This window comes from Novosphingobium aquae (genome assembly GCF_037572715.1).
Taxonomy (GTDB): Bacteria; Pseudomonadota; Alphaproteobacteria; order Sphingomonadales; family Sphingomonadaceae; genus Novosphingobium; species Novosphingobium aquae.
In genome coordinates this window covers 1-56,441 of the sequence record NZ_JBBHJY010000008.1, presented here as the reverse complement: position 1 = coordinate 56,441, position 56,441 = coordinate 1, and the positions used below count along the sequence as shown (strand labels likewise).

Annotated in this window: 54 protein-coding genes, 1 tRNA gene and 2 pseudogenes (1 of these 57 running past the window's edge); 25 read left to right on the top strand and 32 right to left on the bottom strand. The window is 64.0% G+C overall.

Going from position 1 to position 56,441, the window contains the following annotated elements; translation table 11 throughout:
* On the bottom strand, positions 1 to 28 hold the start of the coding sequence (locus tag WG900_RS15070) for a hypothetical protein (RefSeq protein WP_339968265.1). The gene continues 347 nt to the left of window position 1, outside the view; the window shows 28 of its 375 coding nt (coding positions 1–28); the start codon lies at positions 26 to 28; the stop codon falls past the left edge of the window.
* A 176-nt stretch (positions 29 to 204) separates the two neighbouring features.
* Here WG900_RS15070 and lptB point away from each other — a divergent pair, with 176 nt between their 5' ends.
* The 6 genes from lptB (at position 205) to WG900_RS15040 (ending at position 7,552) form a co-directional block, all read left to right on the top strand.
* Positions 205 to 975 (top strand): LPS export ABC transporter ATP-binding protein, encoded by a 771-nt coding sequence (lptB, locus tag WG900_RS15065; protein ID WP_339968262.1) that lies wholly within the window; start codon positions 205 to 207, stop codon positions 973 to 975.
* A 26-nt stretch (positions 976 to 1,001) separates the two neighbouring features.
* On the top strand, positions 1,002 to 2,480 hold the full coding sequence (gene rpoN / locus WG900_RS15060) for an RNA polymerase factor sigma-54 (protein WP_339968260.1): 1,479 nt from the start codon (positions 1,002 to 1,004) through the stop codon (positions 2,478 to 2,480).
* Positions 2,481 to 2,620: 140 nt separating this feature from the next.
* Complete coding sequence (locus WG900_RS15055) at positions 2,621 to 3,190, top strand: hypothetical protein (protein WP_339968258.1); 570 nt, start codon at positions 2,621 to 2,623, stop codon at positions 3,188 to 3,190.
* Positions 3,191 to 3,213: 23 nt separating this feature from the next.
* Positions 3,214 to 4,533: a L,D-transpeptidase family protein gene (locus WG900_RS15050; protein WP_339968255.1), complete on the top strand. Its 1,320-nt coding sequence runs from the start codon at positions 3,214 to 3,216 to the stop codon at positions 4,531 to 4,533.
* A gap of 177 nt (positions 4,534 to 4,710) precedes the next feature.
* Complete coding sequence (locus WG900_RS15045; protein WP_339968253.1) at positions 4,711 to 5,388, top strand: energy transducer TonB; 678 nt, start codon at positions 4,711 to 4,713, stop codon at positions 5,386 to 5,388.
* 139 nt (positions 5,389 to 5,527) lie between these two features.
* Positions 5,528 to 7,552, top strand: a complete 2,025-nt coding sequence (locus WG900_RS15040) for an amidohydrolase family protein (RefSeq protein ID WP_339968251.1) — start codon at positions 5,528 to 5,530, stop codon at positions 7,550 to 7,552.
* A 3-nt stretch (positions 7,553 to 7,555) separates the two neighbouring features.
* On the opposite strand, the gene WG900_RS15035 is transcribed toward WG900_RS15040, so the two are convergent.
* Positions 7,556 to 8,164: an HNH endonuclease gene (locus WG900_RS15035; RefSeq protein WP_339968249.1), complete on the bottom strand. Its 609-nt coding sequence runs from the start codon at positions 8,162 to 8,164 to the stop codon at positions 7,556 to 7,558.
* Positions 8,165 to 8,286: 122 nt separating this feature from the next.
* Here WG900_RS15035 and gluQRS point away from each other — a divergent pair, with 122 nt between their 5' ends.
* Genes gluQRS through WG900_RS15015 form a run of 4 tightly spaced genes read left to right on the top strand, consistent with a single transcriptional unit; the run spans position 8,287 to position 10,294 of the window.
* On the top strand, positions 8,287 to 9,132 hold the full coding sequence (gene gluQRS, locus WG900_RS15030) for a tRNA glutamyl-Q(34) synthetase GluQRS (protein ID WP_339968247.1): 846 nt from the start codon (positions 8,287 to 8,289) through the stop codon (positions 9,130 to 9,132).
* Positions 9,129 to 9,365, top strand: coding sequence for a hypothetical protein (locus WG900_RS15025; RefSeq protein ID WP_339968245.1), 237 nt, complete (start codon positions 9,129 to 9,131; stop codon positions 9,363 to 9,365). Before gluQRS ends, WG900_RS15025 begins: the two co-directional genes overlap by 4 nt.
* Before the next feature lie 18 nt (positions 9,366 to 9,383).
* Positions 9,384 to 9,953, top strand: coding sequence for a cob(I)yrinic acid a,c-diamide adenosyltransferase (locus WG900_RS15020; RefSeq protein WP_339968243.1), 570 nt, complete (start codon positions 9,384 to 9,386; stop codon positions 9,951 to 9,953).
* A gap of 47 nt (positions 9,954 to 10,000) precedes the next feature.
* Entirely contained in the window at positions 10,001 to 10,294 is a 294-nt protein-coding gene (locus WG900_RS15015; protein ID WP_339968241.1) for a hypothetical protein, read from the top strand.
* On the opposite strand, the gene mutS is transcribed toward WG900_RS15015, so the two are convergent.
* Positions 10,291 to 12,903, bottom strand: coding sequence for a DNA mismatch repair protein MutS (gene mutS, locus WG900_RS15010; RefSeq protein ID WP_465263035.1), 2,613 nt, complete (start codon positions 12,901 to 12,903; stop codon positions 10,291 to 10,293). The two genes, WG900_RS15015 and mutS, sit on opposite strands and share 4 nt — an antisense overlap.
* A 116-nt stretch (positions 12,904 to 13,019) precedes the next feature.
* On the opposite strand from mutS, the gene WG900_RS15005 reads away from it, so the two are divergent.
* A complete protein-coding gene (locus tag WG900_RS15005) occupies positions 13,020 to 15,281 on the top strand; it encodes an NADP-dependent malic enzyme (protein WP_339968239.1) in 2,262 nt (753 codons plus the stop codon).
* 87 nt (positions 15,282 to 15,368) lie between these two features.
* Here the strand turns inward: WG900_RS15005 and WG900_RS15000 are convergent, their stop codons facing one another.
* The 8 genes from WG900_RS15000 to panC all read right to left on the bottom strand — a co-directional run bounded on the left by WG900_RS15000 (position 15,369) and on the right by panC (position 22,799).
* Positions 15,369 to 16,172 carry a lipid II flippase Amj family protein gene (locus WG900_RS15000; protein WP_339968236.1) on the bottom strand — a complete coding sequence of 268 codons (804 nt, stop codon included), beginning with the start codon at positions 16,170 to 16,172 and terminating at the stop codon, positions 15,369 to 15,371.
* A 97-nt stretch (positions 16,173 to 16,269) separates the two neighbouring features.
* The gene (locus WG900_RS14995) at positions 16,270 to 17,046 is read right to left on the bottom strand and encodes a sulfite exporter TauE/SafE family protein (RefSeq protein ID WP_339968234.1); all 777 of its coding nucleotides are present in this window, start codon (positions 17,044 to 17,046) and stop codon (positions 16,270 to 16,272) included.
* A 123-nt stretch (positions 17,047 to 17,169) separates the two neighbouring features.
* Positions 17,170 to 18,480 carry a malonyl-CoA decarboxylase domain-containing protein gene (locus tag WG900_RS14990; protein ID WP_339968232.1) on the bottom strand — a complete coding sequence of 437 codons (1,311 nt, stop codon included), beginning with the start codon at positions 18,478 to 18,480 and terminating at the stop codon, positions 17,170 to 17,172.
* 160 nt (positions 18,481 to 18,640) lie between these two features.
* Entirely contained in the window at positions 18,641 to 18,964 is a 324-nt protein-coding gene (locus WG900_RS14985; RefSeq protein WP_339968230.1) for a hypothetical protein, read from the bottom strand.
* Positions 18,965 to 19,927 (bottom strand): HD-GYP domain-containing protein, encoded by a 963-nt coding sequence (locus tag WG900_RS14980; protein WP_339968228.1) that lies wholly within the window; start codon positions 19,925 to 19,927, stop codon positions 18,965 to 18,967.
* A 127-nt stretch (positions 19,928 to 20,054) separates the two neighbouring features.
* Positions 20,055 to 20,903 carry a TIGR03620 family F420-dependent LLM class oxidoreductase gene (locus WG900_RS14975; protein ID WP_339968225.1) on the bottom strand — a complete coding sequence of 283 codons (849 nt, stop codon included), beginning with the start codon at positions 20,901 to 20,903 and terminating at the stop codon, positions 20,055 to 20,057.
* Positions 20,904 to 21,043: 140 nt separating this feature from the next.
* Positions 21,044 to 21,820 (bottom strand): CsgG/HfaB family protein, encoded by a 777-nt coding sequence (locus tag WG900_RS14970; RefSeq protein WP_339968223.1) that lies wholly within the window; start codon positions 21,818 to 21,820, stop codon positions 21,044 to 21,046.
* 130 nt (positions 21,821 to 21,950) lie between these two features.
* Entirely contained in the window at positions 21,951 to 22,799 is an 849-nt protein-coding gene (gene panC / locus WG900_RS14965) for a pantoate--beta-alanine ligase (RefSeq protein ID WP_339968221.1), read from the bottom strand.
* 84 nt (positions 22,800 to 22,883) lie between these two features.
* On the opposite strand from panC, the gene WG900_RS14960 reads away from it, so the two are divergent.
* The 3 genes from WG900_RS14960 to pgmG are packed head-to-tail and all read left to right on the top strand — an operon-like array spanning position 22,884 to position 25,428.
* Positions 22,884 to 23,699, top strand: a complete 816-nt coding sequence (locus tag WG900_RS14960; RefSeq protein ID WP_339968219.1) for a division plane positioning ATPase MipZ — start codon at positions 22,884 to 22,886, stop codon at positions 23,697 to 23,699.
* Between the two features lie 19 nt (positions 23,700 to 23,718).
* Positions 23,719 to 24,003, top strand: a complete 285-nt coding sequence (locus WG900_RS14955; RefSeq protein ID WP_339968217.1) for a molecular chaperone DnaJ — start codon at positions 23,719 to 23,721, stop codon at positions 24,001 to 24,003.
* 6 nt (positions 24,004 to 24,009) lie between these two features.
* The gene (gene pgmG / locus WG900_RS14950) at positions 24,010 to 25,428 is read left to right on the top strand and encodes a phosphoglucomutase/phosphomannomutase PgmG (RefSeq protein ID WP_339968215.1); all 1,419 of its coding nucleotides are present in this window, start codon (positions 24,010 to 24,012) and stop codon (positions 25,426 to 25,428) included.
* On the opposite strand, the gene WG900_RS14945 is transcribed toward pgmG, so the two are convergent.
* Together WG900_RS14945 and WG900_RS14940 are read right to left on the bottom strand one after the other, a co-directional pair.
* A complete protein-coding gene (locus WG900_RS14945) occupies positions 25,425 to 26,699 on the bottom strand; it encodes an MgtC/SapB family protein (RefSeq protein ID WP_339968213.1) in 1,275 nt (424 codons plus the stop codon). The genes pgmG and WG900_RS14945 overlap by 4 nt on opposite strands.
* Before the next feature lie 49 nt (positions 26,700 to 26,748).
* Positions 26,749 to 27,621 carry a LysR family transcriptional regulator gene (locus tag WG900_RS14940; protein ID WP_339968211.1) on the bottom strand — a complete coding sequence of 291 codons (873 nt, stop codon included), beginning with the start codon at positions 27,619 to 27,621 and terminating at the stop codon, positions 26,749 to 26,751.
* 100 nt (positions 27,622 to 27,721) lie between these two features.
* Here WG900_RS14940 and wrbA point away from each other — a divergent pair, with 100 nt between their 5' ends.
* Together wrbA and WG900_RS14930 are read left to right on the top strand one after the other, a co-directional pair.
* Entirely contained in the window at positions 27,722 to 28,321 is a 600-nt protein-coding gene (gene wrbA / locus WG900_RS14935; RefSeq protein ID WP_339968209.1) for an NAD(P)H:quinone oxidoreductase, read from the top strand.
* An 89-nt stretch (positions 28,322 to 28,410) separates the two neighbouring features.
* A complete protein-coding gene (locus WG900_RS14930; protein WP_339968206.1) occupies positions 28,411 to 30,831 on the top strand; it encodes a ligase-associated DNA damage response DEXH box helicase in 2,421 nt (806 codons plus the stop codon).
* A gap of 45 nt (positions 30,832 to 30,876) precedes the next feature.
* Here the strand turns inward: WG900_RS14930 and WG900_RS14925 are convergent, their stop codons facing one another.
* The 5 genes from WG900_RS14925 to WG900_RS14905 all read right to left on the bottom strand — a co-directional run bounded on the left by WG900_RS14925 (position 30,877) and on the right by WG900_RS14905 (position 34,213).
* The gene (locus WG900_RS14925) at positions 30,877 to 31,314 is read right to left on the bottom strand and encodes an ExbD/TolR family protein (protein ID WP_339968204.1); all 438 of its coding nucleotides are present in this window, start codon (positions 31,312 to 31,314) and stop codon (positions 30,877 to 30,879) included.
* Between the two features lie 210 nt (positions 31,315 to 31,524).
* A complete protein-coding gene (locus WG900_RS14920; protein ID WP_339968202.1) occupies positions 31,525 to 31,980 on the bottom strand; it encodes an ExbD/TolR family protein in 456 nt (151 codons plus the stop codon).
* Positions 31,981 to 32,045: 65 nt separating this feature from the next.
* A complete protein-coding gene (locus WG900_RS14915; RefSeq protein ID WP_339968200.1) occupies positions 32,046 to 32,579 on the bottom strand; it encodes an ExbD/TolR family protein in 534 nt (177 codons plus the stop codon).
* A 115-nt stretch (positions 32,580 to 32,694) separates the two neighbouring features.
* Positions 32,695 to 33,468: a MotA/TolQ/ExbB proton channel family protein gene (locus tag WG900_RS14910; protein ID WP_339968198.1), complete on the bottom strand. Its 774-nt coding sequence runs from the start codon at positions 33,466 to 33,468 to the stop codon at positions 32,695 to 32,697.
* Between the two features lie 82 nt (positions 33,469 to 33,550).
* Entirely contained in the window at positions 33,551 to 34,213 is a 663-nt protein-coding gene (locus WG900_RS14905) for an energy transducer TonB (protein WP_339968196.1), read from the bottom strand.
* Between the two features lie 361 nt (positions 34,214 to 34,574).
* On the opposite strand from WG900_RS14905, the gene WG900_RS14900 reads away from it, so the two are divergent.
* Together WG900_RS14900 and WG900_RS14895 are read left to right on the top strand one after the other, a co-directional pair.
* Entirely contained in the window at positions 34,575 to 35,459 is an 885-nt protein-coding gene (locus WG900_RS14900) for a hypothetical protein (protein WP_339968194.1), read from the top strand.
* Between the two features lie 61 nt (positions 35,460 to 35,520).
* Positions 35,521 to 36,831, top strand: coding sequence for a homoserine dehydrogenase (locus WG900_RS14895; protein ID WP_339968192.1), 1,311 nt, complete (start codon positions 35,521 to 35,523; stop codon positions 36,829 to 36,831).
* Between the two features lie 9 nt (positions 36,832 to 36,840).
* Here the strand turns inward: WG900_RS14895 and WG900_RS14890 are convergent, their stop codons facing one another.
* Positions 36,841 to 37,257: a hypothetical protein gene (locus WG900_RS14890; RefSeq protein WP_339968190.1), complete on the bottom strand. Its 417-nt coding sequence runs from the start codon at positions 37,255 to 37,257 to the stop codon at positions 36,841 to 36,843.
* Between the two features lie 128 nt (positions 37,258 to 37,385).
* Here WG900_RS14890 and glpX point away from each other — a divergent pair, with 128 nt between their 5' ends.
* Positions 37,386 to 38,378, top strand: a complete 993-nt coding sequence (glpX, locus tag WG900_RS14885; protein ID WP_339968188.1) for a class II fructose-bisphosphatase — start codon at positions 37,386 to 37,388, stop codon at positions 38,376 to 38,378.
* Between the two features lie 25 nt (positions 38,379 to 38,403).
* Here the strand turns inward: glpX and WG900_RS14880 are convergent, their stop codons facing one another.
* Positions 38,404 to 39,045, bottom strand: coding sequence for a TetR/AcrR family transcriptional regulator (locus WG900_RS14880; protein ID WP_339968186.1), 642 nt, complete (start codon positions 39,043 to 39,045; stop codon positions 38,404 to 38,406).
* A gap of 177 nt (positions 39,046 to 39,222) precedes the next feature.
* On the opposite strand from WG900_RS14880, the gene WG900_RS14875 reads away from it, so the two are divergent.
* The gene (locus WG900_RS14875) at positions 39,223 to 41,988 is read left to right on the top strand and encodes a TonB-dependent receptor domain-containing protein (RefSeq protein WP_339968184.1); all 2,766 of its coding nucleotides are present in this window, start codon (positions 39,223 to 39,225) and stop codon (positions 41,986 to 41,988) included.
* 86 nt (positions 41,989 to 42,074) lie between these two features.
* Here the strand turns inward: WG900_RS14875 and WG900_RS14870 are convergent, their stop codons facing one another.
* The 5 genes from WG900_RS14870 to ftsE form a co-directional block, all read right to left on the bottom strand.
* Positions 42,075 to 43,334, bottom strand: a complete 1,260-nt coding sequence (locus WG900_RS14870; RefSeq protein ID WP_339968182.1) for an NRAMP family divalent metal transporter — start codon at positions 43,332 to 43,334, stop codon at positions 42,075 to 42,077.
* Positions 43,331 to 44,035 (bottom strand): lysophospholipid acyltransferase family protein, encoded by a 705-nt coding sequence (locus WG900_RS14865; RefSeq protein ID WP_339968180.1) that lies wholly within the window; start codon positions 44,033 to 44,035, stop codon positions 43,331 to 43,333. Before WG900_RS14865 ends, WG900_RS14870 begins: the two co-directional genes overlap by 4 nt.
* Positions 44,032 to 44,496, bottom strand: coding sequence for a YdcF family protein (locus WG900_RS14860; RefSeq protein ID WP_339968178.1), 465 nt, complete (start codon positions 44,494 to 44,496; stop codon positions 44,032 to 44,034). Before WG900_RS14860 ends, WG900_RS14865 begins: the two co-directional genes overlap by 4 nt.
* 84 nt (positions 44,497 to 44,580) lie before the next feature.
* Entirely contained in the window at positions 44,581 to 45,498 is a 918-nt protein-coding gene (locus tag WG900_RS14855; protein ID WP_339968176.1) for a cell division protein FtsX, read from the bottom strand.
* Positions 45,495 to 46,223: a cell division ATP-binding protein FtsE gene (gene ftsE / locus WG900_RS14850; RefSeq protein WP_339968174.1), complete on the bottom strand. Its 729-nt coding sequence runs from the start codon at positions 46,221 to 46,223 to the stop codon at positions 45,495 to 45,497. The genes WG900_RS14855 and ftsE overlap by 4 nt, the downstream gene beginning before the upstream one ends.
* A 180-nt stretch (positions 46,224 to 46,403) precedes the next feature.
* On the opposite strand from ftsE, the gene WG900_RS14845 reads away from it, so the two are divergent.
* Both WG900_RS14845 and WG900_RS14840 read left to right on the top strand, forming a co-directional pair.
* Positions 46,404 to 47,252, top strand: a complete 849-nt coding sequence (locus tag WG900_RS14845; protein WP_339968172.1) for an MJ0042-type zinc finger domain-containing protein — start codon at positions 46,404 to 46,406, stop codon at positions 47,250 to 47,252.
* 133 nt (positions 47,253 to 47,385) lie between these two features.
* Positions 47,386 to 47,472: transfer RNA gene (locus tag WG900_RS14840), tRNA-Leu, on the top strand.
* Positions 47,473 to 47,790: 318 nt separating this feature from the next.
* Here WG900_RS14840 and WG900_RS14835 read toward each other — a convergent pair.
* Both WG900_RS14835 and WG900_RS14830 read right to left on the bottom strand, forming a co-directional pair.
* On the bottom strand, positions 47,791 to 48,144 hold the full coding sequence (locus tag WG900_RS14835; RefSeq protein ID WP_339968169.1) for a response regulator: 354 nt from the start codon (positions 48,142 to 48,144) through the stop codon (positions 47,791 to 47,793).
* Positions 48,145 to 49,296, bottom strand: a complete 1,152-nt coding sequence (locus tag WG900_RS14830) for a sensor histidine kinase (protein ID WP_465263034.1) — start codon at positions 49,294 to 49,296, stop codon at positions 48,145 to 48,147.
* Between the two features lie 83 nt (positions 49,297 to 49,379).
* Here WG900_RS14830 and WG900_RS14825 point away from each other — a divergent pair.
* From WG900_RS14825 to WG900_RS14815, 3 genes and pseudogenes are all read left to right on the top strand, one after another.
* Positions 49,380 to 49,586: pseudogene (locus WG900_RS14825) on the top strand (tyrosine-type recombinase/integrase); the annotation flags it as partial.
* A 4-nt stretch (positions 49,587 to 49,590) separates the two neighbouring features.
* Positions 49,591 to 49,845, top strand: a pseudogene (locus tag WG900_RS14820) (transposase zinc-binding domain-containing protein); the annotation flags it as partial.
* Between the two features lie 111 nt (positions 49,846 to 49,956).
* A complete protein-coding gene (locus tag WG900_RS14815; protein WP_339968163.1) occupies positions 49,957 to 50,586 on the top strand; it encodes a sensor histidine kinase in 630 nt (209 codons plus the stop codon).
* A gap of 43 nt (positions 50,587 to 50,629) precedes the next feature.
* Here WG900_RS14815 and WG900_RS14810 read toward each other — a convergent pair whose 3' ends face one another.
* The 5 genes from WG900_RS14810 to ku form a co-directional block, all read right to left on the bottom strand.
* Complete coding sequence (locus tag WG900_RS14810) at positions 50,630 to 51,511, bottom strand: NAD(P)H-hydrate dehydratase (protein ID WP_339968161.1); 882 nt, start codon at positions 51,509 to 51,511, stop codon at positions 50,630 to 50,632.
* Entirely contained in the window at positions 51,504 to 52,268 is a 765-nt protein-coding gene (locus WG900_RS14805; RefSeq protein WP_339968159.1) for a histidine phosphatase family protein, read from the bottom strand. Before WG900_RS14805 ends, WG900_RS14810 begins: the two co-directional genes overlap by 8 nt.
* Positions 52,269 to 52,363: 95 nt before the next feature.
* The gene (gene ligD / locus WG900_RS14800; RefSeq protein WP_339968157.1) at positions 52,364 to 54,898 is read right to left on the bottom strand and encodes a DNA ligase D; all 2,535 of its coding nucleotides are present in this window, start codon (positions 54,896 to 54,898) and stop codon (positions 52,364 to 52,366) included.
* A gap of 1 nt (position 54,899) precedes the next feature.
* Entirely contained in the window at positions 54,900 to 55,379 is a 480-nt protein-coding gene (locus WG900_RS14795; RefSeq protein ID WP_339968154.1) for an MgtC/SapB family protein, read from the bottom strand.
* Between the two features lies 1 nt (position 55,380).
* Positions 55,381 to 56,223, bottom strand: coding sequence for a non-homologous end joining protein Ku (ku, locus tag WG900_RS14790; RefSeq protein WP_339968152.1), 843 nt, complete (start codon positions 56,221 to 56,223; stop codon positions 55,381 to 55,383).
* Between the last annotated feature and the right edge of the window lie 218 nt (positions 56,224 to 56,441).

Here is a 56,441-nt window from a genome sequence, read left to right as displayed (position 1 = left end):
TGCGTACCCGCCGGGTGACTTCGACCATTCGGCCGGTCCTTTCCTCTGCCCTTATTGGAGCCAGTAGACCAAAGTTTGAACAGATGATCAAGCGCCGTTAACCAGCATATTTTCCGTGGACCATGCAGGAATCCTGCCAGTTTGCTCCATCTTAGTCGGATCGCGGCTTGAAGTGCGCGATTACGCTGCCTAAACCGGGGAACAATGACCCAGACACAGACTACATCACCGACCACAGGCGAAACCGGCTCCGGCAACGGGCTCGAGGTGATCTCGATCGCCAAAAGCTATGACAAGCGCGCCGTCCTGTCCGACATTTCGCTGTCGGTCGCCAAGGGCGAAGTGCTCGGCCTGCTCGGCCCCAATGGCGCGGGCAAGACCACGTGCTTCTATTCGATCATGGGGCTGGTGAAGCCGGATTCGGGCCGCATCCTGATGGACGGCATCGATGTCACCACCCTGCCGATGTACCGCCGCGCGATTCTCGGCCTTGGCTACCTGCCGCAGGAAACCTCGATATTCCGCGGGCTGACGGTGGAGCAGAACATCGCCGCCGTGCTCGAACTGAGCGAGCCTGATGCTGCCACCCGGGCCGAGGAACTGGAGCGCCTACTCGACGAATTCGGCCTGGCCCGCTTGCGCTCGAGCGCGGCCATGGCGCTGTCGGGCGGCGAACGCCGCCGCTGCGAAATTGCCCGCGCGCTGGCGGCCAAGCCCTCGATCATGCTGCTCGACGAACCTTTCGCCGGCATCGATCCGCTGTCGATCAGCGACATCCGCGATCTGGTGAAGGACCTGAAAACGCGCGGCATTGGCGTGCTGATCACCGATCACAACGTCCGCGAAACGCTCGACATCGTTGACAAGACCTGCGTGATCTATGGCGGGCAGGTGCTGTTCGCTGGCACGCCCGAAGGCATGGTCAATGACGAGAACGTGAAGCTGCTTTATCTCGGCAGCGACTTCACGTTGTGACAGGCAACCGATCGGCGGATTGATCCATGGCACTGGGGCCGCGTCTCGATTTACGGCAAAGCCAGTCGCTGGTGATGACGCCGCAGTTGCAGCAGGCGATCAAGCTGCTGGCGCTGTCGAACCTTGAGGTCGAGACCTTCATCGGCGAGGCGCTTGAGGCCAATCCGCTGCTGGAAATCGGCGCCCCTGCGCCCGCCGATGCCCCTGCCGAACCGATCGATGAAGCTCGCCGCACCAGCCTCGAAAGCTCACCAGTCGACCAGCTAATCGGCGAGGCACGCGGCAGCGAGGACAAGCCGCTCGACATCGATACCGCCACGCTCGACATTGACCGCGACACCGGGGACTGGGGCGCCGCCGTCTCCAGCTATGGCGGCGAGGACCTGCCTGGCATCGATGAGCGCGGCGAAGGTGGACCAACGCTCGCCGAACACCTCGACCGGCAGATCGGCCTGTCCTGCGCCACCCCGCGCGAACGCCTGATTGCCCGCGCTCTGGTCGACCGGATCGACGATGCCGGTTACCTCTCCAGCCCCTTGCGCGAGATTGCTGACGACCTGGGTATAGCGCTGGCGGCTGCGGAATCGGCGCTGGTGCTGGTTCAGTCGCTCGATCCCACCGGTGTCGGCGCTCGCAATCTGGGCGAATGCCTCGCGCTGCAGGCCCGCGAGGTTGACCGCTACGATCCCTGCATGGCGCGGCTGCTCGACAATCTCGATCTGCTGGCGCGCGGCGAACTGGCGCGGCTGAAGCGCATGTGCGGCGTCGATGACGAGGATTTCGCCGACATGATGTCGGAACTGCGCTCCTACGACCCCAAACCCGGGCTGCGCTTTGCCTCGGGCGGGGGTGAGCCGGTGACGCCCGACGTGCTCGTCACCCCGCGCGCCGATGGCGGCTGGGACGTGGCGATCAACCAGGACACCCTGCCGCGCCTGATCGTCAACCGCAGCTACTATGTCGAAATGAAAGGGGCTTGCGACGGCAAGGATGCACGCGGCTGGCTGTCTGAAAAGCTGGCCGATGCCAACTGGCTGGTGAAGGCGCTCGACCAGCGGCAGAAGACGATCCTCAAGGTGGCGAGCGAGATCGTCAAGCAGCAGGACGGCTTCTTCAGGCAAGGTGTTTCGCAGCTCAAACCGCTGACCCTCCGCGCGATTGCCGAGACGATCGAAATGCACGAATCGACCGTAAGCCGCGTGACCTCGAACAAATACCTGATGTGCCCGCGAGGCACCTTTGAGCTGAAGTACTTCTTCACCTCGGGCGTCGGTGCGGTCGATGGCGAGGGCGGCGCTTCCGCCGAAGCGGTAAAGGCGGCGATCCGCCAGCTGATCGACGCCGAAGACCCGAAGGCGATCCTGTCCGACGACACGCTGGTCGACTTGCTCAAGGGAAAGGGCTTCGACCTCGCCCGCCGCACCGTGGCCAAGTACCGCGAGGCAATCGGGCTCGGATCATCGGTGCAGCGCCGGCGGCAGAAGACTCTCACCGCCATTCGATGAAACGCTCCACAGTTGCGACGATCGGGAAACCGGGCGGCAACCCCGCCCGCTTCGGCGCATTTCATTCCTCGCGGGACCCATGATCCCGGGTAGGGCGCCGGCTCTCTTGCGATGCGCGGCGTAATGCAAAGGAGTCGCTCATGACCAAAAAGATGCTCATTCTCCTCACCACGATGACCATGCCGCTGGCGGCGTGCAATTCGATGTCCGATGACCGTACGCTGGCGACGGTCGGCACGGGCGCTGCGATTGGCGCGGCGGCCGGAACCGGAGTTTCCGCCATTGCCGGGGGCGATCTGCTGACCGGCGCGGCAATCGGCGCGGCGGTTGGCGGCATTGCCGGTGCCGTCTGGGCCGACCGCGACGGTGATGGCCGTGCCGATGGTTACACCCGCAACGGACAATACTATTCCGGCGCGCCCTCGTCGGACATGGCCTATTCGGAACCGCGCCGCTGCCGCTCGGTGGGCGGAAGCGCAGCAACGGGCGCTGCCGTTGGCGGCGCCGCCGGCCTTGGCGTTGGCGCAGTGACCGATCTCTCGCTGCTTGAAGGTGCAGCAATCGGTGCCGTAGTTGGCGGGCTTGCTGGCGCGATCTGGGCCGATTCGAACAACGACGGCTGCGTTGACGGCTATATGCGCGACGGGCGCTATTATCCGGGTGCTCCAGCGGTTCAGCCGGGCGGTTACCGCGCGGGTGAGCGCGGCTGATCTCTACGGGACGGCGAGGCGAGATGCCGGATAAGCACAGGCAGCCTTGGCTGCTCGCATTTGGCGTGTTCCTGCTGGCGGTGCCCCTTTCGGCACCGCTACTCGCTGCTGCACCGGCCGCCGCGTGGGAAGACTCACTCGAACGTGAGATTGGCGAGCGTGTGCCAAAGGACTTGCGCGGGTTCTATGCGGCACGCGGCAACCGGGCGCTGTGGCTCGATGGACTGGGACGACCCACGCCGGCCGCTCTGCGCCTGCTCGGCGTGATGCGTGATGCGGAAGTTGACGGCGTCGATCCCCGCAAGTTCAAGCCGGACAACATTGCCAAGGCTTTTAACAAGGCAGTCGGCGGATCGGTGAATGACCGCGCCAAGGCGGAACTTGCCCTGTCGTCCGGCTTTTCGCGCTATGTCCAGGAAATCCGCGAGGCCCCGCGCAGCGACATGATATACGAGACGCAGGCGCTTGGCCCGGCGGTACCAACTGCCGCCGCTGCCCTCGGCGCGGTGGCCGGAGCACCTTCAATCGATGCCTATGTCCGCGACATGGGCTGGATGACGCCATTCTATGCGCCGCTTCGGGCCGCCGTGGTCTCGGGCAGGCTGGTGGGAACGCGGGCCGAGAGTGCAGAGATCAACCTGGCCCGGCTACGCGCCCTGCCGCCGATTCCCAGCGGAAAATGGGTACTGGTCGACGCAGCCAGCGCCCGGCTGTGGATGTTCGAGGGTCATACGATTGCCGGCTCGATGAAGGTCGTGGTCGGCACGCAAAAGACACAGACGCCCGAGATGGCGGGCTTCCTTCGGTATGCCATCGTCAATCCGTATTGGAACCTGCCGGACAACCTGATGCCCAGCCGGATCACCGACAAGGTTCTTGCTAAGGGCCCCGGCTATCTCGCGGCGGCGCGATATGAGGTCCTTTCTGGCTGGGACGACGACGCCGAAGTAATCGATCCGACCGAGGTCGACTGGGAGGCCGTGGCCTCGGGAGAGACTACCTTGCGCGCCCGTCAGTTGCCCGGCGCGGGCAATTTCATGGGCTCGGTCAAGTTCATGTTCCCGAACGCCCAGGGCATCTACCTCCATGACACGCCGGAGCGCGCTTTGCTCGCCAAGCCGGCGCGCCAGTTCAGCAACGGTTGCGTGCGGCTGGAAGATGCACAGGCGTTCGGCAAGTGGCTGATCGGCAAGCCGCTACCCCGCTCGCGCAAACCGGAAACGCGGGTCGAACTGCCAGTAATGGTGCCGATCTACATCACTTATCTGACGGCGCGGCCCGAGAAAGGACGGGTTGCTTTCCAGCCCGACGTCTATGGCCGAGATGTCGAAAAAGGTGGCTGATGCAGCGCCAGGCTTGAATGATCCCCCTGATTTAATAACGAAATATGCTGACCGAGGTTAGCTATGTGATAAAATATCATTGCGTGTGATGTAATACTATGACATGAATTGATCGTCCGGACACGACTCAACACAGCCGCCGCAACAAAGCCGGCGGGGAAGAGGAAGAGGTGTGTCATGGCCTATGTTTCCAGCCAGTCATCCGCCAGCCGGGCCAGAACCGGAATTGCCGTCGCCGTGGTCCAGGCTGCGGGCATCTATGCGATCATCGCCAGTCTGAGCTACGTCGTCGGTCCGCGTCCAGAAGAAGAGCGCACCGATACCTACTTCATTCCGAAGGCCACTGAAAAGCCGGCCGACAAGCCGAAGACCGAAGACCGGACGATCTACGATCCGATCCCGCAGCCTAGTCCGCTCCCCACGCCGCAAGTGACACCATCGGCCGAGCCGACGGGAATGATCGGTCCATTCGAGAAAACCGAAACTGGCACGGGTACCGGCCCCGGCACGGGCACTGCATCCCCCAGCCCGACCAGCGAACCCACCCGCGCCGCCTTCACGCCCACCCCCCCGAAACCCAAGGGCCGCCCCGGCGAATGGGTCAGCCGCAATGACTACCCGGCGCAAGACCTGCGCGAAGGCAATGAAGGCACCGTGCGCTTCCGGCTGGGCGTTAGCGCCGATGGCAAAGTGACCAGTTGCACGGTCACCGGATCAAGCGGGTTCCCCCGGCTCGACGCGGCGGCCTGCGCCAAGCTTTCCCAGCGCGGCCGCTTCGATCCCGGCACCGACGAGAACGGCGCGAAGACCGCCGGCACCTGGTACTCTTCGGTGCGCTGGTCGATCGAGAAATAGGCCGACCTGCGCCCCCGCGGACATCAAAAAGCTCCACCCTGCCTCGCCCCGCATCCTGTCCGGACGCGGGGCGCTTTTTTTCGCTTTGCCTGACCAAAGTTCCCGCTAGTGTCGCGAACTCGTTTCCGGAGAAACCGCCTTGAAAACCCGCTTCCTGCTCGCCGCTGCCCTTTCCGCGCTGGCCACCCCCGCGATTGCTGACACGGCCGAATACCGCGTGCTGATGCAGGGCCGCGACATCGGCCACTTCAAGGTCGACCAACAGGGCGAAGCGGTGACCGTCGATTACGACTTCAAGCAGAACGGACGCGGGCCAACGATCAAGGAAGTGCTCAAACTGGGCGAGGACGGCGCTCCGGTCTCTTATCAGGGCACGGGCCGCACCACCTTCGGCAATGCCGTGAACGAGAGCTTCCGCCGCACTTCGGGCGGGGTGACATGGCGCGACGCTGCGGGCGGCGGCACGATCAAGGGCAAGGACGCGCCGCGCTATTACGTGACGCAAAGCGGCTCCCCGCTCGATTCAGCACTACTGGCAAAGGCGCTGCTTGCCGCGCCGGGCCGCACACTGAAGGTCGCGCCCGGTGGTTCGGCCACGCTCACCGAAAAGGACCGCCGCACGCTTGATGGCACCGGCGGGCCTCTGGAAGTGGTGACTTACGAGCTTTCAGGTCTGTCAATTTCGCCGGGCTACATCACGCTCGACAGCAAGGGCGAGCTCTTCGCCATGCCGAGTTCGAACTTCATCATCGCCCGCGCCGGCTATGAAAAGGGCGCGGACGCGACCCTGCGCGGAGTAGCCGAAAAGCTCGCCTCCGAACGCCTGCGCGACATCCAGAAGGACGGCGCGCGCAACTGGACGGGTCCGGTGCGGCTGCGCAACGTCAAGCTGTTCGATCCAGTCGCCAAGAAGCTGACCAGCCCCAGCGACGTTGTCTGGTTCGAAGGCAAAATCAGCGAAGTCGTCCCCGCCGGGTCACTGGCGACGCCGGGCGAGACAGTGATCGAGGGCAATCTCGGCACGCTGATCCCCGGCCTCACCGATATGCACGGGCATCTGGGGCAGGAGGACGGCCTGCTCAACGTGCTCGCCGGGGTCACTTCGGTCCGCGATCTGGGCAACAACAATGCCCTGCTCACCCAGCTGATCGACCGCATTGAAAAGGGCGAAATCGCCGGCCCGCGTGTGGTGCGCAGCGGCTTTGTCGAGGGCAAGAGCCCGTTCTCCTCGGCCACCGGCCTGCTCGCCTCAACCGAGACCGAGGCGCTGAACCACGTGCGCTGGTATGCCGCGCGCGGGTACAACCAGCTCAAGATCTACAATTCGATCGACCCCAAGTGGGCACCGCTGATGGCAGCCGAGGCGCACAAGCTGGGCATGCGCGTTGCCGGTCACGTGCCGGCCTTTTCCAGCGCCGATGCCATGATCGCTGCCGGCTATGACGAGATTACCCACGTCAACCAGCTGATGCTCGGCTGGGTGCTTAATCCCGGCGAGGATACGCGCACCCTGTTCCGCTTCACCGCGATGCGCCGCTTCCCGGCGATCGACGTGCAAGGCGCCAAGGTGAAGGCTACGCTCGACGCCATGGTGGCGAAAAGCGTGTCGCATGAGCCGACCATCGGCATCCACGAACTGGGCATGACCGCGATTGACGGCACGGCCAACCCCGGCGCCGTCGACTATATCGATCACATGCCGCCGGCCGAACAGCGGGCGCTGAAGCAGGCGCTGTTCGGCGCCGACACCCCGCAGCAGCGCGCCGAATATGTCGCCGCCTATGGCAAGGTGATCGAAACGCTGGCCGAAATGCACCGGCGCGGCATCTTCCTGATTCCCGGCACTGACACCGGCGGCGCCTTCACGCTCCACCGCGAGCTGGACTTGTTCGCCAAGCTGGGCATGACCCCCGCAGAAGTGCTGGCCCGCGATACCATCGAAGTCGCCCGCTACATGGGGCTGGACCAGCAGCTTGGCTCGATCGAGCGCGGCAAGTTCGCGGATTTCTTCCTGGTACCGGGCGATCCGACCAAGGACCTGAAAGCGATCAAGTCCATCGCCATGGTAGTCAAGGGCGGCACGGCCTATTTCCCGAGCGAGATCTATCCGAAGCTGGGAATCAAGCCCTTTGCCGATGCGCCGAAGGTGACGGCGGCGAAGTAGGCCTCAGGCCTCCAGCTCGACGTCCCAGTAAAGCCAGTCGCGCCACGTTTCATGCAAGTGGCCCGGCGGAAAGCTACGGCCGCGTTCCTGCAATTGCCAGCTGGTCGGCCGGATCGGTTCGACGAGTAGCGGCATGTGCGCCTGCTTCGGCGTGCGCCCGCCCTTGCGCATGTTGCAGGGCGCGCAGGCGGTGGCGACGTTTTCCCAGCTGGTCCGACCGCCCAGCCGGCGCGGGACGACATGGTCGAAGGTCAGGTTCTGCGGGCTGCCGCAGTACTGGCAGGAAAACCGGTCGCGCAGAAACAGGTTGAAGCGGGTGAAGGCGGGAAATTCGTTGGGCCGCACATATTGGCGCAGCGCGATGACCGATGGCACGGCCATGTCCCAGGTCGGCGAATGGACATGGCGGTCGTAAGTGGCGACGATGTCCACGCGTTCGAGGAAGATCGCCTTGATCGCCGTCTGCCACGGCCACAAGCTGAGCGGGTAATAGGAGAGCGGGGTATAATCCGCATTGAGCACGAGCGCGGGACAATCGGACAGATGACGGGAGGGATCCCCCTCGGCGCTGCGGAACCGGGCCGCGCGCTCTATCAGCTCCGACTTGAGCATGGCCTTTCCATGGGCATGTGATGTTGCAGCTGCATGACGGCAATGAACATTGCTGCGGCCCGCCCGTCAAGGCTTGCACCAAGGCGAAATCCACAGGACAAGCCGACCAAGAGTAACCTGACATGTTTCGCACCCGTTTCGCCCCCAGCCCGAATGGCTCACTCCACCTTGGCCACGCCTGGGCGGCAATCGTCGCGCATGACCTGGCGCGGAAACGCGGCGGGGAGTTCCTCGTGCGGGTCGAGGACATCGACGGCGCACGCAGCCGGGCGGAACTGGCAGACGAGCATCTGGCCGACCTTGATTGGTTGGGGCTTCACTGGGACGGCCCAGTGGTGCGCCAGTCGGAACGGCTGGAAAGCTACGCCGCCGCTGCAGATCGGCTGCGCCACATGGGCCTGCTCTATCCCTGCCAGTGCACCCGCGCGGATGTTCTGGCCGCTGCCCACGCCGATGGGCCTGACGGGCCGCTCTATCCCGGAACCTGTCGGGGCCGAGACATGGACTCGCACGGGGCGGCGTGGCGGCTCGACATGGCCAAGTCCGCGGCGCTGGTTGGCCCGCTTATCTGGCACGACGAAATCGCGGGTGAGCAAACAGCGCGGCCCGAACTGTTCGGCGACGTGGTTCTGGTGCGCAAGGATGCCCCGGCAAGCTACCACCTCGCCGCGACGATCGATGATGCGGCAGACAGCATCACGCTGGTAACGCGCGGCGCGGACCTGTTCGCAGCGACCCACGTTCACCGGCTGCTACAGGCCCTGCTCGGCCTGCCGGTGCCGGTATGGCATCATCATGCACTGCTGGTCGAGGCGGACGGAAAGAAGCTCGCTAAGCGGCGCGGATCGCCTTCCCTCGCCGACCGCCGCCGCGCCGGGGAGGACGGGCGAGCCCTCGCCGATGCATTGCGCGCCGGCCACTTCCCCGCTGGCATTTCACTTGGCACAGGCGTAGGAGGCGGGACATGAAATGGCTTCTCGTTCCCGTCCTGCTCGTCCTCATGGGCCTTGTTGTCTACAGTCTGGTGCGCGGCATCGGTGCCTTCCTGCACAGCACGCGCATGGATCTGGAGCATGATCCGGCCAGCGGGCCTTCGCCCTCGCAGCTCAAGCAGAACAAGATGATGTTCAACCGCATCCTGTTTCAGGGGCTGGCGGTGCTCGTCGTCGCGCTGCTGCTGGCCGCCGGCAGCAGCTCCTGACGCCAAGGCATTCGCCACTTGGTCAAGCTCAACAAGATCTACACGCGCACCGGCGATGGCGGCACTTCGGGCCTCGTCGATGGCTCGCGCCTGCCCAAGCACGACCAGCGCTTCGAGGCGATCGGCACGGTTGACGAGGCGAACAGCGCGATAGGCCTGGCGCTCGTAGTGCTCGCCGGGACCGAGCCGGGCCGCGAACTGCAGCGTGTGCAGAATGACCTGTTCGATCTCGGCGCCGACCTTGCCACTCCGGGCGAGGATTTTGCGCCGTCCGAGATGGTCCTGCGCATGGTCCCGGCGCAGAGCGAATGGCTCGAAACCGCGATCGATACGATCACTGCCTGGATCAACCCTCTGACCAGCTTCATCCTGCCCGGCGGCAGCGAAGCTTCGGCCCGCGTCCACATCGCCCGCGCTGCCGTGCGCCGTGCGGAACGGGCGATGGCGGCGCTGGCCACGGAAGTGCCAGTGAACCCGGCGGCGCTCAGCTATATCAACCGGCTGTCCGACTACCTCTTCGTCCTCGCCCGCGCAGTTAACGATGGCGGCAAGAATGACGTGCTCTGGGTGCCCGGCGGGAATCGCTGAGGGAACAGGCAGCTCTGCCCGGCGTTCTACCTTCAAGGAGAACCCCGATGAACCCGAACGACCGCGATCTCGCCCCCGAAACCCACAATTCCGAGCAGGACGACGAAGCCGCGCAGGCCCAGCAAGTCGCCGAAGAAGCGGGTAATCCCGACGATCCGAGCCCGCTCGACAGCGAGAAGGTCAGCGCGGGTGTCGAAAGTGTCGACGAGCAGGATCTTATCGACCACATGCGCGACATGGAAGCATCAGGCCGGATCGACATGGACGCCTTCGCTGGCGAACCCAACATGGATGATGAAGACGAAACTTATGGCGAGGGTCACGACCCCGACAAGGTCTAGGTCGCTGCGTCTCGTTTAAGCTCATACAACAGGTCGAGCGCCTCACGCGGGCTGAGGGAATCGATATCGAGCCCCTCGAGCTTTTCGCGCAGGCGGTCGACCTTTTCCTCTGCTGCGTCGAGCGCTGCGGCGAACAGCGGCAGATCGCCAAGCCCGGCAGCCAGCCCGCCCGTTTCCGCGCGGCCCTTTTCCAGCTTTTCGAGTACGGTCTTGGCGCGCGCTACGACTGGCGCGGGAACACCGGCCAGCTTGGCAACCGCGAGGCCATAGGAGCGATCCGCCGGGCCTTCCGCAACTTCATGCAGCAGGACGAGATCGCCCTTCCATTCGCGTGCGCGAACATGGTGAAGCGACAAGGCCTCGCAGGTGTCCGCCAGCCGCGCCAACTCATGGTAATGCGTGGCGAACAGGCAGCGCGAGCGGTTGTTCGAATGCACAGCTTCGGCGACGGCCCATGCCAACGCGAGGCCGTCATAAGTTGACGTACCGCGCCCGACTTCATCAAGAATGACGAAGCTGCGCTCGCCCGCTTGGCTCAGAATCGCGGCGGTCTCGACCATTTCGACCATGAAGGTCGAGCGGCCACGCGCAAGGTTGTCCGATGCGCCGACACGGCTGAACAGGCGGTCGACAAGGCCCAGCTTCGCGGCTTCGGCAGGCACGAAACCGCCAGCCTGAGCCAGCAGCACGATCAGCGCGTTCTGCCGCAGGAAGGTGGACTTACCGCCCATGTTCGGCCCGCCGACCAGCCACAGCCGGTCCGCCTGCGACAAGCGGCAATCGTTGGCGACAAACCGCTCGCCCTTCGCCCCGAGCGCGGCTTCAACCACCGGGTGGCGGCCGCCGGTGATTTCGAGGCAGGGGTCTTCGAGCAGTTCGGGGCGGCACCATCCGCTCTCTGCCGCGCGTTCCGCCTGCCCTGCCGCCACATCAACGCGCGCCAAGGCTGCAGCCGTGCGTGCGATCGCTTCTGCCTGCGACACAGCAGCCGCGACCAGTTCCTCGAAATGCGCTTCCTCGGCAGCAAGCGAATGCCCCCCCGCCTCGCCGATGCGGCTCGCCTCTTCATGCAGCGCGAGCGCGTTGAAGCGCACCGCGCCGGCCATTGTCTGGCGGTGGGTGAAGCCGCTGTCGGGCGCCATCAGGCGATCGGCGTGCTTCGCCGGGACCTCTATGAAATAGCCCAGCACGCCGTTGTGCCGGATCTTAAGCGCGGCCACGCCGGTCTCGTCGCGGTACTTCGCTTCAAGCGCGGCAATGGCGCGGCGGGCATTGCCGGCAGTGGCGCGCAGGGCATCGAGCGCGTGGTCATAGCCCTCGGCGATGAAACCGCCCTGGCTGCGTTCAGTCGGCGGCGCTGGCACCAGCGCGCGGGCGTAGAGATCGACCAGCGCACCGTGTCCGCCCAGCAAGGGGAGCAGTTCATCGAGCAGCGCGGGCCTGTCGGCCCGGCGCAGCAAGTGGTCGCGCAGGCGGCGCGCTTCGGACAAGCCATCGCGCAATTGCCCCAGATCGCGCGGACTGCCGCGTCCCGCGACCACGCGCCCGAGCGCACGGCCCACGTCGGGCAGCGCGCGCAAAACGGCGCGCAGGTCATCGCGCAGCAGCGGATCGTCGTGCAGCCATTGGACCAGCGCCAGCCGCGCCTCGATCGCGGCGATGTCGGTCAGCGGGGCGGAAAGGTCCTCGGCCAGCTGGCGCGCGCCCGCGCCGGTGACGCAGCGATCGACCGCATCGATCAGGCTGCCGCGCCGCCCGCCTGAACTGGATTCAAGCACCTCAAGGCTCGCCCGCGTCGCCTCGTCCATCGCCAGATGCGCCGCGCCGTCGCGCACCACCGGCGGCAGCAGCAAGGGCAGGTTGCCGCGCCCGACATGGTCGAGATAGGCGATCAGGCCGCCTGCCGCCCCCAGCATCGCCCGGCTGAACTGGCCGAAACCGTCCAGCGTCGCAACGCCGTGAACGCCGCGCAGCCGCACCTCGCCAGAATCGCTGCTGAAATCGCGCGTTGGACGGCCAATGGCATCGAGTGGCGCTTCGTCCCAGCCTTCCGGGCATACCAGCTCGCTCGCCCCAAGCCGCGCCAGCGCCGCGCCGATCCGGTCAGGGCCGCATTCCTCCAGCTCCATCCGGCCGGTGGAAATGTCGACTGCCGCGAGCCCGATAGTCCCGCGCACCTCGCAAACCGCCGCCAGCACATTGGCGCGGCGCGGTTCGAGCAAAGCCTCCTCGGTCAGGGTTCCGGCGGTGACGAAGCGGACAATATCGCGCGCCACCAATGCCTTCGATCCGCCGCGCTTCTTCGCCTGCTCGGGCGTTTCGGTCTGCTCGGCAATCGCGACGCGGCATCCCGCCTTGATCAGGCGCGCAAGGTAGCCCTCCGCCGAATGGGCCGGCACGCCGCACATCGGCACGCCGTCTCCGCGGCTGGTCAGCGCAATGTCGAGCACCTGCGCCGCCGTGCGGGCATCGTCAAAGAACAGTTCGAAAAAGTCGCCCATGCGGTAAAACAGCAGGCAATCGGAGGCCTGCGCCTTAAGCGCATGATATTGCGCCATCATCGGAGTGGCGGGGCCGGGTGTGGCCGAAGACTGGGTCGATGCGTGCATCGCGGCGATGATTAGACCTTGCGAAGTCGATTCGGAAACGGTGCAGCCTTCGGCTTTCCCCTATCGTCTTTTGCGCTTTGCCGTTAGGGCCGGCTTGGCAAAGGGAGAATTCACGCGTGTCCGACGAAAGCAACGTCAAGTTCACCGAGCGCGAGGCGCTGTTCTATCACAAGACGATCCGCCCGGGTAAGATCGAGATCATCGCGTCCAAGCCGATGGCGACCCAGCGCGACCTGAGCCTTGCCTATTCCCCCGGCGTAGCAGTGCCGGTGCAAGCCATCTACGACGACCCTGCAACGGCCTATGACTACACAGCCAAGGGCAACCTCGTCGCGGTCATCACCAATGGCACGGCCATCCTTGGCATGGGCAATCTTGGCGCGCTGGCATCGAAGCCGGTGATGGAAGGCAAGGCGGTGCTGTTCAAGCGCTTCGCCGACGTCGATTCGATCGATATCGAACTCGACAGCGAAGATCCTGATGCGCTGATCGAAGCCATCGCCATGATGGAGCCGAGCTTTGGCGGCATCAACCTTGAGGATATCAAGGCCCCCGAATGCTTCATCATCGAGCAGACCCTGCGCGAGCGGATGAAGATCCCGGTCATGCACGACGACCAGCACGGCACCGCGATCATTGCCGCCGCAGGCTTGGTCAATGCCTGCTATCTGACGGGCCGCGAATTCAAGGATGTGAAGGTGGTGGTGAACGGCGCTGGCGCATCGGCGCTGGCCTGCACCGCGCTGATCAAGTCGATGGGTGTGCGCCACGAAAACGTCACCGTCTGTGACACCAAGGGCGTGATCTATGTCGGGCGCGAAGGCATCGACCAGTTCAAATCGGCCCACGCCATCCAGACCGATAACCGCACGCTCAAGGAAGCACTGAAGGGCGCGGACATCGTGCTTGGCTTGTCTGCGGCCGGGGCGATCACCCAGGATATGATCAAGGACATGGCAAAGAGCCCGATCATCTTCGCCATGGCCAACCCGGACCCGGAAATCACGCCGCCCGATGCCATGGCGGTGCGCCCCGATGCCATCGTCGCCACCGGCCGTTCGGACTATCCGAACCAGGTCAACAACGTGCTCGGCTTCCCCTTCATCTTCCGCGGCGCGCTTGACGTGCGGGCCACTGCGATCAACGAGGAAATGAAGATCGCCGCCGCCCGCGCCATTGCGGAACTGGCGCGCGAGCAAGTGCCCGAGGAAGTCGCCGCGGCCTATGGCAAGAACCACCAGTTCGGCCCCGAATATATCATCCCCGCCCCGTTCGATCCGCGCCTGATGGAGGTTGTTTCCTCTGCCGTTGCCAAGGCGGCGATGGATTCGGGCGTAGCGCAGAAGCCGATCGAGGATTTCGACGCCTATCGCACCAGCCTCAAGGCGCGGCTCAACCCGACCACGTCGACGCTCACCTCGATCTACGAAAAGGTGAAGGCCAACCCCAAGCGGGTGATCTTTGCCGAGGCAGAGAACGACGTCGTGCTGCGCGCGGCCATCCAGTACCGCGATTTCGGCTATGGCGAGCCGGTTCTGGTCGGCCGCACCGAAGCCGTTCTGGCCAAGCTGGAAGAGCTCGGCGTCAGCGATGCCAGCAGCTACGAAATCCACAACTCGGCCACATCGCCGCATGTCGGCGCGATGGTGGAAATGCTGTACGAGCGCCTCCAGCGCCGCGGCTTCCTTGAGCGCGACGTGCGCCGCATGGTCAATCAGGACCGCAACGTTTTCGCCAGTGCCCTGCTCAAGCTCGGCATCGGCGATGCGCTGATCACCGGCGTGACCCGGCCGTTCGGCCAGACGATGAAGGAAGTGCGGCAGGTGCTTGATCCCAAGCCCGGCTACCTGCCTTTCGGCACGCACCTGATGGTCAACAAGAACTACACGGTGTTCCTTGCCGATACGACCGTGAACGAACGGCCGAGCGCCGAGGATCTGGCGATCATCGCCAAGGAAACCGCCGCAGTCGCCCGCCGTCTCGGCCACGAACCGCGCGTTGCCTTCCTGTCCTACTCCACCTTCGGCAACCCCCACGGCAAGTGGCTGGAACCGATCCGCGAAGCCGTGGCGATCCTTGATGCCGAGGGCGTGAGCTTTGAATATGAGGGCGAAGTGGCCCCAGATGCCGCGCTCAACCCGAAGGTCATGGCCAACTATCCGTTCAGCCGCCTGTCCGCGCCAGCCAATGTGCTGGTCATGCCGGGGCTGCAGTCAGCCAATATCTCGGCCAAGCTGCTGCGCGAACTGGGCGGCGGCGCCACGATCGGGCCGATGCTGGTAGGCATGGAAATGCCGGTGCAGATCGCCCCGATGACGGCGATTGCGCCCGATATTCTGACCCTGGCGGTGCTGGCGGCTGGCGGGGTGGTCGGGTAAATCCTGCGTCCCCGCGCAGGCGGGGACCTCAGGAGGTTAGGTGGCACCTGGAGGCCTGAGGCCCCCGCCTTCGCGGGGGCGCGGCGCCTAAACCCGCGCGGCCACCCAGGCTATCGCCAAGGCTGCTGGCAGGAACAGCGCCTGCGCCAGCAGCGTGCCCACCAGCCGGCTGATCGAGATCCACACGATCGTGCGGCGGAACAGGCCGGCGTCGGCCCGGCCTTCGACCACATCATCGGTCAGCACCGAGATCTGCGGATCGATCAGCGCGAACAGCAGGATCGTCGCCACACCGTTGATGATCGCCGAAAGCTGCGAGGCGGTGACGCGGAATTCAGGGTTGAGATAGCCGGCATAAAGCGAGGCCAGAACGCCCACGGAGAGCAGCGCCTGCGCCAGAACATTGGCGAGCAGCACGCCCCAGCCAACGCCCTGCATGCTCGTCAGCGTCTTCAGGTTCTTCAGCTTGGGCATGGTCAGCGAATGGCGGATCGTGCTCAGCCCGCCGGGCGTGACCGTATGCAGCAATAGCTTTCCGGTCGAACGGGTGCGCTGGAAATAGCCGATGGCATCCGCGAACAGGCGCTGGCCGGTGGGCACCAGCAGGATGCCGACAAATACCGCCACGCTGGCGCTGGCCAGCACCATGCGGAAATCGCCGAGAAGCGCATTACCGCCGCCGTTCGCCAGCCGGTCCTCGATCCGCTTGGCGAGGAACGGGCCGAGGAAGCCATTGGCCGTGCGGCTGACCAGCACGAGCACGTTGAACAGGGCAAAGCTCATCGCAATGCGCCCGGTGCGCACCCCGGCGATCCGCGCGGCATAGGCCAGCGCGCCTATCAGGTTGATGCCCGCGGTCAGCAGACAGATCACGAGCAATTTGCTGCCCAAGGGGGCCTCCGGTCAGCGCGCCGCAGGGACTGCGGCCGGGGTGTTCAGGTAACGGCTCGCGAGTCCCCGGTCCAGTGCGTCAGGTGCGTCAGGTGCGTCAGCCCCAGGCCCGATAGACGCCGTAAAGGCTGGTGAGGGTGAGCACGACGCCGACCAGGATCAGCATAGGCCGGGCCGGGAAATGCTTCGCTGCCCAGGCCGCCGCCGGTGCGGCCAGCACGCCTCCGATCAGCAGGCCCAGTGTTGCGCCGGCAAGGTCGGTAATGCCGATGTGCCAGATGAAGGTCGCCGAAATGGCGAGGGTGAGGAAGAACTCCGCCGCATTGACCGAGCCGACGACCTTGCGCGGCTCGACGCCCTGAATCAGCAGGTTCGACGTGACGATCGGTCCCCAGCCGCCGCCGCCGGCGGCATCGAGGAAGCCGCCGATCAGGCCCAGCGGTGCAACGACCTTGGCCGGCTTCTGCTGCGGCGGGTAAGCGATGCCGCGCCACAGCAGGTAAAGCCCGATCCCGGTCAGGTAGAGCAGCACGAACGGCTTCACCACGCTGGCATCGATCGAGGTCAGCAGATAGGCGCCTGCGACCCCGCCGATGACGCCCGGGATGACAAGGCTGAGGAACAGGCGCTTGTCGATATTGCCGTGCAAGAGGTGGCTGATGCCGGATGTCGCCGTGGTGAAACATTCGACCACGTGGACCCGCTGCGATGCCAGTGCTGGGGGCACGCCCAGCACGCCGACCAGCAGCGTGTTGCAGATCACGCCAAAGGCCATGCCCAGCGCGCCGTCGACCATCTGCGCCGCAAAGCCGACGAGGATGAAGGGCAGCAATGCCGACAGGTCAATCGTTGCAAACCAGGCCGCAATGTCCATCACCGTGATTCCCTATTTCTCAAGCGGAGAGATAGAGATTCGTCCACGCCATGCCTAACAAGATTTTCATCGCGGGGTGCGAAGCGAAACTTTCGTGCGACGAACCGCGCCGCACCGATCATTTCACGCTGCCAGCGACCGGCCCAACGCCTCGACCGCCGGCGAATGTGGCACTTGCCCGAGTTCGGAGAGCGTCAGCAGATTCGTCTCGATCGCATCGAGATCGTAGACGTAGTTGACCATGACCCCGTGGCTTTGCTTCAGCCCCCGCGCCGAAAGGTCGGCATCGGCGTGAATCGCCTCGAGCCGGGCACCGTTGCCAAGGTGGAAACGCGCGACGGGATCGAGTGGATTGCCTTTGGCATCGCGGCCATCGACGAGATATTCCGCTGCCTTGGCACGCAGCGGCTCACCGGCCAAGCCGTCAGCGCCGCCCGCACCCGCTAGCCAGCGGGCAAACCCGGGCACTGGCGACAGCGTGGCGAAGCAGTCCAGTTGCGGCAGTTCCTCACGCAGCAGGCCGACCACGCGCTTGATCAGGAAGTTGCCAAAGGGCACACCGCGCAGACCTTCCTGGCAGTTGGAGATCGAATAGAAGATCGCATGGCTGGCCGTGTGCGGATTGATCGGCACGCGCTTTTCATCAAGGATCAGCCCGATCGCGTCAGGCAGGTCCATGGTCAGCGCCACTTCGACGAAAATCAGCGGTTCGTCGGGCATCTGCGGGTGGAAGAAGCCATAGCAGCGGCGGTCTGCCGGCTGCACGCGGGCGCGCAGATCGTCCCACGATTCGATCGAGTGAACTGCTTCATAGCGGATCACCCGTTCGAGCACCGAGGCCGAGGTATCCCAATCAATCCGCCGCAGCTCGAGGAAGCCGGCGTTGAACCAGCCTTCGAAAATGTACTCGAAATCTGCGTCCAGCGCGCCCTCGTCGCCGGCGAGCTTGCCCTTGGAGAGCAGGTCTTCGCGCATCCGGATCAGGCGGCAGGTTCCGCCCGGCGCGGTGTTGAGCTTGCGGATCAGTTTGTGGCTGCGCGCCTCGGCCGCCTTGTGCAAAGCGCGGGCTGCAGGCTCGCCGGGAGCGGCTTGCCACGTGGCGATAGCGGCATCGATTGCCTTGCCATTGCGCGGAAAACGGGCGCGCAGGCCGGAGAGGAAAGCGCGGCGCTCCTCCAGCGAGGAGGCATCGTAGAGATCGAAGAAGGCCGATGCCAGCGACGGCCCCGATGCCTTGCCCGAGACCGAAAGCAGCGTATCGGCAAGGTCGTTCATCCGATCGACCGGGCTGACATTCTCACCCTTGGCACGGCTGATGCCGATGCGTTCGAGCAGGCGGCCAAGCCGGCCCGAGAGCAGAGAATCGATCCTGTTGCGCACCTGAACCACGGCATTCCCCTGTCGGACTATGCTGGCGAGCGATCTGGCGTTCATGGGCGTTCTCCGGAATGGCAGGCCGATGCTGCCGGGACTATCTGACGCCCGTGTGACGCTTGCCGCACTGCAGCAAGAATGTGGTAGTCACCGCCCGCCTTGCAAGGGGCAAGCGCATCGCTGCGGCGCTGATCGGCCAAGCGTTGCTAAACGTCCGCGATCAGCCCGCAGCTTTGCCGGCAAGGGCAAACAGCCGTTCACGCAGCGCGGCAAAATCGGCGATGCCGAATTCCTCCGGCTCGAGCGAGGCGACAATCTCGTCGGTGCAATAGCACGAGCCGAGCTCGACATATTCGCTGCGCACCAGCCTGGCTTGGGGGATCGACCAGAAGGTGCGCAGGCGCGGGCGGGAATAGTCCGCCGGGTCCTGATCGACCACCATGGCCAGCCGGTCAGACCGCAGGCGCACCACCGAGCCGATCGGGAAGATGCCGATCATGTCGATGACATGCTTGAGCACTTCACCGTCGAACCAGTCCTTCATTTAGCTGAGCTGCTCGATCGCGCTGGCCGGGTTCATCCCCGCGCCTTCGGCCGTGTCGCTGACCATTGCGTCATAGGTATCGCAGATCGCCGCCATGCGCGGGAACAGGCCGATCTCATCGCCCTTCAGCTTGTTGGGATAACCCGTGCCGTCGAGCGCCTCATGGTGCGCCGCGCAGGCCTCAAGCACATTGGGCGAAAGCCCGCCGCCGCCGGTCAGCAACTGATGGCCCAGATCGACATGCTGTTCGAAGACCTTGATCGGCACATTGCGATAGTCGCCGCCATAGGCGCTGAGATCGACCGGCAGGTGGCCTATGCCGACATCCATCAGCAGGCCCGCCATGCCGGCCTCACGGATATGCGCGGGCGAGAGCTTCATCTGCCGGACAGGCGAGATCATCAGGGCGCTGACCGCCAGAACGTGCCGATAGACGAACTGGTTGTCGCGCTTGCAACGCATCAGTCCGTTGAAGGCATGGGGGTTGCGCTGGATCGAGGCGAAAACGTCCTCGATCACCGGTTCCACCTGCGCCACCTTGATCGTCTTGCCCAGCCGCGCCTGAAGACACATGCGGCTGACGACCTTGCGCGATTCGCCGGCAACGGTTTTCGCCAGCCCGAATTCGCGGGCCATCGGTTGCGGCGCGGTGGGGCGCAGGTCGACATGGGCGGATGCTTCGCGGCGCGCAGGCTGCGGGCTGCGACGCGCGGTGCGGAACACGGGCTGCGGCGGTGCGGTCTGGTCGTTGACTGCCGGGCGGAGCGGAACGGCGCGCAGGTCCAGGCCCTTGGCGGTATCGATGATCACCGTATCCAGCGCCGATTGCTGCAGTTCGGCAAGCATCGAGGGATCATCGAGCAGGAATCGTGATTTCCAGAAGGGATGCCGGTACCAGCTGCCCTCCAGCTTGTGCACGAACATACCGAGTTCAATCTGGGAAATCGCAATTTGCTTGAGCATCGGTTCACCGGGAAAACGGGTTGGATTGAAGCCGAAGATTACCGGTCCTGCCGTTCAGATTCTCGCGCCGCGCGGCTAGGTATATTCCCGATTGTGGCGGATCATGCCGTCCAGTTTGCTCGCGAAACTACAGCAGCACTCCGGCCAGCACCCGCAGGTCCGCAAGCGAGGCAGAAAGGCCCGCGCCGCCGGTGATCGTCTGCACGCAGACATGGTCCGCCCCGGCATCGCAGTGTTCGCGCACCCGCGCGGCTATGGCCTCGGCATCCCCCATGGCGAAAATGCCGCTCAGCAGGGCCTCGCTTTCCTGTTCGATGTCTTCGTCGGTAAAGCCCAGCCGCTTCCACGAATTGCAGTAGTTGGGCAGCCGGCGATAATGGGTCAGCGCCTCGCTCGCCTTGGCGCGGGCGCGCGCCGGATCGCTGTCCAGCACCACGCCCTGCTCCGGCGCCACCAGCTTACCCGGCCCCATGATGGCCCTTGCCTCTGCTGAATGGGCCGGCGTGATCAGATAGGGATGCGCACCTGCCGTGCGCTGTCCGGCCAGTTCGAGCATTTTCGGCCCCAGCGCGGCAAGGCAGGTCTGCTCCATCGGCATCCCCGCCGCCTCGAAGGCATCGAGCCAGGCCGCCATCTTGGCCACCGGGCGGTTCCAGTTCTCACCGATGATCGGTCCGTGACTGACGCCGAGGCCGAGCATTACGCGGCTGCGCTGGTGGTCTGGCAGGGCGAGGAACCAGGCGGCAATCTCCGCCGGTTCGTGCTTCCAGATGTTGATGATGCCGGTGGCGACTACGATGGTCTGCGTGGCCGCCAGCAAATGATCGAGATCGCCGGTGATGTCGCCGCCGATGCCGCCCGGCACCCAGATCGCGCCATAGCCCAGAGCTTCGATCTCCGCCGCGCCGCTCGCCGCTTCGGCCTTGTCGCCAAAGCGCAGTTCCATCGACCAGACGCCGACTTTGCCCAGATCCATATGCCACTCCCTAATCCGTGCGCGGGATTGGGGGCGCGGATGAGCCAGGTGTCAACGCGAAAGGGCCTCTCCCCCGCCGGGAAGAGGCCCTTTTTCGCTCCGGCGTTTAAGCGCCGTGCTCAAATCTCTGGGGCGGGGGGTTACTTGGCCTGCGGTGCCGCGGCTGCCGCATTGTCAGGCAGACCGCCGAGCTGGGTGACCAGCTTGGTATAACCATCGAGGTAGGCAAGCACGATCACCTGGCCGATATCGGTATCGGTGTAGCCGGTACCGCCAGCCGCTGCCAGACCGCCAGCCCAGCCCACGCCGCCGCCGGCGCCAAAGCTCATGTCGCTCTTGCGGGCATAGCCTTCGACCAGCGCCATTTCTTCGGTCGTGCGGGCATTGACCACCGACAGGGTGACCTTGGCTTCCTTCTTGTTGACCGATATGCCGCCGAGCAGTGCGCCCACGGTCCGACCGCCGAGCATGCCGCCAAGGCCGCCCATCATGCCGCCGCCGCCAGACTTCTTGTTAGTGGTGACGATATCCGGCTGCAGGAAGTAGTCTGCAGCCTTGACCTGACCCTTGCCGAGGTTCGAACCGGCCTGCAGCTCTCCCTGATCGGCCATGGCGCGTTCCATCGCGCGGCTCTGCATCGATCGGCCACGATTGACCAGGCTAAAGCAGCCCGACTTCTGGACGAACAGCTTGATGATGGCCTCGGGGCTGCCGAGGTTCAATTCGCGCCACCACTGGTTGTCGGGCTCGACAATCGCGATGGTGCCAAGGTTGCGCGTGCAGACCGGGATCTGCGCCTCGCCCTTCTTCTGTGCCTGATGGCCGGACGAGCCCTTCTTGTCCGCAGCTGAGGCGCTGGTGTTGATGCCGCCGATGGCCACGGCGATGGCAGCAAGGCTGCAAAGAATCTTCTTCATAAAGTCGCACTCCCCAATGTTGAACGTCAGCGCCAATGCCCTCCAGCAATGCCGACGTCCGGAAACTGATTGCGACCCGTTGATTGCCGATGCCCCTTACCAAGGCAAATGACGAATGTTGTTAGTAGCCCTAAACTGCCATGTTGTCGATTAGCCTGGCCTTGCCAATCCGCGCTGCCACCAGCAGCCGGGCGGGTTTATCATGAAGTTGGGACAGGACTTGAAGCGAATCGGCATCGGCGAACTCGGCATAGTCCACAGAAGAGAATCCGCCGGCGACCAGCGCCTCCTTCAGCGCCGCGGTCGCAGCTTCAGGCGCGTTGCCCGATCGCACGGCGGCGATGGCCACCTGCATGGCGCGCGGCAGGGCGGCGGCCTGCGCACGCTCCTCTGTGGTCAGGTAAGCGTTGCGCGATGACATCGCCAGACCGTCCGCCTCGCGCACGGTCGCCACGCCCAGAATCGCCTCCGCCTTCGGCAGCGACAGGTCTAGATCGCGCGCCATGCGGCGGATCACCGCGAGTTGCTGCCAGTCCTTCTCGCCGAACAGGGCCAAATCGGGGCGCACCTGATTGAACAGCTTGCACACCACCGTCGCCACGCCATCGAAATGCCCGGGCCGCGCGGAACCGCACTGTCCTTCGCTGACGCCCGAAACCGAAATGTTGGTGGCATAGCCCGGCGGGTACATCGCCTCGCCATCGGGGTTCCACAGCAGCGACACGCCCTCGCCGCGCAGCAGCTCGCAATCGCGCTCGAACGGGCGGGGATAGGAGGACAGGTCCTCGTTCGCGCCGAATTGGCGGGGATTCACGAAGATCGAAACGACAACGTGCGCCCCAAGCTTCCGCGCCTCGCGCACCAGAGTCAGGTGCCCTTCGTGCAGCGCGCCCATCGTGGGCACCAGCGCGACCGGTCCATCGGCGCGCAAGAGCTCAACTGCTTGGCGTAGTGGATCAATGCGATTGACGGTTTGCACGGCGAGAGTCCCTTGCGTTAAAGACGCAGTGCCCTAGCGCGGGATGGCTGCGCAGACAAACCACACAAAGGCGTACCGAACACCGTGACTTCCGCCCCCGGCCCCCATCGTATCGTTTTCGCCAATGAAAAGGGCGGCACCGGCAAGTCGACCACGGCGGTCCACGTCGCCATCGCCTTGTCGTACATGGGTGCAAAAGTCGCCGCGATCGATCTCGATCCGCGCCAGCGCACCCTGCACCGCTATCTGGAAAACCGCGCCGAGACGGAAAAACGCCGCGGCATCACCCTGCCCACCGCGCGGTTCGAAGTGTTCAATGGCGATACCACCGAGCAGCTGGACGCGATAACCGCCGAAGTTGGTGCAGGCATGGATTTCATCGTCTTCGATACGCCGGGGCGCGACGATGTCTTCGCCCGCCACGCCGCGACCGGGGCCGACACGCTGGTCACCCCGCTCAATGACAGCTTCGTCGATTTCGACCTGATCGGGCAGGTCGACGCGGAAACCTTCAAGGTCCGCCGCTTGTCCTTCTATGCCGAGCTGATCTGGGAAACCCGCAAGAAGCGCGCGATGAAGACCATCGAACAAGGCCGGCGCGAGCTGGACTGGGTCGTGGTGCGCAACCGCACCGGCCATATCGAGGCGCGCAACCAGAAGCGCCTTGAAGGGGCGCTGGTCGAATTGTCGAAGCGTGTCGGCTTCCGCATCGCCAACGGCCTGTCGGAACGCGTGATCTACCGCGAACTGTTTCCTTCAGGCCTGACCCTGCTCGACAAGGGCCATCTGGGCGATCTCGGCACCAGCCATCTTGTCGCCCGGCAGGAACTGCGCGCCCTGCTCGCCTCGCTCGCCTTGCCGATGCCGGGAACAAGACCGGCTGAACTCGCTTTAGCCTGATTGAAAGGGACCGGAGGCAATGCTCAGACTCATCCTGATCGCCGCAGTCGTTTCCTTTGCCTGCCGTTACATGTTCGGTCGCTGGCCGTGGGACTATCTCAGCAATCGCTCACCGACGCGCGAACAGGCGCGGTTCAAGGCGCGCAAGCTGCTGGCCGTACGCGCCGAGGCTGACCGCAAAGACATTATCGAGGCGCATCGCCGCCTTATCGCCATGGTCCACCCGGATCGCGGCGGAACCAACGCCCAGGTGCACGAGGCGAACGCCGCGCGCGACCTGCTCCTAGACGAATTGCCAGACTGAGGGTTCATGACACACAGCTTCCATCCGACCGTCCTTCGCGAATACGACATCCGCGGCATCATCGATGAAACGCTGGGCGCACCCGACGCCTATGCCATCGGGCGGGGTTTCGGCACGCTGATCAAGCGCGCCGGAGGATCCAAGGTTGCGGTGGGGTATGATGGGCGCATCAGCTCGCCCATGCTTGAAGAAGCGGTGGTCGCCGGACTTAACGACAGCGGCGTCGATGCCCTGCGGGTCGGCATGGGGCCGACGCCGATGCTGTATTACGCCGAAGCCTCAATTCCAGAGGTACAAGGCGGCATTCAGATAACTGGCAGCCACAATCCCGCCAATTACAATGGCTTCAAGATGGTATTTATGGGGCTGCCGTTCTTCGGCGCCGACATCGCTAAGCTGGGCGAAATGGCCGAGGCCGGCGACTGGATCGACGGTGAGGCATCCGGCGGGAAGGGCAGCAGCGAGCACCGCGAAATCCTCGTTACTTATGTCGACAGGCTGGTTGAAGGGCTGAACGGCATCGCCCCCGAAAGCCTGAGCCACCTGCGCATCGGCTGGGACGCGGGCAACGGCGCTGCCGGTCCCGCTCTCGAACTGCTGACGAAGAAACTTCCCGGTGAGCATCATCTTCTCTTCACTGAAGTCGACGGGAACTTTCCGAACCACCATCCGGACCCGACTGAGGAAAAGAACCTTGCAGACCTGAAGGCGCTGGTCGCGGCGAAGAACCTCCATTTTGGTGTGGCTTTTGACGGCGACGGCGACCGCATCGGCGCGGTCGATGGCGAGGGACGCGTGATCTGGGGTGACCAATTGCTCATGATCTACGCCGAGGACCTCCTGAAAATGGTCCCCGGATCCACGATTATCGCCGATGTGAAGGCCAGTTCCGCCCTATTCGACCGAGTGTCAGCACTTGGTGGAAAACCCCTTATGTGGAAAACCGGACATAGCCTTATCAAATCCAAAATGAAGGAAGTTGGCTCGCCATTGGCCGGCGAAATGAGCGGCCACGTGTTCTTCGCGCATGAGTACTACGGCTTCGACGATGCGCTCTATGCCGCCGTCCGCCTGATCGCCGCCTCGGCGCGACTCGGCAAGACCGTGACCGAGCTGCGCGGCGAAATGCCGGCGATGATCAACACGCCCGAACTGCGCTTTCAGGTCGATGAAAGCCGCAAGTTCGCGGTGATCGAGGAAGTGAAGCAGCGGCTTTCGGACTCCGGGGCCGACGTCAACGGGACGGACGGCGTGCGCGTCTCAACCCCCGACGGCTGGTGGCTGCTGCGCGCATCGAACACGCAGGACGTGCTCGTCGCCCGCGCCGAGAGTTTGAGCGGAGAAGGCCTGGAGCGGCTGATGGGTAAGATCGACGCGCAACTGGCCGCCAGCGGTCTGGAACGCGGCCCGCAAGCCGGGCACTAACCCAGCAGCATCACCAAGGCCGAAACCCCTGAGGCCAGCGCGGCGGCGAGCAGCGCCAGCGCTCCCGGCCAGCCCTTGCTTCGCCCGGGCACGCTAAAGGCAATGCCGGCTTTGAACACAGTGTTGAGCAGCACCGGCGGTGCGAGGATCAGGCCTGCCAGTTTCGGTGCCAATGTCCCCGGCGGCAGGTTGCCCATCGTGATGATGGCCGAATCGACGTCGATCGAGCCGGTCACGGCAAGGACGACGGCGAGCCCGGCATCGCCCCATTCATCAAGCACCCACCGGGCCGCGACAGTCGTAACCATGACCAGCACCGCGAGCCAGAGCGCGGGACCAAGGTCGAAGGGGTTGCGCAACCGGCCGGCGCCCTTCCCGCCGTGCCCGGCTGACTTGCGAAAGTGCCAGACCGCGAAGCCCAGGCTGACGACCATGCCCGGCACGGCGATGATGGCGAAGGGTACCAGTGCGATCGGTGCGAGCACGGCGCAGAGCACCATGACTCGTACGAACATGACTGCCGACGCCAGGGCGATCCCGGCATTGAGAACCGGCAGGTCCTCTTCGCTCGCCTCTTTGATTTTCCCGGCAAGGCCTGCGGTGACCGCCGTCGAGGACACCATGGAGCCTGCCGCGGCCGTCGCCAGCACGCCGCGGGTCGCGCCGAAGTGTTTCGCAGCGAGGTATCCGGCGAAGGAGAAGCCGGAAACCATCACCACGACCAACCACAACTGTCGCGGCTTCCACGCGCCAAAGGGCCCCATCGGCTCGGCCGGCAGCAGCGGCAGGATGACCAGCGCGATCAGGGCAAAGCGGGCAATCGCCATGACTTCGCGCTCGTCGAGCGACTGCACCCAGCCATGGAGTTGTTCGCGCAGGGCCAGCACCAGCACCATCATGCCGACGGCGACGGAAGCAACGACACCCTCGCCCGATCCTGCAAGGTAGCCGGCGGCCAGCGTCAGCAGCGCCACCATGCTCGCAGTTCCGCTGACGTTCGGCCCGTCACGCGTGGAGCGCCAGTAGCCGAGCACGATCAGCCCCGCGCTGGCGGCAAGGACCACGAAGGAAAGCACAGGCTCGCCCAGCTTGAACGCTCCGGCAAAGCCCCCGGCGAGCCCCGTCAGCCCGAATGTCCGCACTCCGGCAAACCGCCGCCCGTCAATCGCATGGCGCTGCGCCCAGCCCCGCTGCACCCCGACCAGCAGCCCCAGCGCAAGCGCAAGGCCGATCGGCAGCAGTTCGGGATAGAGGGTCAGTGGGTCGGTCATGTCACAAGGCTGATGGCACCGCGCAGGCCTGGCGGCAACAACGCAGAACCTAGCTGGCGCGAAACGCCTTTTGCGAGGCCAGTTCGGCGGCGATGGCATCGATCACCGCCCGAATGCGCGGGGTGTGGCGCAGATCGGCATGGACGCCCAGCCACAGTTCGCGGTCAGTCGAGGGATCAGCTTCGTGCAGCAGCACCAGCTCCGGTTCGCGGTCAGCATTAACGCGCGACAGCACGACCAGCCCCAGCCCGGAAACCGCCGCCTGAAAATGGACGTGCCGGTCGTTGGATTGCAGCGCCACCGGGGCATCAGGATAAAGTTCGCGTAGCCACGCCGTCTCGGGCAGGTTCGCCTGATCTTCGAGCGTCGTCACCAGCGGCAGCGGCTCTCTCTTCGCCAACACCGAACGCGAGGCATAGATGCCAAGGCTGAACCGGCCGACACAGCGCGCGTGAATCTCGTTGCCGCGAAACCGCGACGGGCGCAGCGCAATGTCCGCCTCGCGCTTTGACAGGCTGAGCAGGCGGGTATCTGGAACCAGTTCAACGCAGATGCCCGGGTGGCTGGCGCGCAATGTGCGGATGGCCGGGACGACAATAGTGGGAGCCAGCAGATCGACCGTGGTGACGCGCACCGTCCCGGCGAGTGCTACATCGCGGCCCAGCATGGCCCGCTCGGCGGCTTGCACTTCCGCCTCGATCCGTTCGGCATGGACCAGCACGCTTTCGCCCAGCGGGGTGAGGACATAGCCCGAAGGCATTCGCTGCAGCAGCCGCGCGCCCATGCGCTCCTCGAACGCCGCAAGCCGCCGGCCCATGGTCGGCTGAGTTAGCCCCAGCACCCGCGCCGCGCCGGTCAGCGTCCCCTCGCGCGAAATGGCGAGCACGATCTTGAGGTCATCCCAGTCCATGCGAACAGTCATACGATTTCGCATGGCTACAAGTCAAACTTCGTCAATTCCATGCAGGAACTGCGGGGGCTATCTGGCGTTTCGAATACCCATCCAGCGGAAGGCAGAACCCATGTCGAAAGTCCTCGTCCTCTATTATTCGAGCTATGGCCACATCGAACAGATGGCCGAGGCCGTCGCCGCCGGCGCGCGCGAAGCCGGTGCCATCGTGGACATCAAGCGCGTCCCCGAAACCGTGCCCGAAGAGATCGCCCGCGGCGCGCATTACAAGCTTGATCAGGCGGCTCCTGTGGCCACGATTGCCGAGCTGGAAGGCTATGACGCGATCATCCTTGGCACCGGCACCCGCTTTGGCCGCATGTCATCGCAGATGGCAGCGTTCCTCGATCAAGCCGGCGGCCTGTGGGCGCGCGGCGCGCTGAACGGCAAGGTCGGCGCGGCCTTCACCTCGACCGCGACCCAGCACGGCGGTCAGGAAACCACCCTTTTCTCGATGCTGACCAACCTGCTGCACTTCGGCATGACCATCGTCGGGCTCGACTATGGCTTTGCCGGCCAGATGAACAACGACAAGGTGGTAGGCGGCGCACCTTACGGGGCGACGACGATTGCCGGCGGCGACGGCAGCCGCCAGCCCGAAGAGGAAGATCTTGGCGGTGCCCGTTATCTGGGCCGCCGGGTTGCCGAGACGGCGAACAAGCTGTTCGGCTAAGCCCCCGGGAGCGCGCGGCCAAATCCCCCCTGCCCGGCGCGCGCTCCCTTTCCCCTTTCAACCGGCGCTGGCATCCCTAAGTTGGGGCAGTGAGCGCTGCGCCCCTTCCCCCGAAGATTGCCGAGTGGTTCGCCGCACGCGGCTGGCGGCTGCGGCGGCATCAGGCCGAGATGCTGGAGGTCGCCGCGTCAGGGCACCACGCGCTGCTCGCCGCCGATACCGGGGCGGGCAAGACGCTGGGTGGGTTCCTCCCCACGCTGGCGGAATTTGCCGGCGAGAGCGTTCCCGGCGAAGGTTTGCACACGCTCTACATTTCGCCGCTGAAAGCATTGGCGCATGATGTGCAGCGCAACCTGCTCACCCCCATTGACGAGATCGGCCTGCCGATCCGGGTAGAGACCCGCAGCGGCGATACTCCGTCGGACCGCAAGGCCCGCCAGCGCGCGCGGCCCCCACATATCCTGCTGACCACCCCGGAATCGCTGTCGCTGCTGCTGTCCTATCCGGAGAGCGCCGCGTTGTTCTCGACTCTGAAACGTGTGGTGATCGACGAAATTCACGCCTTTGCCACTGGCAAGCGGGGCGATCTGCTGGCGCTGGCGCTCGCGCGGATATCGGCCTTCGCGCCGGGCGTTCAGCGCGTCGGGCTCTCGGCGACGCTCGCCGATCCGGAGGAGTTCCGCGCCTGGCTCGCGCCAAATGGCCGGGTGCAAGACGTCTCGCTTGTCATCGGCGAGGAGGGCGCTCCGCCCGAAGTGTCAATCCTGCTGCCGATCGAGGAACGCGTGCCATGGAGTGGTCACGCGGCGACTTGGGCAATTCCCCAGCTCTACGAGGAAATAAAGGCGCACCGCACCACGCTGGTGTTCTGCAACACGCGCTTCCTTGCCGAACTGATCTTCCAGCTGCTGTGGGATGCCAACGAGGAAAACCTGCCGATCGGGGTGCACCATGGCTCGCTATCCAAGGAAGCGCGGCGCAAGGTGGAAGGGGCGATGGCCGATGGCCGGCTGCGCGCGCTGGTCTGTACGGCCAGCCTCGACCTTGGCGTCGACTGGGGGGACATCGATCTGGTCGTCCAGATGGGCGCGCCGAAAGGGTCGTCGCGGCTGCTCCAGCGCATCGGCCGCGCCAACCACCGGCTCGACCAGCCCAGTCGCGCGCTGTTGGTGCCGGGCAACCGCTTCGAATTCCTTGAAGCAACCGCGGCGATGGAGGCGGTCGAAGACGGCCAGCGCGATGGCGAGGAATTCCGCCCCGGTTCGCTCGACGTCCTTGCCCAGCACGTGATGGCTTGCGCCTGCGCGGGACCATTCGACGAGGCCGCGTTGCTCGAGGAAGTCCGCAGCGCCCATTCCTATGCCTGGCTCGATGCGGAGCGGTGGACGCGCGTGCTCGATTTCGTGGCGACCGGCGGCTATTCGCTGCGCGCATATGACCGGTTCCGGCGCATCGTGCGTTCGCCCGATGGCCTGTGGCGACTGACACACCCTGAACACGCGGCGCGGCACCGGATGAATGCCGGGATCATCGTCGATTCTGAAATGCTTCATGTGCGGTTCCGGAACGGGCGTGATCTGGGCAAGGTCGAGGAGAGCTTTGGCGCGACCCTGCGGCCGGGCGACACGTTCCGCTTTGCCGGCATGGACCTTGAGGTCGAATCCCTGCGGGACCTCGACCTGATCGTCAAGGCGGCGAAGAAGCCGGGGCAGATACCCAGCTACATGGGCGCGCGGATGCCGATTTCCTCGCATCTGGCCGACCGGGTGCGGGCGATGATGGTCGACCGCGCGGGCTGGGCGCGATTCCCCGACGACGTGCGCGAATGGCTGGAGATGCAGGACTGGCGCTCGAAGCTGCCCGGGCCGGGACAATTGCTGGTCGAGAGCTTTCCCCATTCGGGCAAGCATTACATCGTCTTTCACACCTTCGAAGGGTGGAACGCCAATCAGGCGCTGGGCATGCTGGTGACCCGCCGCATGGAAGAGCGAGGGTTGATGCCGCTGGGCTATGTCGCGAACGACTATGCCGTGGGCATCTGGAGCCTGCGCGCAGTGACCGACCCTGCGCCATTGCTGTCGCCTGACATTCTCAATGACGAATTCATCGACTGGGTGCAGGACAGCTACATGCTGCGGCGGGCCTTTCGCGAGGCGGCGGTGATCGGCGGGTTGGTCGAACGCCAGCATCCCGGCAAACGCAAGAGCGGGCGGCAGGTGACGTTTTCGACCGACCTGATCTACGACGTCCTGCGCAAGCACGAGCCCGACCACGTGCTGATCGAGGCGGCCTGGGCCGATGCCCGCACGCGGCTGACCGATGTTGGACGTCTGGCTGACCTTCTCGACCGGGCGGAGGGGCAATTGGTCCATGTCGAGCTGGAGCGGGTCAGCCCGATGGCCGTGCCGCTGCTGACGATGATCGGACGCGAGAGCCTGCCCAGCGGCGCGGCGGATGATGAATTGCTGGTCGAGGCGGAGAGCCTTGCAGCGCTCGCCATGCGGGCTTGAGCGGACCAGTTCCCCTCCCCTGAAGAGGAGGGGGACTGCCTTGCGTCATTTCGGGGGCTGCTTGCCGAAGCCTGCGTACTGTTCCGTCCCGACGAAGCCAAATCCCAGCACTCCGGTTGCCCGGATCAGCCGCAGGACTTGCGCGGTCACTCCATAAGGCGCCGAGCTCTCCGGAACGAAGCGGACTTCGGGTGCGGGCTTCGTCGCGGCCACGCGCTGGAGAAGGCCGGCGAGTTCACCTTGGGAAACAGTCTCGCCGTTCCAGGTCACGCTGCCATTGGCCGTCACAGACAGCATGTTCACTTGCGGCCTGATCGCGGTCTGCGTCTTGTCCGGTGCCGGCAGATCGACATCTACGACATGGGTCGCAGCGGGGATGGTGATTATGAACAGGATCAACAGGACGAGCAGCACGTCGATCAGGGGCGTGGTGTTGAGATCGGCCATTGGCCGGTCCACGGGCAGTTCAGGTGCGGTTGCCATGGGATTATCTCCCCAAAAAGACCTCTAAGGGTCTGGCGTTGACGACAGCCTCCACGCCTGCCTCGCTCCGCGCATCAATGGTATAGTGTCACATCGATGCGCGCAAGCTGCTTCGCACCGGGTCTCAGGCTCAGCGCATCGCCGCGCCTGCGCAAACAAAAAGGGGGCGGATCGCTCCGCCCCCTTTGGGTAATCGCATGGTTCGTCCGGTTACTTGACCGCAGGTTCCTTGGGGTCCTTGCCGAACTGGTAGTACTGTTCGTTGCCGACGAAGCCGAAGGCCGTCACGCCCGAACCCTTGATCAGACGCAGCACGCGCGCCGTCGATTCATAGGGGGCCTGCGCGTCGGGCTGGAACTGGAGTTCCGGCTCCGGTTTGATCTTCAGCGTTTCGGTCAACTGGTAGACGAGCCCGCTCTCGTTGAGCGAGGTGCCGTTCCAGGTGATCGTGCCTTGCGAATCGACCGACAGGACGTTCTTGTCGCGCTTCGGCGGCGGCACGTTCGTCGGCGGCTGCGGTGCCGGCAGATCGATGTCGATCGAGTGCGTGGCCACCGGGATGGTAATGATGAACATGATGAGGAGAACCAGCATGACGTCGATAAGCGGCGTCGTGTTGATTTCCATCATCGGCGAGCCATCGTCGCTACCGCCTGACATTGCCATGGAAACTTAACTCCTGAATTCACTGGGCGGCACAGGCCGCCGGGCAGATGAGAGCCGCGGGCTGATCAGCCGTTGGGATCCACCGGGGTCGAAATGAAGCCGACGGTCGGGTAGCCGGCGATCTGCACGTTGTAGATCGTGCCCGCCACGCAGCGCCACGGAGCGTTCACGTCACCGCGAATGTGGACCTGGGGAATCTTCTCCGGGTTCGCACGCAGGGCTTCGGGGCCGCCTTCACGCTTGATGATCTTGTCGAGGCGTTCGTAAGCAATCTTGGCCAGTTCGTCCGACGTCACCGGGGTGATGTTGTTGAAATAGACCCGGCATTCGCCGTTGCGGCTTGCGCCTTCGTAGCCATCATCGCCCGAGCTGCGCCCGGCATCATCGGTCGTGCTGACCGTGATGAGAAGGTTTTCGACCTTGTCCTTGGACTCGACCGTTTCCAAAATCGGAATCTTGAGCTTCTGGATCGTCTGGATCGCGATCGGAACCGCGATCAGGAAGATGATCAGAAGAACCAGCATGACGTCCACGAGCGGCGTCGTGTTGATGTCGGACATCGGCTTCTCTTGTCCGCCGCCGCCTACTGCCATCGCCATAGTTTACTTCCTATCCTGTTCGTTATGCCGGGCCAGGCTTGTCTGACACAGATGCGTCAAAGGCCGGGACCAACGGCGGGAGCGCATGGACTCCCGCCGTCCTCTCCATCTGGGCTCAGGGCTTAACCGGAGCTGCGGGAGCGGGCTTGGCTGCAGCCGGCTTGCCGGGTGCGATCACCGCCGGGCGCACGGCGCCCTTCGAGTTGATGTAGGCCAGAACGTCGGTCGAGAAGCCCGAAAGCAGCTCGGAGATGTTCTTGTTGCGGGCCTGCAGGTAGTTGTAGGCAAGCACGGCGGGAACGGCGACGAGCAGACCAAGCGCGGTCATGATCAGAGCTTCACCGACCGGACCTGCAACCTTGTCGATCGAGGCCGAACCGGCGATGCCGATGGCGACGAGCGCGCGGTAGATGCCGACCACGGTACCGAACAGACCAACGAACGGCGACGTTGCACCGACGGTGGCGAGGAACGGCAGGCCCGAAGCGAGACGCGAGTTGATCGCAGCTTCCGAGCGCGAGAGCGAGCCGTGCAGCCAGTCATGGGCTTCAAGGGCATCGGTCATCTTGCCGTGAGCTTCTTCAGCAGCGAGACCGTCGTCGACGATCTGGCGCCATGCGCTGTTCTTGTCGAGCTTCGCAGCGCCTTCGCGCAGCGAGGGGGCACGCCAGAAGTTGGCGCGCATGTCGCGGTACTGCTTCATGATCTTGTTCTGATCAATCCACTTGGTCATGAGGATGAAGAACGAGCCGAACGACATGATGGCCAGGATGATGACGGTGCCATAAGCAATGGCGCCGCCCTGTTCCATAGCTTCCCAGAAGCCGAACTTGTTCTGCGGCGTGGCGCTTGCGGCACCCGCTGCCTGGGCGAGAAGTTCAAAAACCATGCGATAGTCCTCTCAAATAAAACTGTTAGGTCAATTTGCTTTAAGCGGACCCGGCACCAGGCCGGGCCCAGATCGGTAAAACTCAGTCCTTCGGGATAACCCAGCGGATCGCGTTCGAATAGGAACCCGTGGTCGGCTGGCCTTCTCCGTCCGTCGCCGGATTGAAGCGGGCGCGGGCCCTGATCTTGGTGCAGGCGACGCTGTCGAGATCGGGGCTGCCGCTGGATCCGGTGACCTGGCAATCGGTCACGCGGCCATCAGGTCCGACAGTGACGCGGAAGCGGGTCGTACCCTGGCGTTCTTCACGAAGCGCCTGAGACGGATAGTCGTTGGTGGTCGCCCACGAAGCCGGGTTGCCCTTGGGCTGGGCCGGCTTGGGCTGGACGCGTGGGGCGGCCGGCGCAGGCGGTGCCAGCGGCGGAGCCTGAGGCGGCGGCGGCGGCGGCGGAGCCATCGGCGGCGGCGGCGGCGCCGTGAACGGCGGCGGCGTGATCGGCGGCAGCTTCGTCGGCGGCGCGGTTATCGGCGGCGGCGGCGTAGCCTTCTTGGGCGGCGGCGGTGGCGGCTCGTCCTTCTTGGGTTCGTCCTTCTTGATGTCGATCGTAGTGACCTTCTTGACGACCTTCGTCAGCCCTTCATAGGCAAGGCCGCTAACAAGCAACCAGCCAACGAGGACATGCAGAAGGGCGACAACGATGAAAGCGGTGATCCGATTACCGGATACCTGTTGGTCAGCGTAAGCCATTCAGACGCATCACTCCAAAATTACTGTCCCAGGACATCTGAAGCCAGACACCCCTCTCCTCCCCAGCAGGCCCGCAAAAGAGCGGACACACCGGGGCCGAATCGTTAATTTCCGCCCTGCCGGTCATTACGGTACCCCAGTCGGGTCCCGAAGCCCCGACGGGCGAACCTTGTGGCCTTGTTGTTTTCTTAGGCCAGCGTTTCCGGGAGCTTTAACGCCGAGTCCAAGGGTGCGCAACGCCTTAATCCATCCTGTTTATGTGTTAACCCACGATTCACGGAAGTTAAGGGCAAAACTAATGGGCCGGTGCCGCAAACCGCCGGAATCGCGTAGGTCCGTCGAAACGGCTGGAGGTATTACAATGATGACGATGCACGAAACGCGCACCCGGCTGGCCCTCGCCGGCGCTTTTTGTCTGGGATTGTTCACAACCTTTCCGGCCGAATCCCGCGCCGCCGAATCACCCCAGCCCATTGCGGCCACGGTCGGCCCTTCTGCGCCGACCTATGCCGACATCGCTGATCTGGCCGATCACGCTCAACTGGTGCTGCGTGCGAAAGTGAAGAAGGTGGCCGTTCTCAAGCCCGAACAAGGTGCCGCATCACGCCCCGGCATGGCGCGCGTCTATGTCGAGGCGGTGACCGAGAACCTGCTCACCGGCCCGGCAGCGGTGGGTGAGGCGCTGCGCTATCTCGCGGACGTCAGGCTCGATGCCAAGGGCAAGGTGCCCAAGCTGACGAAGCAATCGGTGCTGCTGTTCGCGGGCCATGTAAAGGATCGGCCGGGCGAGATTCGCCTCGTCGCCCCCGACGCACAAATCCTGTGGGACCCCGCGACCGATGCCATGCTGCGGCAGGTGCTGCGCGAACTTTACGGCCCCGATGCCCCGCGCCGCGTGACAGGCGTGCAGGAAGCGATCCACGTGCCCGGCACTCTGGCTGGCGAGGGTGAGACGCAGATCTTCCTCAAGACCGATGACGGCGAGCCGGCTTCCATAACCGTGCTGCACCATGCCGGCGCGCCGACGCATTGGGGCGTATCATTCTCAGAAATCGTCGCGACCACGGGTCTGCCGCCGAAACGCGACACGCTGGTGTGGTACCGGCTCGCCTGTTTCCTGCCGCAAAGCCTGCCGCCCGGTTCGAACCTTTCAGCTAGCGATGTCGACAAGGCGGCAGCGGTGAACGACTACGCCAAGGTGTTATCTGACCTCGGCACCTGCCCCCGTGCGCGCAAAGTAATATAGCGGGGCTGGAAATCTTGCCCTGCCTCGCCTAGGGGGCCGTCGAAAGGGCAGGGTAAATCATATGGCAGAGCCGCTTCGCATCGCATTGGCAGGACTTGGCACGGTTGGCGCGGGCGTCATTCGTCTGGTCGAGGCCAATGCCGCCCTGATTGCACGCCGCGCTGGACGGCCGATCCAGATCGTCGCCATTTCCGCGCGTGACCGGTCAAAGCGGCGCAGCGTCGATATTACACCTTATACCTGGGAAGATGACATGGTCATCCTGGGTGAGCGCCCCGACGTCGACGTGGTGGTCGAACTGGTCGGCGGGTCCGATGGATCAGCCCTCGCCTGCGCGCGCACCACGATCGAGGCCGGCAAGGCGCTGGTCACCGCCAACAAGGCAATGATCGCGCATCACGGCCTCGAACTCGCCAGCAAGGCCGAGGTGGCCAAGGTTCCGCTCAAGTTCGAAGCAGCGGTGGCCGGCGGCATCCCGGTGATCAAGGGCCTGCGCGAAGGCGCGGCGGCGAACGAATTCGAGCGGGTTTACGGCATCCTCAACGGCACCTGCAATTACATCCTCTCGACCATGGAAGACACTGGCCGCGATTTCGCCGATGTCCTCGCCGAGGCGCAGGCCAAGGGCTATGCCGAGGCGGATCCCGCCTTCGACATCGAGGGCACCGACGCGGCGCACAAGCTGTCGATCCTTGCTGCCATTGCCTTTGGCACGGCGGTGGACTTCCGCTCGGTCGAGACCACCGGCATCACCCGCATCCTTGCCGCCGACATCGCGCAGGCGCGGACGCTGGGCTATGTTATCCGCCTGATCGGCATGTCCGAGACCGATACCAACGGAGACGGCGTCGAGCGCCTGTTCCAGCGCGTCCAGCCGCACCTCGTACCTTTCGACCATCCGCTGGCCCACGTTGACGGCGCGACCAATGCGGTTGTTGCCGAGGGCAACTTCTCCGGCCGGCTCCTGTTCCAGGGCGCCGGCGCCGGTGACGGGCCGACCGCAAGCGCCGTTGTCGCCGACCTTATTGATATTGCCCGCGGTGAGGCTGGCCCGGCCTTCTCGGTCCCGGTCGAGGAACTGGTGAAGATGGAGGCCGCGCATACCGGCCACCGCCGCAGCCGCTCTTACGTGCGCTTCCTCGTCGCTGACCGTCCCGGCGTGCTGGCCGAGATCACCGCCGCCATGCGCGATGCCGGGGTCTCGATTGAAAGCCTGATCCAGACCGGCCGCGCCGACAGCGGCGGCGAAGTGCTGGTCTCGCTGGTCACCCACGAAGGCCCCGAAAGCGCGGTCAGCGAAGCACTGCGCCTGCTCGAAGGTTCGGCCAGCCTGACCCAGCCGCCGCTGGTGATGCACCTCCTCGGTTCGTAAGCGCGCGCCTCAGCGGTCGCGGATTTCGCCCTTGGCGACCTTTTCCGCGTCCGAGCCCTTGGGCGGCAGCGGGATCGCCTTGACGTCGATATAGTAGACTGGCGGCGGCACCCCGCCAAAGCCGATGCAGCCCTTGTTGCCGGTCTTCTTGCACGATGGCGGGCCGACATCAGGTGCGCGCGGCAGGCCATCGTCGGTGCGCTCTTCCTCGTCCGGCACGCGCACGTCCGAACCATCATCCTTGCCGCAGACCTGGATTTCGCCATTGGGACCAAGCCCGGAACAGGCGCGCCGCTTGCGCGTGGCGGTGACCGAAATGTTCATCGGCCCGGTTGGTTGGGCATTTGCATCGGCAGAGCTTTCCGCTGCCTGCTCCTGCGGGGTATCAGCCTGCTGCGCCAGCGCCGGCTGAGTCCAGAGGGACAATGAAAAGGCGAGGAGTGCCGGCCGCCAGTTCAACATTCTCGACAAACGTTCTTCCCCGCTTTAAGCGCCGCGCCCAACACTTTTGTACAAAACCGCATTCCCCTTCATCATTTGAACACGGACTGAACATGACCGCAACAGCTTCGACAGGTACTCCGGCCAGCACCGTTCTCGACCGCGTCCTCGTCCTCGAAATGGTGCGTGTCACCGAAGCCGCCGCGATTGCCGCCAGCAAGCTGATTGGCCGCGGTGACGAGAAGGCGGCCGATCATGCAGCCGTCGAAGCCATGCGACTGGCCTTTGACGACCTCGCCATCGACGGTACCGTGGTGATCGGCGAAGGCGAGCGTGACGAAGCACCGATGCTGTTCATCGGCGAAAAGGTTGGCGGCGCCCAGGGCACCGGACCCAAGATCGACATCGCGCTCGATCCGCTTGAAGGCACGACGATCACCGCCAAGGCCGGCCCGAACGCGCTCGCCGTTCTGGCCTGCGCCGAAGAAGGCAACCTGCTCAACGCGCCGGACGTCTACATGGACAAGCTGGCGGTCGGACCGGGCTATCCCGAAGGCATCATCAGCCTCGCCAAGAGCCCGACCGAGAACGTCAAGGCCGTGGCCGCCGCCAAGGGTGTCGAGCCGAACGAAATCATCGTCTGCGTGCTTGACCGTCCGCGCCATACCGACCTGATCGCCGAACTGCGCGGCCTCGGCTGCGGCGTCGTGCTGATCGGTGACGGCGACGTTGCCGGCGTGATCGCGGTGACCAACGAAGACACCACGATCGATCTCTACATGGGTTCGGGCGGCGCCCCCGAAGGCGTGCTGGCTGCCGCAGCCCTGCGCTGTGTTGGCGGGCAGTTCAACGGCCGCCTGCTGTTCCGCAACGAGGACGAGCGCGCCCGCGCCCGCAAGTGGGGCATCGACGATCTGAACAAGATCTACACCCGCGACGAACTGGCCAAGGGCGACTGCATCTTTGCCGCCACCGGCGTGACCGACGGTTCGCTACTCGACGGCGTGAAGCGCCGCAAGGACGGCACCATGACCACGCACACGGTCGTAATGCGGGCCAGCACCGGCACCGTGCGCTGGGTGAAGGCCGAACACCGCAAGGTGTGATGGCCGGCGCCTCAGCGCACCGGCATCACCATTCGCTGCGGCCGCGGAACAGAACCGCGACGACTTGCCGCGCCAGCTTTTCGTGCTGCTCGGGATTGCCATAGTCCTCGGCGTACTGGTCGATCATGCTGCCCAGCATGCCGATGAAGAACCGGGCGATAGCCTGCGGGTCTTTCGCCGGGAAGCCTTCGATATGGCCGTATTCGGCGATCTCGCCGGTGACTTCCTCGATCATCGGTTCGCGGATGAAGCGATCAAGCTCGCGCGCGATGCGCCCTGCATCTCCGGTTGTGCCGTGAATGAGGCGCGATGTGGCAAGGATGTCGGGATTATTGCCCACCGCGAGGATCCGGCAGGCGAGGCTGACCAGCCGCTCTTCAAGTGTATCGCCCTCAATCCAGCCATCGCGGGAATTTTCCAGCGACCACCGGCTCATCCGGTCGTTCACCGTGGCGCGGAGCAGGGCCGACTTGTCATTGTGCCGCAGGTAGAGCGTCGTCTTAGTGATGCCAGCGCGCTCGGCGATCTGCTCCATCGTCGCCACTTCATAGCCCGATTCGAGGAAAACGTCCCACGCGGCCTCGATCACGCGGCGATCGATCTGCGCGGCATCGGCCTTGCGGGGACGCCCACGGCGCAGGCGGACAATGGTATCAACATCTGACATGGCGCCGATCTGCATGAGCCTAGCCGGCTCCGCAATGCCAATATGACGCTGTGGCGATCCAGTCATAATAAATGGACGGATACGTCGACTTATCTTGACTGGCATGACCAGTAGTAGCATCCATGAGCCTGTCAGAATGGCGCAAGATCGTCCTGGCATCCAAATGGGAGGGACCTCATGAAGGCAATTACGACATTCCGCGCGGGCATTGCGCGCACCAGCCTCGCGCTGGCACTCGCGCTTCCGGTCGCCGCACAGGCACAGGACGCCAATGAAGATGAAAAGTCGGGAGATCCCGAAATCGTCGTCACCGGCACGTTCATCCGCGGCTCGGCCCCGGTCGGCTCAAACTCGATCTCGATCGGCGAGCAGAAGCTGGAAGAGACCGCCGCGCAGTCATCGAATGAACTGCTCGCCTCGATCCCGCAGGTGACCAACTATTTCAACCGCGTGCCGGTTTCCGACCTGTCGATCGCAGTCAACCAGATCCAGATCTCGCGCCCCAACCTGCGCAACATCTCGGGCAACAACGCCGCCAGCTCGGCCACGCTGATCCTCGTTGACGGGCACCGCATCGCCACCGCCGGCGTCAACCAGGCTTCGGTCGATCCCGACCTGATCCCCACCGGCGCGATCTCTCGCGTCGAGGTCATGACCGAAGGTGGTTCGGCCACTTACGGTGCCGATGCCGTTGCCGGCGTGATCAACTTCATCACCCACAAGCGTTTTGACGGTGTGAAGGTTGATGCCCATTACGGTTTCGCTGACGATTACTGGCAGTGGGACGCTTCGGTCACCGCCGGCAAGACCTGGGAAAACGGTTCGGCCTGGGTGTCCTATTCCTACACCAAGAACGACGCGCTTTATGGCCGCGACCGCGATTTCGTCCGCAATGTCGACTATACGTCGAGCCCCTATCGCGGGCGTGACGTTAACTGCGCCAGCCCGAACCTCGCGGTGAACCGCATCCTCACCGCGTTCGGTGCGACAATCTCGTCCACCACCTATGCCGCCCCCGGCCTCGTCGCCGGCACGACCAACCGTTGCGACCTGAGCGAAGACGCGACCATCGTGCCGCGTGCCGAACGTCATGGTGCAATGGCTGGTCTCAACTACGAATTCAGCGATGCTACCTCGATCGACGTTCGCGGTTACTGGGGTCAGCGCAAGACGCGCTCGTCCTCGGTGCTCAACGCCTCGGTAACGATCAACGGCAACAACCCGACCGTCGCCAGCTCGCTGCCAGCCGGCGTGGTTCTGGGCATCCAGCCCTTCACCATCTTCGGCAGCCCGGTGCTTGATCAGGCGGCCGTGAACTTCAGCTTCGAGCCGCTGCTCGGCAAGGACAGCCAGACTTCGGACACGTTGATCCGCGAATGGGGCGCCAATGCCGAACTGCGCCACGAACTCGGCGAAAACTGGGGCGTGCGCCTGCTGGGCAACTGGAGCGAAAGCGACAGCCGCTTCAACCTGAGCGGTGTTGCTCTGGGCCGTCTTAACTCCGCTGGTGCGCCTTCGGCCCCTGCGACGGCGGCAGCCAGCTTCAACCCGTTCAACCTCGCATCGAACAGCCCGGCGCTGATTGCCGACATCATCGACAGCGAACTGGCCGGCCAGGTGCGTGACACCCTGCTCAATGCCCGCCTGATCGTTGACGGCACGCTGTTCGAACTGCCCGCCGGCAATGTCGGCGTCGCCGTCGGCTATGAGTTCATGAACGACAAGCTGAAGAAGCGCACCGGCAACGACATCCGCCGCGGCACGCTGGGCAGTGTGGCCTACATTCCTTACAGCCGCGACGTGCATTCGCTGTTCGGCGAACTCAAGCTGCCGCTGCTGTCGGACGGCGAAGGCGGCGAGATGCTGACCTTGTCTGCACAGGGCCGCTACGATCACTACAGCGACTTCGGATCGACCTTCAATCCGAAGATCGGCGCCACGCTCAAGGCCGCCAGCTGGCTGACGATCCGCGGCAACTGGGGCACGTCCTTCACCGCACCGACCCCGCTTGACCAGCTTGGTTCGCTGTCGGGCAGCATCAGCTCGTTCCCGTTCGTGCCCTTCGTCAAGCCGGGCACGACCACGCTTCCGGGTGCCAATAATGCGATTGCCTTCCAGGGATCGCGTCCGGGCCTGCAGCCGCAGGAAGCCGATACCTGGTCGTTCGGCGTCGATCTTGCCCCGATGGACGGGCTGCGGATCAGTGCCAACTATTACAATGTCTCGTTCAACAACATCCTCGGCACGCCGACACCAAATGCCGGTATCTTCACCGACTTCCCGAACAACGTCCTTTATGACGTCAACGGCCTGACTTCGGCGCAGATCACCAGCTACCTGACCAGCGCCGGATCGCTGACGCCTGCCCTGCAGACCCAGCTGACCAACACGCTTGCCAGCCTTGGCGGTGGCCGCGTGGTCGAAGTGGTCGACTTCCGCGTCGGCAACTTTGGCATCCTCAAGGTCAAGGGCGTCGATTTCTCGCTGAACTATCGCCACAAGACCGACTTCGGCGGCTTCGACATGGCGATGAACTTCAACGCCCCGCTGTCGCGCACCCGCCAGTCGAGCCCCACGGCCGCACTGGTCAACGAACTGCAGCGTGAGACATCCAAGCTGCAGCTGCAGGGCATTGTCGGTCTGGATATTGGTGCGTTCCGTGCCCAAGCGACGATGAACCACAGCGCCGGCTATCCGATCACGCCCACCGCTTCGGTGCCTATCCAGTCGGAAGTCGGCTCGTTCACCACGCTCGACCTGTTCTTCAAATACGACGTTCCGGCGGACGGCATGTTCAAGGACCTGAGCTTCACGCTCAACGTCAAGAACGCAACCGATGCCACGCCGCCGGTGCTCTATCGCAACAACCCGAACGAATCCGGCTTTGCCAACGGCTTCACTATCGGCCGCATGTTCGTGCTGGGTGTTTCGAAGAAGTTCTGACCCCGCTTCCGCGTCAGCGGATACATTCGGCCCGGACTGCGCTCCCAAGCGGTCCGGGCCGAACTGTGTCTGGGGCCGGTGAAACCTCAGCTCAGCAGGAAAATCGCCGCAACGCCGCCCATCACGGCGGTCGAAAGCCAGCCGCCAAAGGCCAGCTTGCGAGAGATGGTGAGCTCGCCCATGACCTTCGGATTGCGCGCGATCAGCATGGTGACCACCATCAGCGGCGGGGCGAGCAGGCCGTTCACCACCGCTGCCCAGTAGAGCGCCTTCATCGGATCAATCCCGATCAGGTTCAGCGCAACCCCGCCCAGCGTGGCCAGCGTGATGACCGCGTAAAAGGCCTTGGCCTCACGCGGGCGGCGATCGAGCCCCTCGGTCCAGCCGAAGGTCTCGCTGACCGCATAGGCGGCGCTGCCGGCCAGGATCGGCACGGCGAGCAGGCCGGTGCCGATGATGCCGATGGCAAACAGCGCAAAAGCAAGGTTCCCGGCGATCGGCCGCAGCGCTTCGGCCGCTTGCGCGGCGCTGGCAACATCGCGCACGCCATGGGCGTGGAGCGTTGCCGCCGTGGCGACGACGATGAAAATGGCGACGAGGTGCGAAAAGCCCATGCCGACCAGCGTATCGGTGCGGATGCGGTTGATTTCGGGTCCGGCCTCTGTCGGGCTGACCATCAGCGGTTTGACATGGCGGCGGTGCTGTTCCTCCACTTCCTGACCGGCCTGCCAGAAAAACAGGTAGGGGCTGATCGTCGTGCCGAAGATCGCCACCAGCGCCATTGCGTGTTCGCGATCAAAAGTGAAGCTGGGTACCAGCATCCCCTTCAGCGCCTCACCCACCGGCACGCCCGAGACGAAAACCACGCCGACATAGGCGAACAGCGACAGCGTCGCCCATTTGAGGGCGCGGGCATAGACGGTGTAGCTCAGGAAGATCTCGAGCAGGACGCAGACCACGCCGAACAGCACGACATAGGCCATGACCGGCCCCGGCAGCAGCAGGGCCAGCGCCGCCGCCATGGCGCCAAGGTCCGCGCCAAGGTTGATGACATTGGCGACGAGCAGCATCAGGACCACGGCCTGCAGCAGCGTGCGCGGATAATGTTCGCGCAAGTTCTGGGCGATACCTCTGCCGGTCGTCGCACCAATGCGCGCGCAGATCGCCTGGATCGAGGCAAGCAGCGGGAAGCCGAAGACCAGCGTCCAGCCCATCGAATAGCCGAACTGCGCGCCGACCTGACTATAGGTGCCGACGCCCGAAGGATCGTCATCCGCGGCCCCGGTAACAAGCCCCGGACCAAGCGCGGCGAGCAGGTCAGTCTTTTCCTTTGCGGGATCCGTCACGAGCGCGGTTCGGCATTCAGGACGTTGATCGCCACGCGCACGCGCTCCTCGATACCGTCACGCGGCAAGCCGGGCGGGATTTCCGGACCGAACTGCACCCGGATGGTGCCGCTGCGCTTGATCCAGCGGTGATAGATATGGCCGCTCTGCACTGCCATCGGGATGACCGGCAGGCCGACGAGCTTGTAGACCCCGGCAAAGCCCGAACGCAGTGGCGGGCATTCGCCGGGCGCCACGCGGGTGCCTTCGGGGAAGATCACCAGAGGCCGGCCTTCCTCGCCAAATTTGCGCGCCTGTTGCAGCATGGCGCGCAGGGCCTTGGCGCCCTGATCACGCTCGACCCGGACCATGCCGTAAGCCTCACCCACCTTGCCCCACAGCGGGATGTCGAGCAGTTCGGACTTGGCGAAGGGAACCGGCCTGTCCAGCAGGTTGGGCAGGTCGATCGCCTCGAAAAAGCTTTCGTGCTTACCGGCGACGATCACCTTGCCGCTGGGCACCGTGCCCTCGATCACGATCTTCACGCCGATCAGATAGCGCGTGCACCAGCGGTGCCACCTGGCCCATGCCGCGCCCAGCCCGGCCATGTGCCGCCGCGCCATGAAACTGGCGGGAATCGACGCCAGTGCCAGCAGGAAAGAACCGAGATAAAAGGCGAGGTAGAAGGCGATGCTGCGCACCACCGCAATCAGCAGTTTCATTTTCCAACCACGCTCAATGCCATCCGCGCCAGCAGCTTGTGATATTCAAGCAGCATGGTTTCAAAGCTCGGCTGCGAGGGCACGGCATCGCGCACGATCTGAAGATCATTTGGCGCCACCCGAGCCAGTTCCAGCGCCGCGCGCCGCATGTGCCAGTCTGATGTGACCAGCCGCACCGAACGGATGCGGTTGGCAGCGATCCAGAATGCCGCCTCGCTGGCATTGCTGACCGTGTCGACCGATTTGTAATCGAGCACTACGCAGCAGGCCATGGTCCCGCCTCCGACCTTGTATTCGGCGGCGAATTCGCGCGGCTTCACGCTCTTGTCGACCCCGGAAACGAACAGCCGCTTGGACGTGCCCTTACCGAGCATGTCGAGCGCGCGGGGAATGCGCCCCTCACCGCCCGTAAGCACGACGATGGCATCGGTGCGGGCATTGCCGGCCGGCCCCGGCGGCATGAATGCGAACCAGAGAAATCCAAGGACATAGGCAAGCAGGACACTTGCAGAGAGGCGACTGAAGCGATTCATCGATCGGTGCGGCTATAGCATCCTTGCCAGCGAACGCAGCACGGTAAGCCTTGCCGTGATCGTGGCAAGGGCAACGCCGGCCACAGGGACCAGTGCGAGCAGCAGCCATTCGATCCAGCCGAGCGAACCGCCGCTGATCATTCCCGCCCCCAGATTGGCGAATTGCTGCCCCAGCAGTATGACCACGATCACCGCCGCAGCAAAGCCCGCGACCCCGCCTTCGGTCGCAGCAACGGCGGTGGAGCGCTGATAGATCCGTGCGATCTGGCTGTCGGTTCCGCCAAGCAGATGGACGATCTCGATCGTCTCACGGTTCGATCCCAGCGCCGAGCGGGTCGCCAGCAGCACCGCCGATATCGTGGCGAGGCCGAGCAGCAGGACCAGCGCCAGCGCCAACAGTTGCAGCGACGAAAGCGCGCCGAACACCGGTTTCAGCCAGGTCGACTGGGCATCGACCCGGGCCGAGGGAACCTTGCCGCGCAGCGCTGCGCGGAGGTCTTCGAGCCGGTTGCGCGTCACCGGGCCGGACAGCCGGGCATCGATCAGCGCGGGCACGGGGATATCCGCTTCTGCGGTTTCCTCGCCCAGCCACGGTTCGACCAGCGCATCGACTTCCTGCTGCGGCACGGCGGCAACGTTCGTGACACCGGGCAGCGCCGAGAGCAGCTGAACCGCCTGCCGCACCTGGCTATCGCGCACTTCGGGGCGGCCTTCGACGATCTGGATGGTCACGCCGCCGGACAATTCGTTCTCCGCCACGGAGGCCAGCTTGCGCAGCGCGAGGCCGCCGGCAGCGGCGATCACCGTAAGCATGACCATGATCGCGATGACCCACGGAATCGGCCCGGAAAGCCGCGCCTGCGGGACGAGATCGCCCGTACCGCCTGCCTTGCGGTTGCCAATCGGCAAAAGCTTCAGCGGACGCTTCATACCGGCATCACCGGACGGCGCGGCGGGTACTTGAGCGCGCCGGTCGGATCGGACAGCCGGCCCTTGTCCAGCCGCATGATCAGGCTTTCGGGCACTTTTCGCAGCAAATGGACATCGTGGGTTGCCACCACCACGGTCGTGCCCAGCCGGTTGAGCGCCTCAAAAAGGCGCAGCAGCTTCACCGCCATATCGGGATCGACGTTGCCGGTCGGTTCGTCCGCGACGAGCAATTGCGGCCGGCCGATCACCGCCCGGGCGATGGCGACACGTTGCTGCTCCCCGCCCGAAAGCGTGGCGGGACGGGCCTGCATCCGGTCGGCCAGCCCAACCCATTCGAGCATGTCGGCAACCGGCCGCGTCAGGTCGCTTTCACTGAAGCCGGCGACCCGCAATGGCAGGGCGACATTGTCGAAAGCCGAGAGGTGCGGGACCAACCGGAAATCCTGAAACACCACGCCCAGTCGCCGCCGCAACGCCGGCAGCTTCTCACGCGGCAGGGTGATCGCATCGGTGCCGAAGATGCGGATTCCCCCGCGCGACGGGCGCTGCGAAAGGTACAGCAGCTTGAGCAGGGAGGTCTTGCCCGCGCCGCTCGCGCCGGTGAGGAAATAGAACGAGCCGGGATACAGCGTGAACGAAATGTCAGTCAGCACCTCGCGCTCTGTGCCATAGCGCAGCCCGACATTGTCGAACTGGACAATTTCGCCGCTGACGGACTGGTTCATCGATCTGCGGTCCTGGTCACGCTGGCCTGAATATCCGGATTGGAGGTTGCACAGCGGTCCATAGCCCCGATCCCATGTGGAAAAAAGGGCGTCCGTCCATGTCTTTGCCCCATAAAGCCGTGGACAGGGCCTTGTTTGGCCCCTTGTCTGGCGCGCCCACCGCGCTTAACCGTTGGATTCATGATCATCGCCTGCCCTGCCTGTACCACCCGCTACGTCGTTCCCGACGCAGCGATTGGCGTGGAAGGCCGGACCGTCCGTTGCGCCAAGTGCCGCCACTCCTGGTTCCAGGATGGTCCGCAAGTGTCCGCTCCGGCCGCCGCCTCTGCGCCAACACCCGTTCCCGCGCCAACACCCGTGCCTGCACCAGCCACGCCGGCTACATCTGAGCCGGGAACGCCAGCCCAGCGCGCCGCAGCCTCGACGGAAACGACAGCAGCACCGCAGGCCGAGCCCGAGCCGGCCCCGCCAGTTCAGGACGAGCCTGAGGACGCTGGCGAACCGCCGATCCCCGAAACGCAGTCGACCTATTACGACGATACCGCAGGCACCTATCAGCAGGACTATTCCAGCTTCGAGCACGAGCCGCCGTTCCGCCCGCGCCGCAATCCGATCAAGATGTACACAATGGCGGCCGCCGTCTTCGCCACGGTCGCCACGGCGGCGATCGGCGCGGTCTACTGGTTCGGCCTGCCGGACTGGGCCCCCTTCGGCAACCAGACCTTCGCCGAGGGTCAGGCCGACTTGCAGCTCGATTTTCCGCCGAACCGGCTCGATCGCCGCACGCTCCCCAACGGCGTCGAATATTTCGGCGCCAGCGGCAAGGTGACCAATATCGGCAAGCAGCGCCGCACGGTGCCTCCGGTGCTGATCGTCCTGCGCGATTCGCGGGAACGCATCGTCTATTCATGGGTCGTCATTGCACCCAAGCGCCAGCTAAATCCCGGCGAAAGCGTAACGATCAACGAAGCGGTCACCGGCGTGCCACGCTCGGCCAAATACGCCGATGTCGGCTGGAAACCGGGCTGAACATGGCTGTCCGGCGGCTTTGCTCACGGCGCGGCAAGATCACCGCTTGCCCCCCGCCCGGACCTTTGCTAGTGGCGCGCTCCTACCCCCCCGGGGCGCCCGAATCCCAGCGATACGGCACCCCGCTGATTTAGCGGTCATGGCGGAATTGGTAGACGCGCAACGTTGAGGTCGTTGTGGGCGAAAGCCCGTGGAAGTTCGAGTCTTCTTGACCGCACCAATCAGTCTTAAGTAATTGGAATAAAAGGATTTTCCCCTTGCGGGGCGGAATTCTCGGGGCTATTCTGGGGCTTTGCGGCGCCAGGTATTTTGACTGCAGTCTTAGCGGTCTCTCGAACGCCAACATTCCTCTCCCAATCGCCCTCAAGTCTCCGAGCGAAATTTAGTGATTGCAATTGTCTTGGGCTGCATGACGCATCACATCTTCGCTGGAGAACCTTTTCGACTCTATAGTCGGGTGAATCGTCAGATATCGGCTCAATCTAGGCATCTGGTTCTTCGGGAACGCAGCGAAGTTATTCGATAGGATAAAAATAACCTATCTACAGGATCGACAGGAATTTACTGCATCCTTGAGCTCGACCAAACGATAAGGCTTTTTCAAGAAATATGAATTGGGGAGCGGCTCAACCATGGTTCCTGGGTATCCGCTGGCGTAAATGACGCCGACGGTTGGAAGCAATTGACGAGCCCGTTTGGCAAGCTCCCATCCATCAAGATTTCCAGGCATGCGAATATCAGTAAACAAGACATCAAATACCTCGCCTGTCTCAAACATGGCGCAGGCAGCATCTCCATTATCGACGGCGGTAACAGCACATCCTAGCTCGATTAGATCTTCCTCGGCTGCCATCCGCACGAGCGGCTCATCTTCGACAACAAGAACCCGCATCTACCCCACCTCAGCATTCGCCTCTGCGACTCCGCAGGGCAGAAACAGACGAACCCGTGTGCCGGTTCCCCGGCCCGACTCAATCTTCAAAGACCCGCCTATCTGCTCTACCATTCCGAGCACTTGGCTGAGGCCTAAGCCGGTACCACTGCCTATCGGCTTCGTCGTAAAGAATGGCTCGGTAGATTGCTCAAGCGTTTCGGCATCCATGCCAGTGCCGGTATCGGATACGCGCAGTTCGATGCAGTCTGGGCTCTCGTCCTCGTGCACAGATATCGTGAGACAGCCTCCATCCGGCATCGCATCCCGCGCGTTAAGCGCCAAGTTCAACAGCGCATTCTGGAATTGCGTACGATCAACCTTCACGCAGGGATCATCGGCGTGTGGCGAGTAATCGAGAATTACCGTTTCGCCGCTTGCCCGTTCAACCAACGGCATTGTTTCCTCAATCAGCGCATTAAGCGATGCGGTGACGGTGGTTAACGGCTGGCGTCGCGCGAAGGCCAGCAGCTGGTCAGTAAGCTCCGCCGCCCGCTGCGCACCCACGGCAGCATTAGCGAGCGCTTTGGTCACTGCCGGATTGCTTCCGGCCGCCAGTCGCTCAGCGCGTTCGATATTGCCCATCACGATCTGCAAAAGATTGTTGAAGTCGTGCGCTACCCCGCCGGTTATCCGTCCGATAACCTCCAGCTTCTGGGATTGACGCAGCATTTCTGCAGTTCGTTCGCGTTCGGCTGACTCCAGCACAAGCTGATCATTGACTGCTTGTAGCTGAGCGGGGGACGGTAGCGCGATCAATTTGGGCAGCAGAGGCAGCAGCAGAAGAGCAGTACCTATGGAAGACACTGCTGTTAGCGCCTTGATGGCCGCTTCGATACCGTAAGCTGGGACCCACAGAACATATATGTTGAACAGATGGGTTGTGCCGCAGGCGAGGATAAAGGTTGCAAAAAGCCCGACCATCCAACCGAACTCGATGTCGGGTCGAGCCTTCAGAAGCCGCCAAAGCACAAATGGGATGGAAAAATAGGCTGCTGCGATGATCGCATCCGATGCCACGTGGGTCCAGATTAGCGAGGGTTCCCACAGCAAGCAGTACCCGTGGGGCGGAAGCCCTCGTATCGATAGGAAGCTACTTATTGAATCAAACATCGGCTCGTCTTCCGACAGAGTGGTACCTCTTGGCGACACGACCCTATAGACTGCGAGCTTTTTTACCAACAGCTGGGCCATTCGGGCCGCACACACTGCGTCACAGCTTCGCCACCCAGCTGCTGGAGGACGGCGTCGATATCCGCACCATCCAGGTTCTGCTTGGCCACGCCCAGCTAACGACCACCTCGCTTTACACCAGGGTGGCAACGCGCACGGTGAAGGCCGTGGTCAGCCCGCTCGACCGGTTGGCCATGTTCCCCGGTTCGCAAGGCTCGCCGCCCGGCTGAGCCGGTGCGCACCTCGCTTGAGATCGCCGATATCTTCCGCAGCACTGGTCCGGCCTATCGGGCTGCCCATGCCGGGCACCTGAACCTCGTCCAGCTCCACGTGATGACGGCGATCGAGAACTGCCGCACCGCTGCGCTGGGCGGTCACGTTGAGGCCTGCGAAGACTGCGGGCATTGGCGGATCGCCTACAACTCCTGCCGCAACCGGCACGGTCCCAAGTGCCAGGGCGCGGCGGGGTGTGACTGGCTGGCAGCGCGGTAATCGCAGTAGAGCCAGGTGTTCCCGCATCCGCGCTGATGACCTTGGGTTCGATCATCATTCCGATGCTTTTGCGCCTCGCGATCGAGGGCGGAAGGTCGGGAATGCAATTTGCATTCATATATCCAGCCGCCTTGGCCATCGGGGACCATCATTGCGATTGTCACGATCGCACTCGCAGCGATTATTCAGGTGGGAACTGTTTTACGAAGCACCGTTCGCCAACTTGACGCTACCGAAACGCAAGTCGCAACACTGAATGACGAATTGCTACACAGGTCGAGAAATGCCCTCCAGATCATTCAGGCATTGGCTTCCGGCGCAAAAGCATCCCAGGATCCCGCCGCCTTTTACCGGTCGCTGGAAGGCCGCTTGAAGGCAATGGCTGATGCCAACCTGCTTCTCCAATATGGTGCGGCACACGGCTGCACGCTGCACGAAGTCATATCGGTCGCACTAAAACCGTTTGATTGCGACAGGATCACGTTTGACGTTGCGGTCGGCCAGATTGAGAGCGGGTCTGTCGTGCCATTGGCGCTGGCCCTTCACGAACTTGCCACGAACGCAACGAAGTACGGGGCACTATCGAATGATTCAGGCCGGGTCTCGATAACGTGCAGCACAGAATGTCAGAATGGCCTGACCGAAACTGCGATTTTCTGGACGGAGATTGGGGGACCAACGGTAAGTCCACCACTCCGCCGAAAACGTCTGGCAGCGCCATTCTGCAAGCGCTTCTAGTCGTTTTGCTTAAAGCGCCTGCACGAATGACTGGTCGACGCGCTTAGACTCCCCGCAAAAGGCTGGGGACGTGCGCCAGCAATTCGCGTGCGAGGTAGCCGATGGGGCCGATCTGCTCGGCGCATCGCCTGCCTGCCTCGCCGTGCAGCCAGACTGACCACATTGTCGCAACCAGCGGATCTGTCCCGCGGGCGCAAAGACCGGCGACGATACCGGCGAGTACGTCGCCCGATCCTCCCGTTGCCAGCCCGACGCCGCCGCCCGCGTAGGAAAAGGTGAGGCCTCCGGGTTCCGCGATCAGGCTGTTCGGCCCTTTCAGTACGCAGATCGCCCCAAACCGATCGCTGGCCGCGCGAACGGCTCGGGCCCGGTCCGCCTCGATCGCGCCGGCATCACAGTCAAGCAACGCAGCAAGTTCGCCGGCGTGCGGGGTGAGGATGGCCGGCCGGGCCAGCAAACGGAACGCCGCTTCATGATCCGCCAGCCTCATCAGGACACCGGCATCGAGCACCAGTTGCACTTCGCACTGCTCGGCGAGCAACCGGGACAGTTTCGATCCGCAATCCCGGTCGGTCATCGCAGGCCCGGCCACCACCGCATCGCAGCGGCCCAGCAGTTCGGCGAGCGGCTCTGCGCGATTCAGGGCGATTTCGCCAGCGGGCGTCTCACTTAGCCCAAACACCGCGACTTCGGGCATGGCGATTCCGAGAGCCAGCGCCGCAGACTCGATTGTCGCGACCTGGATCTTCCCCGCACCGGCACGCAGCGCCGCTTCTACTGTTAGCTGTATTCCGCCGGGAACCATCCGGCACCCGCCAATCGCCAGAACCCGGCCACGACCGTTTTTGTCAGTATCGTTGTCTGGCGCGGGAAGCGGGTGCGCGCGCAGCCACGAGCTGTCGAGCGGACGGAGTTCTTCAGCCACGGGCGGCGACCATCTTGTCAGGCGCTCTTGTCACTGGGGTTGCCTGCTCGGTCAGCGGCGCGGTAACGTTGTATTGTGAGAGGACAAGCTTTCCGTCGCCCCCCGGCTGCGGCTGGAAGCGGTATTCGGTGACCGCACAGTTCGCCACGTCGGCCGCCTTGTCGATTGCCAGGATTTCGACCTCGGTCAGGTTCTCGATGATATAGCGCAGGCAAAGAACGACGACCTGATGCGCCACGATCATCACGCGCTGGCCGCCGTGATGCAGCGAAACCGTATCCAGCAGTGCGCGCAGACGGAAGATGACGTCCACCCAGGATTCGCCGCCCGGTGGCCGGTGGTAGAATTTGCCCAGCAGCTTGCGGAACTCTGCCTGCTCGGGCTGCATCTGGGCGACGCCCGCGGTGGTCAGGCCATCGAGGATGCCGAACTCCTTTTCGCGCAGCCGTTCATCGGTGCAGATCGGCTGGTCGGGCGAGCAGCCACCACCGGCCTTGAACAGTTCGCAGGTCTGCACGGCGCGCACATAGGGCGAGGACAGGACAACGTCGGGCCGGCCGGAATCTTCAAACGTGGAGAACCACCTGCCCAGAGCCTGGGCCTGTTCGCGGCCAAGATCGGACAGCGGAATGTCGACATCGCGGTGAGTGAGGGCGATGCGGGCAAGCCCCTCGGCATGAGCGGTATCGCGGGCGACGTTGCCGGCGCTTTGGCCATGGCGGACGATCCATAGGGTTGCGGGCCAGCGTGGGGTCACTTTTTGCCTCCGATTGGGGGACTCCGCCGAGGAGACCAGCACATCGGAAAAGCGCTAGACCGCATATGGTTCCCGCGAGCGGTAGTGCGAGCTGGCTAGAAGTCGGGCAGCGCCTGCTCGGCAAAACCCCAACATGCGAGCCCCTTGCTGCGCGCGCGGGTGATCAGGCGCTTGGCATCGCCGATGGAAAAGGGATGCGCGTCCTTCATCGCTGCCAGTTCGCCCCAGGCAACAGGCACCGCCACCGAAGCATTGGCGCGGGCGCGGGCCGAATAGGGCAGGACGGCAGTGGCGCCGCGCTGGTTGCGCAGCCAGTCGATGAAGATCTTGCCCTTGCGTTTGGCCTTGCTCATCGTCGCGATGAAACGGTCGGGTTCGGCCAGGCTGAGCGCCTGGGCAAAGCGGTGCGAAAAGTCCTTGTGCGCCGCCCACGAATGTCCGGGTTTCAGCGGAACAATGACATGGATGCCTTTGCCGCCAGAGAGCATGGCAAAGCTGGTGAGGCCGATATCAGCCAGCCGATCGTGAATGTGTTTCGCCGCCAGTTTGACCGCGTCGAAATCCAGTTCCTCATCGGGATCGAGATCGAACACCATCCGGTCGGGCTGCTCAACGGCTTCGACGCGGCTGCCCCAGCCGTGAAATTCGATGGTGCCCATCTGGACGCAGGTCAGCAGCCCGGCAGCGTCATCGACATAGATGTAGTCCTCCATTCCGCCGTCCTTTTCGGTGATCGGAACGCGGTGGACGTGATCGCCGAAGCTGCCGCTATCGTGTTTCTGGAAAAAGCATTTTCCCGAACGGCCTTGCGGACAACGCACAAGGCTGAGGGGACGGCTGGCGGCAAAGGGCAAGATCAGGCCGGCGACGCCTTCGTAATAGTCCGCCAAATCGCCCTTGGTCTGGCCGCTCTCGAAAATCACCCGCTGCCGGCTCGAGATTTCGACCGGCTTTTCCGTGTCGGCGATGTGCGCGATCTTTTCCGGTGTAACCGACTTCGCGGGCTTGTCGCTGCGCAGGCCGATGAAGCTGGCATGGCGCACCGATCCCTTCGCGGTGAATTCGGCGAAGGCGACCTCGGCGACCAGTTCGGGGGTGATCCAGGTAACCTCGCGCCGGTCTTCGCGTGGAACCTCGGCAGGAGGGTCAGCCTGCTCCAGCTTGGCGAAGCGGGCCGACAGATCATCTATTGTCGGGGCGCTGAAACCGGTGCCGACATTGCCCTTGTAGACGAGCTTGCCATCTTCGTACTGGGCGAGGAGCAGCGAGGAAAAAGCGCGTGCCCTGGCACTCGATTTCTTCCAGCCAATCACCACGAATTCCTGCCGCAGCACACATTTGACCTTGAGCCAGTTGCGGCTGCGCTTGGACACATAGCGTCCGGCGATCCGCTTTGAGATGATCCCTTCCTGTCCCGAATTGCACATCGCGGCAAACAGCTTTTCTCCGGCGCCGATGACATGATCGGCGACGTGGATTGGCGGCTGTGCCTGCGCCAGCAGCGCCTCGAGCCTTTCCTTGCGTTCGATGTTCGTCAGGACGGTCAGATCCTGCCCGTCCAGTTCGAGCAGATCGAAGGCATGGAAGCTGAGCGGCGTCGCTTCGGTCTGTGACCCGTGACCGCGCTTGAGGACATTCTGCAGCGACGAGAAATCGGGGTTGCCATTCTTGTCGTAGGCGACGATTTCGCCGTCGATCAAGGCCGGGGGCAGATCCAGCGCGGCCAGGTGTCTGGCCAGCGGTGCAAACTTGTCAGTCCAGTCCAGCCCGCTGCGCGTATAGATGGCAACCTTGTTGCCCGAGACCGCCACCAGCGCGCGATAACCGTCGAACTTGATCTCGTGCATCCAGTCGTTGCCGGTCGGGACCTGATCGACCAGCGTGGCGAGTTGCGGCGGGCGGAAATCCGGCAGCTTGGCGGGGCCGCGCTTTTTACCGGCAGACCTGGTTTTGCCGGCAGTCTTGACGATCCTGGCATTGTGTCTGCCCGCATCGGCCATCGTTTCGCTAAACGCCTTGCCCTTCTTGCCCGCTAGCGAATGACTGCCCGCGGTATCGCCGGCGATCTCTTCCATGGTTCGCCCGGTGAGTACGCTGGTCAACGCGCGGTCGACCAGAACATCGCCTTGCAGCGCAAACTGGTCGTCGATCTTGCGGAGCAACCAGTTTTCGCGCTTCTCGCCCGGCCGGGGCTTGAGGCGGATCAGGATCCACTCGCCCTTCATCCGCTCGCCCTCAAGCGTAAAGTGGAGGTGGCCCTTGTCGAGATCCTTCGCGCTCTTGCCTTCGATCGGTGCCCAGGTGCCCCGGTCCCACAGCATCACCGTGCCGCCGCCGTATTCGCCCTTGGGTATCAGCCCTTCGAACTCGCCATAGGCCAGCGGGTGGTCTTCTGTGCGCACGGCGAGCCGCTTGTCCTCCGGATCGGGGCTCGGACCCTTGGTGACCGCCCAGCTTTTCAGCACGCCGTCCACTTCGATCCGGAAATCCCAGTGCAGCCGCGTCGCATCGTGTTTCTGGACGACAAAGCTGTTGCCGGCGGTGCTGCTGGCGCGCTTGCCTGCAGGTTCGGCGGTGCGCTTGAAATCGCGCTTGGCGTTATAGTCCCTGAGCGGATCAGCGCGCGCCATCTCAGTCCTCGCGCTCGCTGTCGTCGTCGTAAGTGCCGAGGCGCTTTTCGACGACGCTGAGCAGGGTCAGCATGACCACCGATACGCCGGCCGCCATGGCCACCAGCGGCCATTGACCGGCCCCGCAGGCGATTCCGGCAACCGCCGCAAGCCACAAGTGAGCTGCGGTGGTCAGGTTCTTGACCCGGCCGCCGCTGAACACGATCAGGCCTGCTCCCACAATGCCGACAAAAGCCCCGGAGGCTTCGAAGATGCGCAGCGGATCCATCCGGGAACCGCCGATCTGGCGATACAGGGCAATCATTGAGACAGTCATTGCCGCTGCGGTGAAGCAGATCAGCCCATGCGTCCGCAATCCGGCCGGATGACCACGTAGCTCGCGATCGAGTCCCAGTAGCAATCCGATCAGCGCCGCAAGGGCCAGCCGAAGCAAAACCTCGAAGTCGATTTCGTGCAGCGCGGTTGCGGGATTGAGGTCCATGTCAGGCCCGCTTTCGTGCCGCCGGCTTTTTCGCTGCGGCCTTGGCAGGCGCCGCCTTTTCCCCGCCGACCGACTTCTTGAGCGCGGCCATGAGGTCGATCACATTACCGCTGCGTGCTGCTGGTTCGCCGACATCTTCAAGGATGGTCTTGCCCTTGGCCTTGGCTTTCTTCTCGACCAACCGTTTGAGCGCATCGACATAGCGGTCATGGAACACCTCGGGCTTGAACGGCCCGGTCTTCTTCTCGATCAGCGTGGTGGCAAGCTCAAGCAGCTCGGCATCGGGGGTGGTATCGGGCACTTCGCGGAAAAATGTCTGCGCCTTGGCGACCTCGTCGGCATAGCGTAGCACTTCCATGACGATGCCCTTGCCGCATGGTTTGAGCGCTACCAACTGCTCGCGACCGCGCACCGACAACTGTCCCAGCGCGACCTTCTTCGATGTCTTCAGCGCTTCCCGAAGCACGACATAGGCTTCTTCGGCCAGATCGTCGGCCGGCACCACGAAATAGGGCTTTTCAAAATAGAGCACGTCGATCTCGTCGGCCGCGACGAACTGCATCAGTTCAAGGGTCTTGCGGCTCTCGATCTTGACCGCCTCGATCTCCTCGTCTTCCAGGAGAACATAATTGCCCTTGGACACTTCATATCCCTTGAGGATGTCATCGTGATCGACCGCGCCAATCCCGGCGACCACCTTTTCATAATTGACGCGCTTTCCCGATGGCTCGTGGATTTGCCGAAAGCTGATCGCCGCGCCCGTCTTGGTCGCAGGATAAATTTCCACCGGGATCGAAACCAGCGCCAGCCGGATCTGACCTTGCCAATACGCACGTGCTGCCATGCTGCCACCTCTTCAATCACTGAACGCGATCGACCAGCTGTCAGTTCCCGCCGCAGGCGCACATTCTTCATCCCTTTCCGCCAGCGCCAAGCCACCTGAGTAACCATCAGAAAAAAGGGAGTTCAGCGCAAACCAGCAATTGCTAGAATGTCAGCCACGCGGGCCATGACGAATTTGGCGCGGCAATGAAGTCTGGCCTTTGACTCAAGATGCCCGTT

Coding starts and splice junctions, on each gene's coding strand:
- WG900_RS14855 (WP_339968176.1), bottom strand. CDS start 45,498: ATGAAGCGTCCGCTGAAGCTTTTGCCGATTGGCAACCGCAAGGCAGGC.
- WG900_RS14875 (WP_339968184.1), top strand. CDS start 39,223: ATGAAGGCAATTACGACATTCCGCGCGGGCATTGCGCGCACCAGCCTC.
- pgmG (WP_339968215.1), top strand. CDS start 24,010: ATGACACACAGCTTCCATCCGACCGTCCTTCGCGAATACGACATCCGC.
- WG900_RS14970 (WP_339968223.1), bottom strand. CDS start 21,820: ATGAAGAAGATTCTTTGCAGCCTTGCTGCCATCGCCGTGGCCATCGGC.
- WG900_RS14945 (WP_339968213.1), bottom strand. CDS start 26,699: ATGACCGACCCACTGACCCTCTATCCCGAACTGCTGCCGATCGGCCTT.
- lptB (WP_339968262.1), top strand. CDS start 205: ATGACCCAGACACAGACTACATCACCGACCACAGGCGAAACCGGCTCC.
- WG900_RS14995 (WP_339968234.1), bottom strand. CDS start 17,046: ATGGACATTGCGGCCTGGTTTGCAACGATTGACCTGTCGGCATTGCTG.
- mutS (WP_465263035.1), bottom strand. CDS start 12,903: ATGCACGCATCGACCCAGTCTTCGGCCACACCCGGCCCCGCCACTCCG.
- WG900_RS14835 (WP_339968169.1), bottom strand. CDS start 48,144: ATGCGGGTTCTTGTTGTCGAAGATGAGCCGCTCGTGCGGATGGCAGCC.
- WG900_RS14990 (WP_339968232.1), bottom strand. CDS start 18,480: ATGAACGCCAGATCGCTCGCCAGCATAGTCCGACAGGGGAATGCCGTG.
- WG900_RS14830 (WP_465263034.1), bottom strand. CDS start 49,296: ATGTTTGATTCAATAAGTAGCTTCCTATCGATACGAGGGCTTCCGCCC.
- WG900_RS14915 (WP_339968200.1), bottom strand. CDS start 32,579: ATGGCGATGGCAGTAGGCGGCGGCGGACAAGAGAAGCCGATGTCCGAC.
- WG900_RS14975 (WP_339968225.1), bottom strand. CDS start 20,903: ATGGATCTGGGCAAAGTCGGCGTCTGGTCGATGGAACTGCGCTTTGGC.
- wrbA (WP_339968209.1), top strand. CDS start 27,722: ATGTCGAAAGTCCTCGTCCTCTATTATTCGAGCTATGGCCACATCGAA.
- WG900_RS14900 (WP_339968194.1), top strand. CDS start 34,575: ATGATGACGATGCACGAAACGCGCACCCGGCTGGCCCTCGCCGGCGCT.
- ligD (WP_339968157.1), bottom strand. CDS start 54,898: ATGGCGCGCGCTGATCCGCTCAGGGACTATAACGCCAAGCGCGATTTC.
- WG900_RS14955 (WP_339968217.1), top strand. CDS start 23,719: ATGCTCAGACTCATCCTGATCGCCGCAGTCGTTTCCTTTGCCTGCCGT.
- WG900_RS14910 (WP_339968198.1), bottom strand. CDS start 33,468: ATGGTTTTTGAACTTCTCGCCCAGGCAGCGGGTGCCGCAAGCGCCACG.
- WG900_RS15050 (WP_339968255.1), top strand. CDS start 3,214: ATGCCGGATAAGCACAGGCAGCCTTGGCTGCTCGCATTTGGCGTGTTC.
- WG900_RS14985 (WP_339968230.1), bottom strand. CDS start 18,964: ATGAAGGACTGGTTCGACGGTGAAGTGCTCAAGCATGTCATCGACATG.
- WG900_RS14940 (WP_339968211.1), bottom strand. CDS start 27,621: ATGACTGTTCGCATGGACTGGGATGACCTCAAGATCGTGCTCGCCATT.
- WG900_RS15045 (WP_339968253.1), top strand. CDS start 4,711: ATGGCCTATGTTTCCAGCCAGTCATCCGCCAGCCGGGCCAGAACCGGA.
- ku (WP_339968152.1), bottom strand. CDS start 56,223: ATGGCAGCACGTGCGTATTGGCAAGGTCAGATCCGGCTGGCGCTGGTT.
- WG900_RS14880 (WP_339968186.1), bottom strand. CDS start 39,045: ATGTCAGATGTTGATACCATTGTCCGCCTGCGCCGTGGGCGTCCCCGC.
- WG900_RS14860 (WP_339968178.1), bottom strand. CDS start 44,496: ATGCCGCCGGGGCCGGCCGGCAATGCCCGCACCGATGCCATCGTCGTG.
- WG900_RS14905 (WP_339968196.1), bottom strand. CDS start 34,213: ATGGCTTACGCTGACCAACAGGTATCCGGTAATCGGATCACCGCTTTC.
- gluQRS (WP_339968247.1), top strand. CDS start 8,287: ATGTTTCGCACCCGTTTCGCCCCCAGCCCGAATGGCTCACTCCACCTT.
- ftsE (WP_339968174.1), bottom strand. CDS start 46,223: ATGAACCAGTCCGTCAGCGGCGAAATTGTCCAGTTCGACAATGTCGGG.
- WG900_RS14845 (WP_339968172.1), top strand. CDS start 46,404: ATGATCATCGCCTGCCCTGCCTGTACCACCCGCTACGTCGTTCCCGAC.
- WG900_RS14980 (WP_339968228.1), bottom strand. CDS start 19,927: ATGCTCAAGCAAATTGCGATTTCCCAGATTGAACTCGGTATGTTCGTG.
- WG900_RS15035 (WP_339968249.1), bottom strand. CDS start 8,164: ATGCTCAAGTCGGAGCTGATAGAGCGCGCGGCCCGGTTCCGCAGCGCC.
- WG900_RS14925 (WP_339968204.1), bottom strand. CDS start 31,314: ATGGCAACCGCACCTGAACTGCCCGTGGACCGGCCAATGGCCGATCTC.
- glpX (WP_339968188.1), top strand. CDS start 37,386: ATGACCGCAACAGCTTCGACAGGTACTCCGGCCAGCACCGTTCTCGAC.
- WG900_RS14895 (WP_339968192.1), top strand. CDS start 35,521: ATGGCAGAGCCGCTTCGCATCGCATTGGCAGGACTTGGCACGGTTGGC.
- WG900_RS15055 (WP_339968258.1), top strand. CDS start 2,621: ATGACCAAAAAGATGCTCATTCTCCTCACCACGATGACCATGCCGCTG.
- WG900_RS14920 (WP_339968202.1), bottom strand. CDS start 31,980: ATGGCAATGTCAGGCGGTAGCGACGATGGCTCGCCGATGATGGAAATC.
- WG900_RS14865 (WP_339968180.1), bottom strand. CDS start 44,035: ATGAAACTGCTGATTGCGGTGGTGCGCAGCATCGCCTTCTACCTCGCC.
- WG900_RS15015 (WP_339968241.1), top strand. CDS start 10,001: ATGAACCCGAACGACCGCGATCTCGCCCCCGAAACCCACAATTCCGAG.
- rpoN (WP_339968260.1), top strand. CDS start 1,002: ATGGCACTGGGGCCGCGTCTCGATTTACGGCAAAGCCAGTCGCTGGTG.
- WG900_RS15025 (WP_339968245.1), top strand. CDS start 9,129: ATGAAATGGCTTCTCGTTCCCGTCCTGCTCGTCCTCATGGGCCTTGTT.
- WG900_RS14795 (WP_339968154.1), bottom strand. CDS start 55,379: ATGGACCTCAATCCCGCAACCGCGCTGCACGAAATCGACTTCGAGGTT.